47 protein-coding genes, 1 tRNA gene and 3 pseudogenes are annotated in these 45,266 nt (G+C 60.0%); 29 read left to right on the top strand and 22 right to left on the bottom strand.

The window, feature by feature from the left end:
- Both AC1D1Z_RS16695 and AC1D1Z_RS16690 read left to right on the top strand, forming a co-directional pair.
- The coding region (locus tag AC1D1Z_RS16695; protein ID WP_477851283.1) for a Gfo/Idh/MocA family oxidoreductase at positions 1–618 on the top strand (618 nt) is incomplete at its 5' end.
- A complete protein-coding gene (locus AC1D1Z_RS16690) occupies positions 615–2,699 on the top strand; it encodes an FAD-dependent oxidoreductase (RefSeq protein WP_168339264.1) in 2,085 nt (694 codons plus the stop codon). The genes AC1D1Z_RS16695 and AC1D1Z_RS16690, both read left to right, overlap by 4 nt.
- Before the next feature lie 47 nt (positions 2,700–2,746).
- On the opposite strand, the gene AC1D1Z_RS16685 is transcribed toward AC1D1Z_RS16690, so the two are convergent.
- The 3 genes from AC1D1Z_RS16685 to AC1D1Z_RS16675 form a co-directional block, all read right to left on the bottom strand.
- Complete coding sequence (locus AC1D1Z_RS16685; protein WP_477851281.1) at positions 2,747–2,929, bottom strand: hypothetical protein; 183 nt, start codon at positions 2,927–2,929, stop codon at positions 2,747–2,749.
- 98 nt (positions 2,930–3,027) lie between these two features.
- A complete protein-coding gene (gene xth / locus AC1D1Z_RS16680; RefSeq protein WP_477851279.1) occupies positions 3,028–3,822 on the bottom strand; it encodes an exodeoxyribonuclease III in 795 nt (264 codons plus the stop codon).
- A gap of 170 nt (positions 3,823–3,992) precedes the next feature.
- Positions 3,993–4,481 (bottom strand): hypothetical protein, encoded by a 489-nt coding sequence (locus AC1D1Z_RS16675; protein WP_477851277.1) that lies wholly within the window; start codon positions 4,479–4,481, stop codon positions 3,993–3,995.
- Between the two features lie 291 nt (positions 4,482–4,772).
- Between AC1D1Z_RS16675 and AC1D1Z_RS16670 the strand changes: the two genes are divergently transcribed.
- Positions 4,773–5,306, top strand: a complete 534-nt coding sequence (locus AC1D1Z_RS16670) for a hypothetical protein (RefSeq protein ID WP_283186441.1) — start codon at positions 4,773–4,775, stop codon at positions 5,304–5,306.
- Between the two features lie 27 nt (positions 5,307–5,333).
- Here the strand turns inward: AC1D1Z_RS16670 and AC1D1Z_RS16665 are convergent, their stop codons facing one another.
- From AC1D1Z_RS16665 to AC1D1Z_RS16655, 3 genes are all read right to left on the bottom strand, one after another.
- Positions 5,334–5,957 carry a response regulator gene (locus tag AC1D1Z_RS16665; RefSeq protein WP_047622355.1) on the bottom strand — a complete coding sequence of 208 codons (624 nt, stop codon included), beginning with the start codon at positions 5,955–5,957 and terminating at the stop codon, positions 5,334–5,336.
- A 2-nt stretch (positions 5,958–5,959) separates the two neighbouring features.
- Complete coding sequence (locus tag AC1D1Z_RS16660; RefSeq protein ID WP_477851274.1) at positions 5,960–7,348, bottom strand: sensor histidine kinase; 1,389 nt, start codon at positions 7,346–7,348, stop codon at positions 5,960–5,962.
- A gap of 62 nt (positions 7,349–7,410) precedes the next feature.
- The gene (locus AC1D1Z_RS16655) at positions 7,411–7,587 is read right to left on the bottom strand and encodes a hypothetical protein (RefSeq protein ID WP_018241692.1); all 177 of its coding nucleotides are present in this window, start codon (positions 7,585–7,587) and stop codon (positions 7,411–7,413) included.
- Positions 7,588–7,753: 166 nt separating this feature from the next.
- Between AC1D1Z_RS16655 and AC1D1Z_RS16650 the strand changes: the two genes are divergently transcribed.
- The gene (locus AC1D1Z_RS16650; RefSeq protein WP_477851272.1) at positions 7,754–8,593 is read left to right on the top strand and encodes a class I SAM-dependent methyltransferase; all 840 of its coding nucleotides are present in this window, start codon (positions 7,754–7,756) and stop codon (positions 8,591–8,593) included.
- A 52-nt stretch (positions 8,594–8,645) separates the two neighbouring features.
- On the opposite strand, the gene AC1D1Z_RS16645 is transcribed toward AC1D1Z_RS16650, so the two are convergent.
- Positions 8,646–8,939, bottom strand: a complete 294-nt coding sequence (locus tag AC1D1Z_RS16645; protein ID WP_130716186.1) for a hypothetical protein — start codon at positions 8,937–8,939, stop codon at positions 8,646–8,648.
- Between the two features lie 198 nt (positions 8,940–9,137).
- Between AC1D1Z_RS16645 and AC1D1Z_RS16640 the strand changes: the two genes are divergently transcribed.
- The 6 genes and pseudogenes from AC1D1Z_RS16640 (at position 9,138) to AC1D1Z_RS16615 (ending at position 12,990) form a co-directional block, all read left to right on the top strand.
- Positions 9,138–9,536: a DUF1236 domain-containing protein gene (locus tag AC1D1Z_RS16640; protein WP_477851269.1), complete on the top strand. Its 399-nt coding sequence runs from the start codon at positions 9,138–9,140 to the stop codon at positions 9,534–9,536.
- A 161-nt stretch (positions 9,537–9,697) separates the two neighbouring features.
- Positions 9,698–9,865: a hypothetical protein gene (locus tag AC1D1Z_RS16635; protein ID WP_018241696.1), complete on the top strand. Its 168-nt coding sequence runs from the start codon at positions 9,698–9,700 to the stop codon at positions 9,863–9,865.
- Positions 9,862–10,443 carry a BA14K family protein gene (locus AC1D1Z_RS16630; RefSeq protein WP_477851267.1) on the top strand — a complete coding sequence of 194 codons (582 nt, stop codon included), beginning with the start codon at positions 9,862–9,864 and terminating at the stop codon, positions 10,441–10,443. Before AC1D1Z_RS16635 ends, AC1D1Z_RS16630 begins: the two co-directional genes overlap by 4 nt.
- A 122-nt stretch (positions 10,444–10,565) precedes the next feature.
- On the top strand, positions 10,566–10,880 hold the full coding sequence (locus AC1D1Z_RS16625; protein WP_018241698.1) for a hypothetical protein: 315 nt from the start codon (positions 10,566–10,568) through the stop codon (positions 10,878–10,880).
- A 61-nt stretch (positions 10,881–10,941) separates the two neighbouring features.
- Positions 10,942–11,825, top strand: a pseudogene (locus tag AC1D1Z_RS16620) (hypothetical protein).
- Between the two features lie 163 nt (positions 11,826–11,988).
- Positions 11,989–12,990 (top strand): L,D-transpeptidase family protein, encoded by a 1,002-nt coding sequence (locus AC1D1Z_RS16615; RefSeq protein ID WP_446994259.1) that lies wholly within the window; start codon positions 11,989–11,991, stop codon positions 12,988–12,990.
- A 65-nt stretch (positions 12,991–13,055) separates the two neighbouring features.
- Here the strand turns inward: AC1D1Z_RS16615 and AC1D1Z_RS16610 are convergent, their stop codons facing one another.
- Entirely contained in the window at positions 13,056–13,847 is a 792-nt protein-coding gene (locus AC1D1Z_RS16610; protein ID WP_477851264.1) for a phenylalanine 4-monooxygenase, read from the bottom strand.
- Positions 13,848–13,970: 123 nt separating this feature from the next.
- Between AC1D1Z_RS16610 and AC1D1Z_RS16605 the strand changes: the two genes are divergently transcribed.
- Positions 13,971–14,432 (top strand): Lrp/AsnC family transcriptional regulator, encoded by a 462-nt coding sequence (locus AC1D1Z_RS16605; RefSeq protein ID WP_003547665.1) that lies wholly within the window; start codon positions 13,971–13,973, stop codon positions 14,430–14,432.
- Between the two features lie 32 nt (positions 14,433–14,464).
- Here the strand turns inward: AC1D1Z_RS16605 and AC1D1Z_RS16600 are convergent, their stop codons facing one another.
- Positions 14,465–14,965 (bottom strand): Lrp/AsnC family transcriptional regulator, encoded by a 501-nt coding sequence (locus AC1D1Z_RS16600; protein ID WP_477851261.1) that lies wholly within the window; start codon positions 14,963–14,965, stop codon positions 14,465–14,467.
- A 129-nt stretch (positions 14,966–15,094) separates the two neighbouring features.
- Here AC1D1Z_RS16600 and hppD point away from each other — a divergent pair, with 129 nt between their 5' ends.
- The 4 genes from hppD to maiA all read left to right on the top strand — a co-directional run bounded on the left by hppD (position 15,095) and on the right by maiA (position 19,324).
- Positions 15,095–16,204, top strand: coding sequence for a 4-hydroxyphenylpyruvate dioxygenase (gene hppD, locus AC1D1Z_RS16595; protein WP_446994260.1), 1,110 nt, complete (start codon positions 15,095–15,097; stop codon positions 16,202–16,204).
- Positions 16,205–16,267: 63 nt separating this feature from the next.
- Positions 16,268–17,629 carry a homogentisate 1,2-dioxygenase gene (hmgA, locus tag AC1D1Z_RS16590; RefSeq protein WP_477851259.1) on the top strand — a complete coding sequence of 454 codons (1,362 nt, stop codon included), beginning with the start codon at positions 16,268–16,270 and terminating at the stop codon, positions 17,627–17,629.
- A 40-nt stretch (positions 17,630–17,669) separates the two neighbouring features.
- The gene (locus AC1D1Z_RS16585; protein WP_247264408.1) at positions 17,670–18,695 is read left to right on the top strand and encodes a fumarylacetoacetate hydrolase family protein; all 1,026 of its coding nucleotides are present in this window, start codon (positions 17,670–17,672) and stop codon (positions 18,693–18,695) included.
- Positions 18,692–19,324, top strand: a complete 633-nt coding sequence (maiA, locus tag AC1D1Z_RS16580; RefSeq protein ID WP_477851256.1) for a maleylacetoacetate isomerase — start codon at positions 18,692–18,694, stop codon at positions 19,322–19,324. The genes AC1D1Z_RS16585 and maiA overlap by 4 nt, the downstream gene beginning before the upstream one ends.
- 108 nt (positions 19,325–19,432) lie before the next feature.
- Here the strand turns inward: maiA and AC1D1Z_RS16575 are convergent, their stop codons facing one another.
- Positions 19,433–19,903: an MEKHLA domain-containing protein gene (locus AC1D1Z_RS16575; RefSeq protein WP_018241707.1), complete on the bottom strand. Its 471-nt coding sequence runs from the start codon at positions 19,901–19,903 to the stop codon at positions 19,433–19,435.
- Between the two features lie 90 nt (positions 19,904–19,993).
- Between AC1D1Z_RS16575 and AC1D1Z_RS16570 the strand changes: the two genes are divergently transcribed.
- From AC1D1Z_RS16570 to AC1D1Z_RS16560, 3 genes are all read left to right on the top strand, one after another.
- Complete coding sequence (locus tag AC1D1Z_RS16570) at positions 19,994–20,170, top strand: hypothetical protein (protein ID WP_018445719.1); 177 nt, start codon at positions 19,994–19,996, stop codon at positions 20,168–20,170.
- Positions 20,171–20,324: 154 nt separating this feature from the next.
- Positions 20,325–21,656, top strand: a complete 1,332-nt coding sequence (locus AC1D1Z_RS16565) for a COG3904 family protein (RefSeq protein ID WP_477851253.1) — start codon at positions 20,325–20,327, stop codon at positions 21,654–21,656.
- Between the two features lie 83 nt (positions 21,657–21,739).
- The gene (locus AC1D1Z_RS16560; protein ID WP_477851251.1) at positions 21,740–23,005 is read left to right on the top strand and encodes a patatin-like phospholipase family protein; all 1,266 of its coding nucleotides are present in this window, start codon (positions 21,740–21,742) and stop codon (positions 23,003–23,005) included.
- Positions 23,006–23,262: 257 nt separating this feature from the next.
- Here AC1D1Z_RS16560 and AC1D1Z_RS16555 read toward each other — a convergent pair whose 3' ends face one another.
- On the bottom strand, positions 23,263–27,078 hold the full coding sequence (locus AC1D1Z_RS16555; protein WP_477851249.1) for a vitamin B12-dependent ribonucleotide reductase: 3,816 nt from the start codon (positions 27,076–27,078) through the stop codon (positions 23,263–23,265).
- Between the two features lie 121 nt (positions 27,079–27,199).
- On the opposite strand from AC1D1Z_RS16555, the gene AC1D1Z_RS16550 reads away from it, so the two are divergent.
- The gene (locus tag AC1D1Z_RS16550) at positions 27,200–27,481 is read left to right on the top strand and encodes a hypothetical protein (protein ID WP_157213919.1); all 282 of its coding nucleotides are present in this window, start codon (positions 27,200–27,202) and stop codon (positions 27,479–27,481) included.
- A gap of 186 nt (positions 27,482–27,667) precedes the next feature.
- Here the strand turns inward: AC1D1Z_RS16550 and AC1D1Z_RS16545 are convergent, their stop codons facing one another.
- The 4 genes from AC1D1Z_RS16545 to AC1D1Z_RS16530 form a co-directional block, all read right to left on the bottom strand.
- Entirely contained in the window at positions 27,668–28,258 is a 591-nt protein-coding gene (locus tag AC1D1Z_RS16545) for a hypothetical protein (RefSeq protein ID WP_477851247.1), read from the bottom strand.
- 193 nt (positions 28,259–28,451) lie between these two features.
- Positions 28,452–28,946 carry a xanthine phosphoribosyltransferase gene (gpt, locus tag AC1D1Z_RS16540; RefSeq protein ID WP_477851245.1) on the bottom strand — a complete coding sequence of 165 codons (495 nt, stop codon included), beginning with the start codon at positions 28,944–28,946 and terminating at the stop codon, positions 28,452–28,454.
- 181 nt (positions 28,947–29,127) lie between these two features.
- Positions 29,128–29,970 carry a universal stress protein gene (locus tag AC1D1Z_RS16535; RefSeq protein WP_477851243.1) on the bottom strand — a complete coding sequence of 281 codons (843 nt, stop codon included), beginning with the start codon at positions 29,968–29,970 and terminating at the stop codon, positions 29,128–29,130.
- A gap of 108 nt (positions 29,971–30,078) precedes the next feature.
- Positions 30,079–30,855 carry a competence/damage-inducible protein A gene (locus tag AC1D1Z_RS16530; protein ID WP_018445715.1) on the bottom strand — a complete coding sequence of 259 codons (777 nt, stop codon included), beginning with the start codon at positions 30,853–30,855 and terminating at the stop codon, positions 30,079–30,081.
- A 254-nt stretch (positions 30,856–31,109) separates the two neighbouring features.
- On the opposite strand from AC1D1Z_RS16530, the gene wrbA reads away from it, so the two are divergent.
- From wrbA to AC1D1Z_RS16515, 3 genes are all read left to right on the top strand, one after another.
- On the top strand, positions 31,110–31,706 hold the full coding sequence (wrbA, locus tag AC1D1Z_RS16525) for an NAD(P)H:quinone oxidoreductase type IV (RefSeq protein WP_018241717.1): 597 nt from the start codon (positions 31,110–31,112) through the stop codon (positions 31,704–31,706).
- A gap of 219 nt (positions 31,707–31,925) precedes the next feature.
- Positions 31,926–32,010 (top strand) — tRNA-Leu (locus tag AC1D1Z_RS16520).
- A gap of 144 nt (positions 32,011–32,154) precedes the next feature.
- Positions 32,155–32,286 (top strand): hypothetical protein, encoded by a 132-nt coding sequence (locus tag AC1D1Z_RS16515; protein WP_018241718.1) that lies wholly within the window; start codon positions 32,155–32,157, stop codon positions 32,284–32,286.
- Positions 32,287–32,296: 10 nt separating this feature from the next.
- On the opposite strand, the gene AC1D1Z_RS16510 is transcribed toward AC1D1Z_RS16515, so the two are convergent.
- Complete coding sequence (locus tag AC1D1Z_RS16510) at positions 32,297–32,671, bottom strand: VanZ family protein (protein WP_018445713.1); 375 nt, start codon at positions 32,669–32,671, stop codon at positions 32,297–32,299.
- Positions 32,672–32,908: 237 nt separating this feature from the next.
- Between AC1D1Z_RS16510 and ilvA the strand changes: the two genes are divergently transcribed.
- From ilvA to AC1D1Z_RS16490, 4 genes are all read left to right on the top strand, one after another.
- Positions 32,909–34,159: a threonine ammonia-lyase gene (gene ilvA, locus AC1D1Z_RS16505; RefSeq protein WP_115156903.1), complete on the top strand. Its 1,251-nt coding sequence runs from the start codon at positions 32,909–32,911 to the stop codon at positions 34,157–34,159.
- A gap of 37 nt (positions 34,160–34,196) precedes the next feature.
- Entirely contained in the window at positions 34,197–34,523 is a 327-nt protein-coding gene (locus AC1D1Z_RS16500; protein ID WP_018241720.1) for an HlyU family transcriptional regulator, read from the top strand.
- Positions 34,524–34,760: 237 nt separating this feature from the next.
- Positions 34,761–36,032: a GGDEF domain-containing protein gene (locus AC1D1Z_RS16495; RefSeq protein WP_477851239.1), complete on the top strand. Its 1,272-nt coding sequence runs from the start codon at positions 34,761–34,763 to the stop codon at positions 36,030–36,032.
- A gap of 348 nt (positions 36,033–36,380) precedes the next feature.
- A complete protein-coding gene (locus AC1D1Z_RS16490) occupies positions 36,381–37,574 on the top strand; it encodes an MFS transporter (protein ID WP_477851237.1) in 1,194 nt (397 codons plus the stop codon).
- Between the two features lie 76 nt (positions 37,575–37,650).
- Here AC1D1Z_RS16490 and AC1D1Z_RS16485 read toward each other — a convergent pair.
- Positions 37,651–37,815, bottom strand: a pseudogene (locus tag AC1D1Z_RS16485) (SDR family oxidoreductase); the annotation flags it as partial.
- Between AC1D1Z_RS16485 and AC1D1Z_RS16480 the strand changes: the two are divergent.
- Positions 37,756–37,905: pseudogene (locus AC1D1Z_RS16480) on the top strand (TetR/AcrR family transcriptional regulator); the annotation flags it as partial. The pseudogenes AC1D1Z_RS16485 and AC1D1Z_RS16480 sit on opposite strands and share 60 nt — an antisense overlap.
- A 48-nt stretch (positions 37,906–37,953) precedes the next feature.
- Here the strand turns inward: AC1D1Z_RS16480 and AC1D1Z_RS16475 are convergent.
- Positions 37,954–38,568: an FMN-dependent NADH-azoreductase gene (locus AC1D1Z_RS16475; protein WP_018241724.1), complete on the bottom strand. Its 615-nt coding sequence runs from the start codon at positions 38,566–38,568 to the stop codon at positions 37,954–37,956.
- 138 nt (positions 38,569–38,706) lie between these two features.
- Between AC1D1Z_RS16475 and AC1D1Z_RS16470 the strand changes: the two genes are divergently transcribed.
- Positions 38,707–39,675 carry a LysR family transcriptional regulator gene (locus AC1D1Z_RS16470; protein WP_018241725.1) on the top strand — a complete coding sequence of 323 codons (969 nt, stop codon included), beginning with the start codon at positions 38,707–38,709 and terminating at the stop codon, positions 39,673–39,675.
- Positions 39,676–39,723: 48 nt separating this feature from the next.
- Here AC1D1Z_RS16470 and AC1D1Z_RS16465 read toward each other — a convergent pair whose 3' ends face one another.
- The 4 genes from AC1D1Z_RS16465 to AC1D1Z_RS16450 form a co-directional block, all read right to left on the bottom strand.
- Positions 39,724–41,712 (bottom strand): bifunctional 2',3'-cyclic-nucleotide 2'-phosphodiesterase/3'-nucleotidase, encoded by a 1,989-nt coding sequence (locus AC1D1Z_RS16465; protein WP_477851234.1) that lies wholly within the window; start codon positions 41,710–41,712, stop codon positions 39,724–39,726.
- A gap of 257 nt (positions 41,713–41,969) precedes the next feature.
- Positions 41,970–42,374, bottom strand: a complete 405-nt coding sequence (locus AC1D1Z_RS16460) for a PilZ domain-containing protein (protein WP_112902637.1) — start codon at positions 42,372–42,374, stop codon at positions 41,970–41,972.
- A gap of 85 nt (positions 42,375–42,459) precedes the next feature.
- Complete coding sequence (locus tag AC1D1Z_RS16455; RefSeq protein WP_018241728.1) at positions 42,460–43,341, bottom strand: DMT family transporter; 882 nt, start codon at positions 43,339–43,341, stop codon at positions 42,460–42,462.
- A 71-nt stretch (positions 43,342–43,412) separates the two neighbouring features.
- Positions 43,413–43,874, bottom strand: a complete 462-nt coding sequence (locus AC1D1Z_RS16450; RefSeq protein ID WP_477851231.1) for an Lrp/AsnC family transcriptional regulator — start codon at positions 43,872–43,874, stop codon at positions 43,413–43,415.
- A 156-nt stretch (positions 43,875–44,030) separates the two neighbouring features.
- Between AC1D1Z_RS16450 and ald the strand changes: the two genes are divergently transcribed.
- Positions 44,031–45,149 (top strand): alanine dehydrogenase, encoded by a 1,119-nt coding sequence (ald, locus tag AC1D1Z_RS16445; RefSeq protein ID WP_477851285.1) that lies wholly within the window; start codon positions 44,031–44,033, stop codon positions 45,147–45,149.
- The last annotated feature ends 117 nt before the right edge of the window (positions 45,150–45,266 follow it).

The raw sequence follows: 45,266 nt of genomic DNA, 5'->3' as shown, positions 1-45,266 counted from the left end.
GTCGGTGATACCGGTTCGCACATCTTCAGCTTCATGGATTTCCTGGTCGGCCGCGTCAGTTCGTTGATCTCCGACAATCTCATCGTGACGCCGCGCCGGCCTGTCGTCGAGGGCCTTGCCTATGGCGAGCAGGTGAAACTGTCAGGCAATGAGACCTGGGCCGATATCACCAATCCCGATGCGACGAACCTGCTGTGCCGGTTCGAGAACGGCGCTGGCGGGATCGTCGATTTCAGCCGTGTCGCGACCGGCCGCAAGTTCATGCAGACCTACGAAATCTATGGAACGAAGGGCAGCATCGCCTATACCTATGACGAGATAAACCGGCTGCGCTTCTACTCCAACGACGACCGGACGGGGCGGCGCGGCTTCCGGGAGATCGACGTGGGGCCTGAGAACCCCACCTTCAGGGCTTTCCTTCCTCTGCCGAATTTCGGCCTAGGCTACAATGAAAGCAAGATCATCGAGGTGGCCGAGGTGATCCGCTCGATCGTCGCAAACAGGCCGATGTGGCCGACATTCGATACCGGCCATCACATCTGCCAGATTGTCGACGCATGCATGGAGTCCTCTCGCGAGAGGCGCTGGGTCGACATCCCGCTGGCTGAACCCCGATGACCATAGACGTTCCGCAGGAAATTCTTGACGCACTGACCGATGTCGACATGCCGCGGCTTCCAACCGAGCCCGCTCCTTCGGAAGTGATCCGGCTCGCCGGCGTCGAGGTGCCGATCTATCGGGCCGGTTGCGTCGTTGTCGGATCCGGCGCGGCAGGTCTGCGAGCCGCGGTGGAAATGAGGCGGCGCGGCGATGACGTCGTCATCGTCAGCCAAAGCGCATGGGGTGGAACCTCGGCCTGTTCGGGATCCGACAAGCAGACCCTTCACACTGCAAATACGGCGGATCAGGGCGACAATTACAAGGCGATGGCCCGAGCCATCCGCAGCGGCGGCGCAATGGACGAGGACACGGCCTATGTCGAGGCTGTGGGATCGTCCCGGATGATGGCGTCGCTTCAGTTCCTCGGCCTGCCGCTGCCGCAGGATCCGCTGGGCGGAACGCTCAGATATCAGACCGACCATGACGAAGTCGGCCGCGCTACCAGTTGCGGCCCGCGCACGTCACGCCTGATGGTCAAGGTGCTGGCCGAGGAGGTGATCCGGCTCGGAGTGGCGTTTTACAACCAGACCACCGCGGTCAAGATCCTCACCGGGGGCGATGGCGATGACCGTCATGTCGTCGGCATACTCGCCATGCGCGCCAGCGACCGCACGGAGGAGAATCCGCTGGGCATCGCACTGTTCGTCAGCGGGGTGATCGTGCTTGCGGCCGGCGGGCCGGGCGAACTCTATCGCGACAGCGTCTATCCTAACGGCTGCTTCGGTTCTCTCGGATTGGCGCTCGAGGCCGGCGTCGAGCTGGTCAACCTGACCGAAAGCCAGTTTGGGATCGGAACACGCAGGGAAGGGTTCCCGTGGAATCTGTCTGGCACCTACGTCCAGGCGATCCCGCATATCTACTCGCTCGATAGCGCGGGTGCCGAACACCATTTCCTGGCACAATACTACCGCAGCACGCAGGAGCTGGCGTCGAACATCTTCCGCAAGGGCTATCAGTGGCCATTTCACGCGACGCGCATGCTCGATTTCGGCTCAAGCCTGGTCGACCTTGCCATCGCTAGCGAAACAGCCGCAGGGCGGCGCGTCTTTATGGATTTCAATCGCAATCCCCTATCCGTGCCGGGCGATCTGCCGTTCAGCCTGGAAAGACTGGATGAAGACGTCCGCGAATATCTCGGCAAGGCCGGCGCCGACCAGGACATGCCGATCGATCGCTTGAAGCATATGAACCCGCTCGCGATCGAGCTCTACCGCCGCTACAAGATCGATATTGCCGAAGAGCCGCTGGAATTTGCGGTCAACAACCAGCACATGAACGGCGGCATCATGGTCGACACTTGGGGCCGCAGCAATCTCGGCGGCTGTTACGCGGTTGGAGAAGCGGCGGGCACCCACGGCGTGACGAGGCCGGGTGGAGCGGCGCTCAATGCCGGGCAGGTCTTCGGCACCCGGGCGGGCGAGCACATCAGCGCGAGCCGCAGGGCGAAGCGGCACCCCACGGGGGATATAGCCGATATCGCAGAGGCGGGCATCGCCGACCTCCTTGCCGGCCTTCGCAAGGAGAGCCCGCTCACCGTCAAATCAATCCGCTTGGCAGTGCAGGCACGAATGAGCGAGAAGGCTGGCATCATCTGCGATCAGGAGGGCGTAGGCAGAGCCTTGGTCGAAGCGCGGAAACTGAACGCTGAAATTCGCGCCGACGGCATTGCCTATGGTCGCGCAGCGGAGGCGGTTCGAGGTGTGCAATGGCGGCATATGGCGCTCGCGTCGGAAGCCGTGCTCAGCGCACTTGATTTCTTCATTCGCAATGGAGGCGGCAGCCGCGGCGCGCGCGCAATATGCGATGCTAAGGGCGAATCCCTTCCGCTTGCGAGCGCAGGGCCGTTGCAGGATTATCGTTTCCGGAAGGAACGCGAAGTGCATCGGAAGGAGCAGATCGTCGTTCGGCTTGATGGTGATGAGATTAGGCTTTCAACGCGTGCGAACCGCACTTTCGATGAAAGCGCCAGATCCTTTTTCGAGCGAGACTGGCCAGCCTGGTTGACGGGCCGCATCTACGATCTGGACGTTGGCAACTGAGGGGATGCCAGGAACCTGAATCACTTCGAGAAGGGTCCATGGGTTGATCAATCAGGATTCGCAACGGGTGGCTGAACCCGGACGCACTCGGTATCGTCAGAACCTTCGGCGATGGCTTCCTCGCTTCTGCGCACCCGCCTTGGCGGATCCTTGCCTTCGACAGGCTTCGGCGACAGCTGATCATCGGCCTGGATCTCGTCGGTGTTCAGGTAGTTCTTGCTTTCGTCCATATCGGTCACTTCAGGTTGGAGAGTTGTGGGGCAGGTCCTTTGCATTGGCGCTGTAAAAGCTAACTCTCGGCGACATGACAGGTTCCCTCGCTCGCGGCTCATAGGTCGGCTTCCGCCTCGGAAACGTCGAGCTCGATCATGACTGGCGCGTGGTCGCTCGTATGCTCCCAGCCGCGCGGCTTTCGCCGGACGGTCGCCGATCGCAGCCACGGTGCGACGGCCGGACAGAGCAGGAAGTGGTCGATCCGAAGCCCAGCGTCACGTTCGAAGCTGTTCCGCCAGTATTTCCAGAAGGTGTAGATCCGCTCTTCTGGATGCAAATGTCTGACGGCATCGGTCCAGCCCTCAGCGACAAGATGAGCATAGGCCTTGCGCACTTCCGGCCTGAAAAGGGCATCGTCCAGCCAGCGTTCCGGCTTGTATACGTCGATCTCGGTCGGCATGACGTTGAAGTCGCCGGCCAGGATCGAAGGCACCCCGATATCGAGGAGTTCGATGGCATATTCGTGTAGGGGACGGAACCAGCGAAGCTTGTAATCGAATTTTGCTCCTGGGAACGGATTTCCGTTCGGAAGATAGAGGCATCCGATCAGGATACCGTCGACGACAGCTTCGATATACCGGCTGTGGGTATCGTCCGGATCGCCGGGAAGACCGCGCCGCGTCAGGATCGGGGTCTTGCCCTTCGCCAGGATGGCCACCCCGTTCCAGGATCTCTGTCCATGCCAGACGGCGCCGTAGCCGGCCCGTTCGATCTCCTTTCGTGGAAACCCGGTGTCGTCTGTCTTCAATTCCTGGAGGCAGACCACATCAGGGGCGTCCTCCTTGAGCCAGCGCAGTAGGATCTGCAGCCGTCCATTGATGCCGTTGACGTTATAGGTTGCAATTTTCACGATGCCCCCCGGAAGTCGAAGCACGGACAGGCTCTAGAAACGCTCCTGAGTTTTCGCCTCAGGAAATCCCCGCCCGCAATCGTCCCAATGGAGGCGGCTCTCCACACCGTAATGTTCCGCCGGCCGAACCCTCTCGGGGTGATCGAGCGAGCCGACTGCCACTTGGCTCCTCAACGCGTCGCACCAAAGACGAAGGCGATGCCGGCGACGATTGCGACCGCTGTCAGCGGCTGCCGGCRTATGCGATCCTCGAGGTCGTGGACGAATGTGCGAGCCTCCGCCTTTGCCAGGCGGGCTGTTCCAGAAGCCAGATTTGAAGCGGATTCGGCCATCCGACCGGCTTCTTTCTGAAGAGCGCGCATTTTTTCGCGATCGATATCGGAGGAGCGGGCAGCTTCACCGGTCGAGCGCAGGGCTTGATCCACGAGCGGAAACTCGTCCTCCAGCTTGGTGGGATCGGGCTCCCGCTTCACACGCTCGGCCGCCTCGACGTCGCTGCGGCCGGCGGGAATTGAGGTGTGGGTGGCTGACACCGGATCGGACGCCGGAAAGGTGTCCTCGATTGCTTTGTCGAGTTCGCCTTTTCGGGTCTGCTTCCGCTGCTCTGCCTGCTCTTTTCGCATGGACTGGACTGCGGGGGATTCGTTCGGGTTTGCCATCGGGGTTTCCTCTGTTGCACTTCGACAAACAAAGCGACGACGAGGGGAGAAGTTCCATAGAAATGCTTCCTGACCTCACAGAATAACAGAGATGGAGAAGCGAGTGACTCTGGGCTTGCGATCGCTCGGACTTTTCTGGACGCCGAGTATGGCAATCAATTAAGCCGGACCAAAGTCTTGCCGGCGCCTACTACCTAGGTCGGTTGCAATTTGTCTGCGGAACAGCGAGAAATCTTACGCGTCATATTTTGCATGGGAAAACGGCGAAGAACGGACGAACGAGGCTATGGCATGAGTATCCGGAAACGCGATTTTCTGCGATTGGGCGGCAGCGCGGCCGTTGCTCTCGTCGCTGCCGCATCACCAGCCACATTGAATCTCGGCGGTTTCCTTCCTGTTCTGGCTATGGAACGCGCGCAGGCAAAAGACGGCAACAATGGGAATGGCAACGGCGGTGGGAACGGCAACGGTAATGGGGGAGGGAATGGCAACAGCGGCGGTAACGGCAACGGGGGAGGGAATGGCAATAGCAATGGTGGTGGTGGCAGCAGCAACAGCAGCAGCAGCAATGGCTCAGGGAATGGCAATGGTGGGAGTTCCACCGGCAGCACGGGATCCTCTTCCTCTTCTTCAGGGTCGTCAGTAGGATCCGGAACGAAAGCGACGGCAGCGTCCGATGGCTCGATCGACGTCCGTCATTCGAATGGTATCACTGAAGTCCTGCAGCGCGGTCGCTACATTATGAAGGACTCGAAAGGCCGGACGATCATAAATCGACAGGCGACGGCCAACGATGCCCGCCGGCTGAGCCGCTTTCTTCGCTGAAGCGTGATAGCGGGGCAATAACTTCTTTCAGCGCCGTTCGCGCCATTGCAGAGCCGCTTCGGTCCTGTTCGAGGCACCAAGCTTGCTCAGAATCTGGGTCATATGGTGCTTTACAGTCTTTTCCTGCAGGCTGAGACGCAAGCCGATATGCTTGTTTGACATGCCTTGGGCGACAAGATCCATCACCTCGCGTTCCCGTGGCGTCAGACTGCTCTTGTCGGAGGTTCCGCCATTCAGCGAATTCTCCATGACCTTTGCCGACATCGTCGGCGAGATATATCGCGAGCCACGCAGGACGGTTTGGATTGCTTCGGCGAGGCCTCGCGAACCGACACCTTTCAGAACATAACCCATCGCACCCCGTTGCAGAGCTCCCAGTAAGGTGTCCACCTCCTCGGATACCGTCAACATCAGCACTTTCGTTGTCGGACTCCGCGCCAGGACGTCACTGACCGCAGACAGCCCGCCGCCGGGCATCGAGACGTCGAGAAGCATGATGTCGGGGTGGTTGTCTGAGGCGATCATCGCCGCGTCGTCGCTGCTGGCTCCCTCACCAACGACGACAAAGCCGCTGATCTCCGACAGGCTACGCGTTACACCCTCTCGAAAAAGCGGATGATCGTCCACGACGCCGATGGTGATTGATGTCATCGCTACTCTCCCACTTCCATTGGCTCGAAGATCATGGTCACGGTCGTTCCTTCTTCGCCTGTCTTGATGTCGAAGGATCCCCCCAGGCTGTCGAYGCGCTCCCGCAACCCCACGAGGCCGAGGCTCGTTGGTCTCACCTCGCTCGGATCGAAGCCGTCGCCGTGATCGCTGACTTCGACACGAACATGACCCTTGCGCGAGACAGCCCTGACAGCCTGCTGAACGCCGCCACCGTGGCGATAGGCATTATTCAGGGCCTCCTGAATGAAGCGATAGATACAGATCTTCACGGCAGGAGGAAGGTCCGGTCCATCTTCGTTGATAATCGTTTCGACATGGGTCTCGGTCTTGTGTTGATGCGCTTCGACGACCCGCGTGACGATCTCGGCGATTGAGGACTTCTCGATCTGCGGAAGCACCAGTCCGCTGCAGATATTGCGGATCTCCGTCATCGCCTCGGCAAGGCTCGAGCGTATCCAGGCAAGCTCTTTTTCACGCGCTTCGGGCTGGGTGGACGCATTGATCAACATGTCGCTGTCGAGGCGCAGTGAGGCATAGGCAATGTGCTGGGCTGGACCGTCGTGCAGATCTGCACCGATGCTGCGCAAATAAGTTTCGTTCAGCGCTGCCGCCCGCTGGGAGGCGCGCTGCAGTCGTCGTTGGAGTCCGCGGTTTTCCGCCAGCAGTGCAGACAGTTCATCGACCCGTTCTTTGAGATCCTTGCGTTGCGTCTCGATCGTGCGGCTACCCCGGAACACCAGAACGGAGAGAACAAGGAAAAAGGTCGCCGTGAGAGCGGTGACGGCGCCCCAGCTCCGGAGCCTGGCATGCGCCAGACTATCGCCCAGTCCTTGTGCTGTCTCGTAGAACTCAAGGACGGCGACCGCTTGTCCGGACCACGGCTGGAGCACAGGGTTATAGATCTCCATGAGCGGTTTGCCGAGCGCGCGCTCCTTGTCGCTTTCCGGATCGCTGGCGATTTCATAGCGCGCGACGAGAGATCCTGCGAATGCCCTCTGCAGCTTGTCGCTTACCGCAAACTTCCTGCCCACCAGCTCCTTTTCGTTCGAATAGAGGATGGTGCCGTCGCTTCGCCACAGCTTGAACGAAACAAGGCGCTTGCCGAGCGCACCTTGACCGAGTGTCTCGTCCAGAGCCTGAGCACTCGCTTCATCAAGCAATGACTCTGTTTGCATATCGGGAAGTAGTGGCGCGATCACGCTGTCCACATAAAGCGCCGTCGCCGCGCCTGAATTGTGGATGACGGCCTCCTCTATCAGGTGGCTTACAAAAAAGCCTACCACGAACATGGCGGCGATCGATATGAGCCCACCCGCGATAAAGAACTGGGAGGCGAGTGAGCGGGCATTCCAGCGACGAAGCCAATTCATTTTGATACCGGTAAGAGACTGYCCGATTAACCTACCGCGTCTTTAGAGTTTTCCAAACAGCGTCAGGGCACATTCCTGGTGTCGAAGACCTCGGCGCCTCTTATGCTCTGGGTCAGCCCGACGGTATCGCCCGACATGGCTGCGCCGAACACGTAGAGAAGGGCGGCCAGAACGATAACAAGGGCGAAGACGGACGCGTTACAGGCGTCATTCACTCTGGATCTATGACTCTGGTTCATGTTCGGATCTCCTTCAGTATCGTTCGAAACGGCGCGAGTCCGATGCGCGTTCCACCTCCGGGACTTCGGTCGGAGTAGGTTGGGACCAAGGTCTGACCCCCGTAGACATCAGCAGATTCAGACATACTTCCTGGCCGACCGACTTGGGTTTGGAGGCTTGTGAGTGATGATTAAAGGCAGCGCCCGCGCCGCATCTGTCGCTTCTCTCCAGCAGTTCGAGGAAGGCGTCGCCGAATTTTACGATAGCCATCTCGTGCCGATTCTCTTCGAGCCCTATGCTTCGGAGATGGCGATCGTCGCCGAGCGATTGAAGCCGGGCAGCCTTCTCGAGGTCGCGGCAGGGACGGGCGCCTTGACTCGTGCTCTGCGGGCGACGCTTGATCCGGCAACGGAGATCGTTGCCACCGATCTCAGCCAGGCGATGATCGACGTTGGCGCACCATCGCTGACGATGTCGCGGACCCACTGGATGCACGCCGATGCGCAAGATCTCCCGTTCGCGTCTTCGATGTTCGATCTCGTCGTCTGCCAGTTCGGCGTGATGTTCTTTCCGGATAAGCTGAAGGCTTATGGCGAGGCCAAAAGAGTGTTGCGGAACGGAGGTCGTTTCCTGTTCTCGACGTGGGATTCAATCGAGGCCAACGACTTCGCAAGATGTGTGGACGAATGCCTGGGAAGCCTCTTCCCGTCGGATCCGCCGGATTTTTTCACGCGCTTGCAATATTCCTACTTCGACCCCGATCAGATCAAGGCGCAGCTGACTTCGGCGGGGTTTGACGCGGTATCCTGCGATCGGGTCGAATTGACGTCAGTCGCGGCCACCGGGCGCGACGTGGCTGCGGCGTTCTGCCAAGGCACTCCGCTCAGGGGAGAGGTCGAACGACGGGTGCCGGAGGAGCGTATGCCGGAAATCGTCGCTCAAGTGGCCGAGCGCGTGGAATCGCGCTGCGGAGCCCGTCCTTGCGGCGGCATGAGCGCGCTCATCGTCGCCTGCCGCGCACCATAAGATTCCCTGGCTCAGGCTGTCGTCTCAATCAGGCGATACCGTCGCAAGAGATCTATCCGCTCGGGTATGACGGCTCGTCGGACTTCAACGGCTGCGCGTAGGAGGCTTCCTCTATCGCGCAGATGACGTGCCGCTCGATCACCAAACAGGTTTCGTCGTACTCTAGCACCAGGTTTGGATTGAACCGTCGCCTTCGAACGGAGTCGCGGGCTTCGACTGCCATCTGATAGGCTTCGAAGAGCTCCAGCTGCCACGGGTCGCGCGCTTCCATGATCAACTTCCGCATATGCGGCAGACGCATCGCCAGACGCCTGCGTCCTGCTTCCCGGCGGTTGGATCGCGCCATCTCCTTCGATCTCCTGCTTATGCCCGCGATTATGCGGGTTCTCGATCTTGAAATAGCGTCGGCAACGGGCCTTGGAATGGGTTTGGGACCAAAGGCCGGGGTCGATCAGACTGAGGTCTGAGGCGTGGAACGACCCTGCGTCCAGCTAGTTGGTTGGCAGCGGTCACGAAGGCCGCCTCGAAACAGAAGGAGGAGAAAATGATCTCCAAGCTTATCGTCGGTGCGGCAACTGCCGCGACCCTCATGTCAGGCGTCGCATTCGCCCAGTCCTCGACCGTCAACGGTGCCGCCGGTGGCGCGGTCACTGGGGCGATCGTCGGCGGCCCCGTTGGTGCAGCTGTCGGCGGCGTTGCCGGCGCAGTCGTTGGAACCGTGATCGATCCGCCGCCGCAAAAGGTCGTCACCTATGTCCGCGAGGCTCCGGCACCATCGGCGCGCGTGGTCGTGAAGGAGAAGGTCGTCGTCGGTCAGCCCCTGCCGGAGACGGTTGTCGTAACGCCTATTCCGGATGACCCGACCTATGCTTATGCGGTGGTCGACGATGAACGTGTCATCGTCGAACCGTCGTCCCGCAAGGTGATCCAGGTCATCAAGTGATCTGATCCTATCCGCGGCCTCTGCCGCGTCCTCAATCCGGAAATCATCGCTCAAAGTCCGGGAACCGCCGCACGACCGACGGCAGCGTCGTCGTGCGGCCAAAAACAGCCGATGCCCCCGGCGGCGACCCCCGCCGCCGGAGCGCCAGCGAGGAGAGGAACATGATCTATTCCGAAGAGAAATCCGGTGGTCTGGCCGTGCCGCTGATTGCCATCCTGCTGGCAATCGCCGGCATTCTCGCCGTGCTTGTCGCCACCGGCGGCCGACATAGCAGTGCCGCCGGCCGTGTCTGGGTTCCACAGGTTCAACAGCAGGGGTCGGGACAATGAAAGCCATTGCATCCGTTGCCGTTGGCATCTTAAGCTCGGTCGGGGCCTGCGTCGCTGCCGCATCTGTCGCATCCTATGTCGTGGCGGATTCCGAACCTCACGCCTTCAAGGAGCTCGCAGCGCGCGATCTATGGACGACGACGCCGGTAAAAGTCGATCCTCGGCAGCAGCCCTATGAACGAATTCCGCCTCTCTATTCCAGCTATGTGACCGAGGCGTCGGCGAGCACGGCGTCAGCGGCGAGGCCCGATTCGGCTCGCCCGCCAGCCGAAATTCAGACACCGCAGCCCAGACTTTCGGCCGCGCATCTTGCCTGGTGTGGGGAACGTTATCGCTCTTTCGATCCCACGACCAACAGCTATCAGTCCTATAGCGGTGAGACCCGCGAATGCGCATCGCCGTTCCAGCGGACTGTCGCCGAGGCCGATGAAGGCGTCGGCACGAAAGTGAATGCACAGGCGGCAGCCCGGTGCGCCGCTCGCTACAAGTCGTATCGACCGGAAGACAATACGTATCAACCATGGGAAGGACCGCGGCGCAGCTGCGACATGTCGGATCTCGTTGCGACGAGCAATTGATTATCGGCGGTGGTCGCGCGGTGCGGATCACGCTGCACCAAGCTGGTGAATCAGACTAAAGTCCGTGTTGCAAACGCTACGGTTGTGATACCCGGTTGTATTAGAGTGTTGGAGATCAGGGGATGGCAACGGCGCTGATAACAGAAATCCAGCAGGCGCAGACAAGGCTTCCGCTCTTGAGCCGAGCGGATCGAGCAGCCCTTATCGTTCGCATCCTCCGCGAGCTGAAGACGCATCGGCGGGAGGTTCTCGCAAATGTGCCAGCCGAGCGCTGCGTATGGATCGACAGGCTGATTGCGTCCGTGTCCTCGACGATACCGGAAATCGTCAACATGCTGGACGCCGAGTTCAATCGTGTCTTGAGCGAGTTCGAAAAGCTTATCGCGACGCTCGATGACATCTCGCATACCGAGAAACGGTCGAAGACAATTCACTGAGAGGGCAGCCAAGCGAGCGCCTTATCGGAAACCGATCGCTGCGCGTTAGCGTTCTCCTTCCATGACCGAATCCAAATCCGCCGCTGATCACGACAAGGCTCCGTCCGGCGAAGACGGTGCGAAGCCCGGCGCGGACATTTCTTTCCCTTACGACAGGATGACCGTCGAGCAATCCGAAGACGCTTCCCCCGTGCCCGCTGGAGCGATGCCCGCCAGGCCTGGTTCGTTCCCGGGCGGACGGCGTCCCGCCGCATCGGACGATGGCTTGCCGAGATCGAGTCCGAAGCCGACGCCCATGCGGACGCAAAGGGACGCGACGCCTTCGCCTTCGATCCCATCGACAGTCCATATCTCGAACTCGGCAAGGCAGGCTTCCGAATCCGCACGCCGTATTCGAAGACCGTCGTCGACGAATTGCGCGAGGTGCCATTCTCACGGTGGGACGGCGATCTCAGGATTTGGCACGTTCCCTTCCGGTCCTATGAGGAACTCCGGCGCAGATGGCCCGAGATCGAGGCGGCGGCTCGCAGGAACGAGCCGGAAGAGAGACGACGTCGAGCCGAGGAGCGGAAGGGGACCGAACAGGAGATGCGCAGCAAACTCCGCTCTGCGGAACGAAAGCGTCACCGTTACCCGCTTCAGAGCGACGACCTGCCGCCAATAGGACGTCCTGTGGTCACCGCCTATGGAATCGTCGTCTTTAGCGAAATCTCAGGCGAACTGGTCGACCCGGGTGTCGTTGCGGACTTTTATCCCGGCGTGACCGAGGATCACGTCTGGGGATATTGGCGGGTGCCCACACTCGAAGAACTCATCCGCACCTGGCCCGCGAAAATGCTTCCGGTTCAGAACGCCGCGTGGTGGCTGCCGACGATCGAGGAACTGAGGCCGAGCCGTCGCACGGCAAGGTCGCGCGCAGCCAGGAAACAAGCGAAGACGCCGTGACCGCTGCTTGCTCCTTCGGATCAGCTGGCGGTTGTACTGAATTTACTGAGGCTGGACATTGAAATCATCGTGAACAGAAGCCGGCGGTTCCGCTGAAGACGTAGCTGTAGCCAAAATTCTCCGGCCGCTCTCGCGCAGTGGAACAAGTTCTGGCTCCAGCCATTTGTCGTCCATGAAAACAGCCCTGCCGATGTCGCTGCTCGCCCTGGCCATTTCCGTTGGCGGCGCCGCCGCGCGGGAACTTCGACCCGAAGCCATCAATACCGCTTCGATTGCTTCCATTGGCGCGGAGAAGGCGGCTCCAGCAGATCCAGACCCGGCGATCGTCCGCCTTCAAGTTTTGCTCGACCGAGCGGGCGCGTCTCCCGGCGTGATCGATGGCCTCTCCGGCGAGAACGTCAACAAGGCCGTGGCCGGTTTCGAGGCTATGAACGATCTCCCCGTCGACGGCAGGCTGGATCCGGAAGTCGTCTCCCGGCTGGAAGGCAATGCCCCCATCGTCGAGAGCTACGTCGTCTCGGCCGACGATGCCAAGGGTCTCGTTGACAAGATCCCCGAAGACTATGGCGAGAAGGCAAAGATGCAGAGCCTGGGATATACGAGCGTTGCCGAGAAGCTATCCGAGCGGTTTCACATGGGGATCGATCTGGTAAACGCGCTCAATCCCGCTTCGCAGTTTGCGCCCGGCGATACGGTGTGGGTCGTGACCCCCGGCCCGCCGACGGAAGGAAAGGTCAAGAGGATCGAAGCCAACAAGAAAACGGGACAGGTGCTGGCCTTTGCCGGGGACGGATCACTGCTTGCCGTCTATCCCGCGACGATCGGAAGCGAAGACAATCCGGCGCCGTCGGGCAAGCATAAGGTCAAGGGCGTCGCCAGGATGCCGGTCTACCGATACGACCCGAAGCGAAACTTCAAGCAGGGCAAGAACGACAATGTCCTGACGATCCCGAAAGGGCCGAACGGTCCGGTCGGCACGGTCTGGATCGACCTGACCGAGCCGACCTATGGAATACATGGGACGCCGGAGCCGAAGCTCATCGACAAGGTGGGATCGCACGGTTGCGTGCGGCTGACGAACTGGGACGCCGAAGAGCTAGCCGGCATGGTCAAGCCCGGTGTGCTGGTGGATTTCGTCAATCGAAGTTCAGCCACGCCGAAGTGAGGGGGAATCCGTCGCGATCCCACTCTTCTCCGGCTTGTCGCTCGCGAGGTATTGCCTGCGGCGATTCACGAAGCTTTGGCTTCGAAAGCGGGGGCGAAATCACCCAGTGATTTTGCCTTTAGGATCGTGGCCTCGATATCCTGCTCCACGATCGCTTCAAGATCGGCGAAGCTGTCGATGACATAGTAGATCGGCTGGAGGATATCGATCCGGTAGGGCGTCCTCAGCACGCTGAGCAGATCGAACGGCCGGAACTCGCACGCCTTGCCTTCCATTGCCGCCTTCGCTTCGCTTGGCGATGAGACTATGCCCGCGCCGAAGCAGCGCCGGCCCTGCGGGGTGTTGATCAGGCCGAATTCGACGGTGAACCAGAAGATGCGGAACAGATGCCATGAATAGCCCTTGCCGAGGCGGACGGCCGTCTCGCCGAAATGCCGGACGAAATTGGCATAGCTCTGGTTGGTGAGCATGGGGCAGTGGCCGAAAACCTCGTGGAACAGGTCCGGTTCCTCGATATAGTCGATATGCTCGCRACGGCGCAGGAAGGTTGCGAGCGGGAATTTGCCTTGCGACAGAAGCTCATAAAAGCGCGACGGCGGAATGAGCGCCGGCACGCCTTCCACGCCGAAGCCGGTGGTCTCGTTCAGGCGTCTGTTGACGTCGAGAAGCTGAGGCACCTTGTCTGGCTTCAGCCCCAGCATTTTGACGCCGTCCAGATATTCGCGGCAGGCCGTATCGGCCAGCAACTTCATCTGACGCCGGTAGAGTTCGCCCCATATCGCATCTTCATCCGGGGTGTAGTCATACAAACCGTCCGGGCCGGGCAGTTTGGCGGTGTAGCTGCTTTCCTTGGTCATAGGCTGATCCTCCCAGGCACGGCTCTATTCCTGCCATTATGATCCGGGTTTGGAGGATTTTCTTTTCTTTCATGCTGGCTATCGCCATAGTGATGGCAAATCTTCCCGAAAGTGACGCATAAAATGAAAGAACCTGGGAATTTTCGCCGCAAGCTTCTGCAACTCGTCCAGGCCGACGGCAGCCTTTCGCTGGCAGACCTGGCGGAAAAGGCCGGCATGTCGCAGAGCTCTGCCTGGCGGAAGATCCAGGAGCTGGAAGCCGACGGCGTCATCCGCAAGCGTGTGACACTGCTCGATCCGGGCAAACTCGATCTCAAGCTCTGCGTCATCGCGCATGTGACGCTGGAGGATCACCACGAAGAGGCGGTTGCGTCTTTCGCTTCGGTAGTGCTGGAGCGGCCGGAAATCATGGAGTGCTATGCCCTATCAGGCGCCTTCGACTACATGCTGAAGATAAGGGCAAGCGACGTGGAAAGCTACGAAGCCTTCATGACCCGCTATCTGATGCGCAACCCGCATGTGCGCACAGTGGTCTCGAGCTTTGTGCTGCGCGAGCTGAAATTCTCGACCGAACTGCCGCTCTGATTTAGATATCTGCGCAGGGCGATGCCGTCACATCACCGCGTGCTGTCGCAATGCCAGTGTCCCGGCATGAGCACCGGAAAGCCTTCGAATGTTTTCAACGTGTCGAGCACGATCGACGTCTTCACGTGCTGTACGGACTCATGGGGCAACAGAACGTCGTTGACGAATTTGGAAAGGTCGGCGAGCCCGCGGGTCGCGACCGTCAGGTGATAATCCATTTCACCGGTCAGCGCATAGGCTTCGAGAACTTCAGGCAACGCGTTGATCAGTTGCGAAAACCGGCGGGCATTGTCTCTGTTATGGGTCGCAAGCGTCACTGAAATAACCACCAGCATATCCAGACCCAACTTCTGCCGATCGAGGTAGGCGCGGTAGCTGCGGATATATCCCTCAGCCTCGAGTCTCGTTCGCCGGCGAGAGCATTGCGACGGTGAAAGCGCGATCCGCTCCCCCAGCTCGTTGTTCGTCAACCTGCCGTCCTTTTGAAGTTCCTGGAGCAGGCGCAAATCCAATCTGTCGAGCGGTTCATCCATTGCGCGAAATCTCCAAAATACTCACGGATCGTGCATAATCTCTTCCTGGAGCATAAAGAATGCAAGAACTTTGCACGCGTTTTGGGCCACACTTTGCATAGAAATGCAATCTCCTCTGGAGGAAATAAAATGGGTCCCTTCCCACATGATGCACCGCCCTCGGAAATCACCGCCGACAATCCGGCCGGCACCGACGGCTTCGAATTCGTCGAATTCGCCCATCCCGAGCCTGAGAAACTGCGCGAGCTTTTCACACGCATGGGCTACGTCGTGGTCGCCAGGCACAAGACGAAAGACATCACCGTTTGGCGCCAGGGTGACATCAACTATCTGCTAAACGCCGAACCCGGCAGTCATGCCGCCCGTTTCGTCGCAAACCATGGCCCCTGCGCCCCATCGATGGCATGGCGCGTCGTCGACGCCAAGCACACCTTCGACCACGCGATATCAAAAGGTGCGGTTCCCTATGAGGGGGACGACAAGGCGCTCGACGTCCCGACGATTGTCGGCATTGGCGGCTCGCTGCTCTATTTCGTCGAGACCTATGGGGAAAAGGGATCGGCTTACGAAGCCGAGTTCGATTGGCTTGGCGAGCGCGACCCGCATCCGCAGGGGATCGGCTTCTATTATCTCGACCATCTGACGCACAACGTCTTCCGCGGCAACATGGACAAGTGGTGGGATTTTTACCGCAACCTGTTCAACTTCAAGCAGATCCACTTCTTCGACATCGACGGCCGCATCACCGGTCTGGTGAGCCGCGCCATCACCTCGCCCTGCGGCAAAATCCGCATTCCGCTGAATGAATCGAAGGACGACACCAGCCAGATCGAGGAATATCTGAAGAAGTACCGGGGCGAGGGCATCCAGCACATCGCCGTTGGAACAGAGGACATTTACGACGCCACCGACAGGCTTGCCGACAACGGCCTGCGCTTCATGCCGGGTCCGCCGGAGACCTATTACGACATGTCCTATGAACGCGTGAACGGCCATAGCGAACCGATCGAGCGCATGAAGAAACACGGCATCCTCATCGACGGCGAAGGTGTGGTGAATGGCGGCATGACGAAGATCCTGCTGCAGATCTTCTCCAAGACCGTCATCGGCCCGATCTTCTTCGAATTCATCCAGCGCAAGGGTGATGAGGGCTTCGGCGAAGGCAATTTCCGGGCTCTCTTCGAGTCGATCGAGGCCGATCAGATCAAGCGTGGTGTCATCGGTACTGCAGCGGAGTAAACTCTGCAGCGCCGCGCGTCTGGAAAGGTGCGCGGCGCAGGAGGGTTACGGGAGGAGTGAGCAATGGACCAGACATCGATCCAGACGTCCGACGGTGAAGCCGCGACGGCAAACAGGCTGAAATATATGCCGGGCTTCGGCAATGACTTCGAAACCGAGTCGCTTCCCGGTGCCTTGCCGCAGGGTCAGAACAGCCCGCAGAAATGCAATTACGGTCTTTATGCGGAGCAGCTTTCCGGCTCGCCATTCACCGCGCCGCGCGGGACGAACGAAAGGTCCTGGCTGTATCGCATTCGCCCGAGCGTGCGTCACACCCGCCGCTTCTCCAACGCATCCTATCCGCTCTGGAAAACGGCGCCTTGCCTCGACGAGCACTCGCTTCCTCTGGGCCAGCTTCGCTGGGATCCCATCCCCGCGCCCGCGGAGAGACTGACCTTTCTTGAAGGGGTGCGGACAGTCACGACGGCAGGCGATGCCACCACCCAGGTGGGCATCTCAGCCCATGCCTACGTCTTCAATGAGGACATGGTCGACGATTACTTCTTCAATGCCGACGGTGAACTGCTGATCGTGCCGCAGCTCGGCGCCATCAGAGTGTTCACCGAAATGGGCATCATGGATGTCGAGCCCCTGGAAATATGCCTCATCCCGCGTGGCATGATGTTCAAGGTTCTCAAGGGCGGCGAGCAGACGGTCTGGCGGGGTTATATATGCGAGAATTACGGCGCCAAATTCACGCTGCCGGACCGCGGACCGATTGGCGCCAACTGCCTGGCAAACCCGCGTGACTTCAAGACACCCGTTRCCGCTTTCGAGGATAAGGAAACGCCTTGCCGCGTGCATGTGAAGTGGTGCGGAAAATTCTATGTCACGGAGATCGGCCACTCGCCCCTCGATGTGGTCGCCTGGCACGGCAATTACGCGCCTTACAAATACGACTTGCGGACATTTTCTCCGGTCGGCGCCATCAGCTTCGACCATCCCGATCCGTCGATCTTTTCGGTGCTGACCGCGCCCACCGAAGATGCCGGCACGGCAAATGTCGATTTCGTGATTTTTCCGCCGCGCTGGCTGGTCGCCGAACACACCTTCCGTCCGCCTTGGTACCACCGCAACATCATGAGCGAGTTCATGGGCCTGATCCATGGCCAGTATGACGCCAAGGAGGAGGGCTTCGTGCCCGGCGGCATGAGCCTGCACAACATGATGCTTCCCCACGGGCCGGACGCGCTTGCCTTCGAAAAGGCATCCAATACCGAGCTCAAACCGGTGAAGCTCGACCACACCATGGCCTTCATGTTCGAGACCAGGTACCCGCAGCAATTGACGAAATACGCAGCCGAGCTCGAAACGCTGCAGGATAATTACCTCGAGTGCTGGGACGGCCTGGAACGCAAGTTCGACGGAACCCCCGGGCTCAAGTGATGCATCAAGCAAAGACACCCTCCGGCACTGGAATTAAGATATGAAGCTTGCGACCTTGAAGGACTCCACGAGGGACGGCCGGCTCGTCGTCGTTTCCCGCGACCTGACCCGCTGTTCGGAGGTCGGTCACATTGCCCGGACCCTGCAGGCGGCGCTCGACGACTGGGAGCATGTGGCTCCGAGACTTCAGCTGATTGCCGAAGGCGTCGAGACCGGAGCCCAGCCGACGATCCGGTTTCACGAACATGACGCTACGTCACCTTTGCCGCGGGCCTACCAATGGGCCGATGGTTCCGCTTACGTCAACCATGTCGAACTGGTGCGTAAGGCGCGCGGCGCCGAGATGCCTGCAAGCTTCTGGACCGATCCGCTGATCTATCAAGGCGGGTCGGACGCTTTCCTCGCGCCGCGCGATCCGATCGTGGCGGTTGACGAGGCTTACGGGATCGACATGGAAGGCGAGGTCGCGGCCATTACCGGCGACGTCGCCATGGGTTCCAGCCCGGAAGCCGCACGCGGCGCCATCCGCCTGCTGATGCTCGTCAACGACGTGTCGCTGCGCGGTCTGATCCCGGGCGAACTGGCAAAGGGATTTGGTTTCTTCCAGTCGAAGCCGGCATCGGCATTTTCTCCGGTCGCGGTGACGCCGGACGAGCTCGGAGATGCCTGGGACGGCGGCAAGCTACATCTTCCGCTGCTGGTGAGCTTGAACGGCAAGCCATTCGGCAAAGCCAACGCCGGTATCGACATGACCTTCGATTTTGGCCAACTGATCGCCCATGCCGCCAAAACCCGTAACCTCCTGGCCGGAACGATTATCGGCTCGGGAACAGTGTCCAACAAGCTCGACGGCGGCCCCGGCAAGCCGGTGGAAGAGGGAGGAGACGGCTACTCCTGCATAGCCGAACTCAGGATGATCGAGGCCATCGACACCGGATCCCCGAGGACTCCCTTCATGAAGTTCGGGGATCAGGTCCGCATAGAGATGAAGGATAAGGCCGGTCATTCGATCTTCGGGGCGATCGAGCAGACTGTCGAAAAATACCAACGGGCCGACCCGCGATGAACGAGGTCGTTCTTTACGACTACTGGCGATCATCGGCGAGCTATCGCGTCCGCATCGCGCTCAATCTCTTGGGCATCGATTATAAGACCGTGCCCATCAACCTGCTGGAGGGCGCGCACAGGACGCCGGACTATCTCACGCTCAACCCGCAGAGCTTCGTGCCGACATTGGTGATCGACGGGAAAACACTGACCCAGTCGCTGGCAATCATCGAATATCTGGCCGAGCTTCGGCCGGAATGCGGATTGTTGCCACCTGACATTGCCGATCGCCAGAAAGTCCGCGCCCTTGCCTATGCGGTCGCCATGGACATCCATCCGATCTGCAACTTGCATGTCGTGTCGCATCTGATGACCATGACGGATAAGGCCGATGCCCGCGAGGAATGGATGAAGCATTTCATTGCCGACGGACTGCGCAAACTGGAAGCCATGATCGGCGAATTTGATGGAGCATTCAGCTTTGGCGACAGGCCGACGATGGCGGATCTCTGTCTGGTTCCACAGGTCTACAACGCCCGCCGCTGGGGAGTAGATATGACCGCTTTCAAAGGCATCGTCGATATCGACGCCAAATGCGCCAAACTGCCGGCATTTCAGGCGGCGCATCCTGACCGCGTGAAACCGTAGCTTCATTGCGATAAAACTCGGATCAAGTCCGAGGACAGGAATGAGGGAGCAGAGAGCGTATAGCAAGAACCGCTAAGCTACGTTTGCCGCTCCCCCGGGACGGCGACATTACGCGTCCCGCCACGAAGGGAATATCGCAGCCTGGCCCAACCGCTTGCCGGTTTCATCGATGAGCTGCCAGACGGTCACATCCTCGATCCAGAAACGGCGCCCCGATTTCGCGATCCTGAGACCGCGCGCATTGTCGACAAAACCATCGTGCGTGACGGCGTCCAGCAGCCGCTGGCGCTCGGCGCGATCAGGCTGCTCGGCCGAAAGCCGCGACGGCAGCGCAGTAAATTCATCCCAGCTGTATTCGAAGCAGTTCTGCGCGGTGCGGTTGGCGTAGATGAAGCGCGGGTCGGGCGCGGTGTTGTGAGCGAGGACCACGAAGGATGCATCGTTGTAGAGCCAGTCCGGCCCTTGCCCGTCCTGGACAAGACGACGGCCGGTGATGCGCCGGTAGCTTTCGGTGAGGAGGGAGAAGAAATCGGCATCGCTCCTCAGATCGAGGGCGTGATTGTCATAGGCAAAAGTCACGAAGTGCCTCGTTGGTCGAATGCTTGGATGCAGGTGACATAATCGATATTCATTGCATCGGTCTACAACGCCCGCCGCTCGGGAAGTAATATGGTCGATTTCAAGCGCGGCGGATATCGATGGCAGGGCGTCGAACTGCTGGCGTTCAGCCGGCGCGTCCCGACGAATGCGGACAGGGATCTCGCGATTGTGCGAGGAACCGGCGTTTACCTTGTCTCATCACTTCTGATTGTGCCGCTTGCCAGAAGATCGCCCCTTGTGCATTGATCGGTATCAACATTCTCTGCGAAGCTATTGTTCTTCTGACCGTAATCGGCGTCGGCGGCCGCCGATGAGGTCGGGCTTCACGGGCAGGTGATTTCATCATCCGGCTATACAGAGCTGCCAAGCTATGCTGCGAATGACGACAGGAGAAATACAGGTGCTCGAGGGTTGGGTAAGAATGCGCAAATCCGTCTCGTTGATATCGCTGCTGCTGGCGTTCGTCGCCATGGCCGGAGAGGGGCATGCAGCAATTTCCTACCAACGTGTGGACGGCGCCCCGGGACGTGGTCTGGTAATAAAGGGCGTGTTTGAATTCTCCGACGATCCGATGCAGCTTGTCGACGAATACACGCAGTACCAAGCGGACTATATCAGCTTTGACTCGCCCGGCGGAAACGTGGTCACCGCGATCAGGTTCGGCCGCGCCATCCGCGCACTGAATGCGAGAACGCTCCAGATCAGAGCCTTGGAATGTGCATCGGCTTGCGCCTTTGCCTTCGTCGGTGGCGTCGAAAGGTTCGCCGAGCCGGGCTCGATCGGCGTGCATCGGATTTCCCTATCCGACGATGTCCCCATGGACAACAAATTGGCAGTCTCGACCGTTCAATTGATGACCGGTGAGATCATCGGCTATCTCACCGACATGGGAGTAAGCCCCAATCTGCTGCAGCTCAGCCTGTCGATCGACAGCACCGATATACGGTATCTCACCGCTGCGGAAATGCGAGACTGGAACATCAACACGCCCGAGGATATGCCCTCGGCACAGGAAAGCGCGCCGCCCCCGCTAGGCGCAGCGCCGCAGGAGAGCGCAACACCCGCCGACATGCCGTCAGACCCCAGCGCTTCCGAGGAGGTGGCGGCCTCCGAACCCGGCGACCTGACCAGGGAGGCGGTTGATTTCGTTAACCGATACAATGACGAATGGTCAAAAGACAGTGCCTCGGCGTTGGCTTTTATGAAGGGCGTCTATGCGGACGAGGTCTCCTTCTTCGGAAACTCGGTCGACAAAGACGCTGTCCTGAAGGAAAAGGCCGCCTTCGCCCAACGCTGGCCGGAGCGCATCTACAGCGTCAAGCCGGGCTCCGTAACTGCCAGCTGTGCCGGAAAATGCGAGATGTCGGGAATTGTCGAGTGGTTTGCCGGAAACAGGGACACGGGTAAGACGTCCGCCGGGATGGCGGAATTCTCTTTCGTGTGGAACACGGCCTCTCTGCAGATCGAGTCCGAGACCGGAAAGGTGCTCGCCACGGACAAGGGGGCCAAGGCACCGGATCGGTTGATCCATCAGTGGACAGGACTGGACGATATCTGCCGCACGAGTGTCGATCGCGACGGGCCCGAGACGCTACGGGCATGCAAACGGCGCGACGAACTCGGTCCGCTGCTCGATCGCGCGGACTGGTGTTATGGCCATAAGGACGAAGCCGGAATAAACTGGGAGTGGCACAAATGCGATGCCAACTCCCGCCGATATACGAGTCAGTAGCGCGCAGGCCCAAAGACGAGCGACCGTTGGTTTGCCCGGAGGAAGAAATGTTGGGAAACTCATATTCCTGAGTGAGGGTGAGCATGTCAGAAGAGCATGCCCCATCGAATGCCATCCTGCCGGGATCCGACGAACCCGACAAGCCGGCCGAGCGCTACCAACTCGGCCTCTGCCTTTCGGGCGGCGGCTATCGGGCCATGCTTTTCCATGCGGGATCACTTGCGAGACTCAACGAGGCCGGTCTTCTGGCGAAACTCGATATGATCTCGTCGGTCTCGGGCGGATCTATCGCATCCGGCCTTCTGGCCTATGTGTGGCCACGGCTGATCTTCGAGAACGAGGTCGCCGTCAACTTCAAGACTGAATACCTCAATCGCATTCTGGCCTTCAGTCAGGTGTTCGCGGATGGGCCGTGCTTCCTGAAGGGCGTGTTCAACCCCTTCTCGTGCGCGGCGGAGGAAGCCGCTAAACTCTACGAGCGGCATCTCTTCGACGGAAAATCACCAAGCCTGAGCGATCTTCCGAGATCGCCCTGGTTCGTATTTTGCTCCAGCAATCTCAGCACCGGTTCACTCTTCCGGATGTCCAACCGCTATCTCGCGGATTACAGGATCGGGGTGTCGTTTCATCCGACACTTTCGCTCGCGACCGCGGTTGCCGCTTCGGCGGCATTCCCGCCCGTGCTGTCACCGCTGCGATTGGACCTGTCGCAGTTTTCCTGGAAAAGGGAAAAACTCGATGACACCGTTGGCGAACCGGCTGCTCCGGGCAGGGCAATATTGAGCGACGGTGGCATCTATGACAATCACGGCATCGAGCCGGTGCTGAAACGCTGCGATTGCTTGTTTGTCAGCGATGCCGGAGCGCCTTGGCGATCCTCGACCCACGGATACTGGAACTATCTCTCCCAGCTCAAGCGCGTTCTCGATACGACCGACAATCAGGTGCGGTCGTTGAGGCGCCGAGACCTGATCGGTGGCTTCAAGGCCGCAAAACAGGCTGATAGGCTTGGCCTCGACGATCTCGCGAAATCGGCTCTGCGCGCGAGAACGCGCGGCGTCTATTGGTCAATCGACAGCAAGGACGTCGAGCTCAAGCCCTACGCGTCCTACACGCTGCCGCCGTCGTCGGTCGTTCCCTCGGAGGTCGGCACCTATCTCCATTTTCTGGGCGCGAAGGAGACGGAGTATCTGACGAACTGGGGGCACAACGTGTGCGACGCGATGCTCAACCGGTTCCATCAATCGCCCTTGGCTCCATCGTCCGGCCCGCCATTGGTTGCCGGAACCGTGAAGCCGGCTTGGGCGGCGAGGGCCAGCAAGCGCCTGTTCGACTTTCTTCCCTTTTAAACGAAAGCCGGGGGCCGGTTAAAGCGGGGCCAGCGGGATCCGGCGAGATTGCCCCAGCAGTCGAAAATCCTACATTAAGCCTGAGGAAGAACGAACGTATCGACCAGTACGATGATCGGTTGTTTCTGGCTCCCTTCGGCCGCGAAGCTGAAGGGGCCCCAAAGTTCCAACTTCAATATTGTTTATGAAAGTATGAGAGGCCCGGTTGCCCGGACCCCCCACGATATTTTTAGAACCGAAGAGTAGGAAGAGCCTACTCAGCTGCACCCACTCGTAGCGCCACAAGTGTCGCACTTCTCGCAGGTGCCATTCCGCACCATCGTAAAATTCTGGCACTCCGAGCACATGTTGCCGGTATAGCCCTGCATGATCGAGCGCTGGCGGCGCTCGGCTTCCCGCTTCTTGGCTTCGGATTTCGCCGTTGCCGCGTCGGCCGCCGCCTTGTCGGAGAAGAGGGCTGTCGCGTCGCTGGTGATTTCCTCGGTCAGCTCTTCGGCGATCTCTTCCGCCAATTCCTTGGCGCGCTCCTCGTAGTCGCGCTTGAAGGCAACGATTTCGGAGGTGGAGACGGCAATCGTCGGCTCCAGCTTGCGGGCAGCGCTGCCTGCAAAGGCAGTCACGGTGCCGGTGGAGGCGGCGCGGGCAGGGGCGGCGGTGGCCGCACCCTTGGGTTCGCCTGCCTGGCGTTCGCCGCCGGTGCCGGACACCAGCGTCGGCTTGTAGCCGCGGGTCCAGCCGGTGGAGAGCAGGTTGGTTTTGCCTTCCTGGATGCCCTTGCCGAGTGCCGTGTTCGAGAAGTCAGACGTATCGACATGGGCCAGGTCGTGGCGGCCGAGATAGGAAACGGCAAGCTCGCGGAAGACATAGTCGAGGATCGACGTGGCGTTCTTGATCGCGTCATTGCCGATGACCATACCGGCCGGCTCGAACTTGGTGAAGGTGAAGGCCTCGACATATTCCTCGAGCGGCACGCCATATTGCAGGCCAAGCGAGATGGCGATGGCGAAATTGTTCATCATCGCACGGAAGGCAGCGCCTTCCTTGTGCATGTCGATGAAGATCTCGCCGATACGGCCGTCGCCGAATTCGCCAGTGCGGAGATAGACCTTATGTCCGCCGACGGCGGCCTTCTGGGTATAGCCCTGGCGGCGGTTCGGCAGCTTCTCGCGTTCGCGGGAAACACGCTCGACCACCCGCTCGATGATCTTCTCGGTAACAGTGACGGCCTGGGCGGCGAGGGGTGCCTGCAGCAGTTCTTCCAGCGCATCCTCGTCGTCCTCGTCTTCGATCAGCGAGGCATTGAGCGGCTGCGACAGCTTCGAGCCGTCGCGATAGAGCGCGTTGGCCTTGAGGCCAAGCTTCCAGGAGAGCATGTAGGCGTTCTTGCAATCCTCGACGGTCGCCTCGTTCGGCATGTTGATCGTCTTGGAAATCGCGCCCGAGATGAACGGCTGGGCAGCCGCCATCATGCGGATATGGCTTTCCACAGAGAGGTAGCGCTTGCCGATCTTGCCGCAGGGATTGGCGCAATCGAAGACCGGCAGGTGTTCCGCCTTCAGGAAAGGCGCGCCTTCCAGCGTCATCGCACCGCAAACGTGGATGTTGGCGGCTTCGATGTCCTTCTTCGAGAAGCCGATATGGTCGAGCAGGCTGAAGCTCATGTCGGCCAGCTGTTCGTCCGAAACCTTCAGCGTCTCCTTCAGGAAGTCGGCGCCCAGCGTCCACTGGTTGAAGACGAACTTGATGTCGAAGGCGCTCTTCAGCGCGGCGTTGACGGCTTCCACCTTCTCGTCGGTGAAGCCCTTGGTCTTCAGCGTCGATGGATTGACAGCCGGCGCCTGGTTCAGATTGCCATGGCCGACGGCATAGGCCTCGATGTCGGCGATCTGGCTTTCCGAATAGCCAAGCGTGCGCAGCGCGTCGGGCACGGCGCGGTTGATGATCTTGAAGTAGCCGCCACCGGCGAGCTTCTTGAACTTGACGAGGGCAAAGTCGGGCTCGATGCCGGTGGTATCGCAATCCATGACGAGACCGATCGTGCCTGTGGGCGCGATGACCGAGACCTGGGCATTGCGGTAGCCATGCTGTTCACCGAGCTCGAGCGCTTTGTCCCAGGCCGACTTGGCGTGGGCGACGAGATCCTGGTCCGGGTTTTCCGAATGGATCAGCGCGACCGGGTCAATCGACAGGGCCTCATAGCCGGAGGTTTCGCCATGAGCGGCGCGGCGATGGTTGCGAATGACCCTGAGCATGCTCTCGCGGTTCGGCGCGAAGTTCGGGAACGGGCCGAGTTCGGCAGCCATTTCGGCCGAGGTCGCATAGCAGACACCGGTCATGATCGCGGTCAGCGAGCCTGCAATGGCGCGGGCCTCAGTGGAGTCATAGGGAATGCCCGACGACATCAGCAGGCCGCCGATATTGGCGTAGCCAAGGCCGAGCGTGCGGTATTCGTAAGAGAGTTCGGCAATGCGCTTCGACGGGAACTGCGCCATCATCACCGAGACTTCGAGCACGACCGTCCACAGGCGAACTGCATGTTCGTAATCGGCGATGTTGATGCGCTTGGTAGCCTTGTCCTTGAACTGCAGCAGGTTCAGCGAGGCAAGGTTGCAGGCCGTGTCATCGAGGAACATGTATTCCGAGCACGGGTTCGAGCCGCGGATCGGGCCGCCGGCCGGCGAAGTGTGCCAGTCGTTCATCGTCGTATTGAAGTGGATGCCCGGATCGGCCGAAGCCCAGGCAGCGTAGGAAATCGTTTCCCAGAGATCGCGGGCCTTCAGCGTCTTCATCACGCGGCCGTCCTTGCGGGCGGTCAGGTTCCATTCGCCATCATTCTCGACGGCGCGCAGGAAGTCGTCCTTGATCGAGACGGAGTTGTTGGAGTTCTGGCCGGATACCGTGAGGTAGGCTTCCGAGTCCCAATCCGTGTCGTAGGTCTTGAATTGGAGATCCTTGTAGCCCTGACGGGCGAACTGGATGACGCGCTGGACGTAGTTCTCAGGAACCTGGTCCTTCTTGGCGGCGCGGATTTCGCGCTTCAGGGCAGGGTTCTTGTTGGGATCGTAGCAATCGCCGTTGTCACCGCCTTCGCAGTTGAAGCAGGCCTTCATGATCGCCTTCAGATGCTTGGCGACGACCTTCGAGCCGGTCACGAGAGCCGCGACCTTCTGCTCCTCCTTGACCTTCCAGTTGATGTATTCCTCGATATCCGGATGGTCGATATCGACGACCACCATCTTGGCGGCGCGGCGCGTCGTGCCGCCCGATTTGATGGCGCCGGCGGCGCGGTCGCCAATCTTCAGGAAGCTCATCAGGCCGGAGGAACGGCCGCCGCCGGAAAGCTTTTCGCCWTCGCCGCGCAGCATCGAGAAGTTGGAACCGGTACCAGAGCCGTATTTGAAGAGGCGCGCCTCACGCACCCAGAGGTCCATGATGCCGCCTTCGTTGACGAGGTCGTCCTCGACAGACTGGATGAAGCAGGCATGCGGCTGCGGGTGTTCGTAGGCCGACTTGGACTTGGTCAGCTTGCCGGTGAAAGGGTCGACGTAGAAATGGCCCTGGCCGGGACCATCGATGCCGTAGGCCCAGTGCAGGCCGGTGTTGAACCACTGCGGCGAGTTCGGGGCGACGCGCTGGGTGGCGAGCATGTAGGCAAGCTCGTCCTTGAAGGCCGAGGCATCTTCCTCGGAGGAGAAATAGCCGCCCTTCCAGCCCCAATAGGTCCAGGTGCCGGCAAGACGGTCGRAGACCTGGCGCGCATCGATTTCGGAGCCGGTCTGCTCATCCTTAGACAGGGTCTTCAGCGCAGCATCGTCGGGAACGGAGCGCCACAGGAAGGAAGGAACATCGTTTTCCTCGACCTTCTTCAGCCGGGTGGGAACGCCGGCCTTGCGAAAATACTTCTGCGCCAGAACGTCGGTCGCGACCTGGGAGAACTGCGCGGGAACGTCGATATTCTCGAGGCGGAACACGACCGAACCGTCAGGGTTCTTGATCTCGCTCGTCGCCTTGCGGAATTCGATATCCGCATAGGCGCCTTGGCCGGCCTTCGTGAAACGACGTTCGATGCGCATGGTCTTGACCTCGTGTTGGCGCCCGGTCCCCGCGACCTCGGCGCAAAATTCCTATCCGGCGGCACTTTGTCGTCGCGCAGCCAGTCTCGTTTCCGTATCGTGACAGGGGTGTCATCCGGAGATGATCTTCCTGTATCTTGTGGTGATGGTGGCTGCAAACACTAAATATAGTATTAACAGCTTATTATCGCCAGCCCCGATGTCACTTTTTTTGGAGGCTGAAAACCGCGCAAAAATCCTGTCAGGCCTGAACCGTTCCCGGTCCACCGCCCTGATTCTGCGTCCTAATTTTCAAAAGGGAACCGGGCTCGTTACCTCCGGTCCTGTCGCCGCCGCAACATCAGAAATAGTAAAGTTTGAAACAGCTGATTCCGTCAAGGGCTGGCTTTTAATTGATTGCTAACCACAACATGTTGTGGATGCGCCTGTGGAGATTGGGGAAAGCCGGGGAGCGCTGAAATTACAATGGCTTGCAGGTGTTGCCGGCTAAGGAAAAGGTCGGAACGGCAAAAAAGCGTCCTGCGGCAAATCTTGTGATGGCATTTCCGGCGCAAATGGGCATGGCGATTCGCACGGGTGCAAGTGCCTGTCAAAGCGCATCGATGGCGATGGTAACGATGGCGACGCCAATCGGCCTGTTCTCTTCGTCCATGACGACGAAACTCGCCTGCGTTTCGAGAATCTGGGTGGAGTCGTTGCGTTCGGCCCGGTCGATGAAGATCTCCCGGGAGCTGTTGGCGAAGGTTCTGAGATATTTCTCCTCGTCGCCCTGCCAATAGTCGGCGGTGACGGTGCTCTGACCGACATTCAGCCCATGCGAGTCGGTGACGAAAAATTCGAGGATCGCCCCTTGTGAGGTGTCCTGCCTGGCTTTCAGGTAATGCGACACGGATTTGTCGAGCAGCAGCGTGACCATGTGCAGTTGGTGCTGATCGACCTCCGACCGGTAGGTCTCRTCGAGCACCCGCATATCCATTTCGCTGACATTGCCGAATTTCGCATTCTGTTCGGCAATGGCTTTCAGCACCAAGGGCGTTTCCACCATCGGCCGGACCTGCTTCTCGACGTAGTCGCGCACGAGAGGAATGTAGGCAGGCTCAGCGCGGACAGGCGCCAGCGGAAATAGAAAGGTCGCCAACCCGACGGTCACAACCGCCCCGATATGCCCCCACCGCGCCATCTTGCTTCCTTATATCGCATCGTTTGCTGCACGCTTTAAGCGCAATTTGACGCGATTCGCAGCTGCCGAGTTTATGCGAATAAGATAAAATAGATGTGCAGATCCCGATAGCGGATTCAGAAAACCTCGCCGACAAAATCTGGAACAATTTCAAGTGGTAAATGCGAAGGATGCGCGTTGAGATCGGTGGCGATCAGCGCGCGCCCTTGGCGATCGGCTCCTGATAGGAGAAGCCCATGTCCCAAGGGAAGTAGATCCAGGTATCCTGGCTCACCTCGGTGATGAAGGTGTCGACGGTCGGCACGCCCTTCGGCTTGGCATAGACGCAGGCGAAATGTGCCTTCGGCAGCATCGTGCGCACCTGTGCGGCGGTCTTGCCGGTATCCGTCAGATCGTCGACGACGAGCACGCTTTCGCCGCCATTTTCCTGAAGTTCGGGCGCTATTCCCTTGAGCAGCACCATGTCCCCCTGGTTCACATAGTCATGATAGGACGCGACGCAGACGGTCTCGATCAGCCGGATGTTCAGTTCGCGCGAGATGATCGCTGCCGGAACGAGGCCGCCGCGGGTGATGCAGACGATCGCCTTGAACGTCTGATCAAGGCCGGCAAGCCGCCAGGCAAGCGCGCGCGCATCGCGGTGGAACTGATCCCAGGAAACGGGAAAGGCTTTATCGGGAAGGGACATCGGGCTGCTCCGCGGCATGAAAAAACGACACGCCGTTTGCCGGCGACCGGACGGGCTTGAAGCGGCGATTGGCAAAACGCAAATCGCGCAGCCGGAACTGCGCGAGATGGGGCCGAGGCTCGAAGCTGTCATCGGTCGCCGCAATTAGCGGGATTTGCCGGCAAAAGGCAAGAGCAGCCAATCAACGCGATAACAGGGTCAGTGCCGTCATCGATTGCAGCAGGGTCTTGGTCGTGCCGCCGAAGATCATCTGCCAGAGCCAGGAATGCGTATAAGCGCCCATGACGAGAAGATCGATGCTGCTGTCCGATAGCCTGTTTTCGATGACGTGGGACGCACTTTTGTCCACACTTTGCGCAGTCGAAAGCGTCGTCTTCACGCCATGACGCGCAAGCGTCGCGGCGATGTCGGCGCCTGCTGTCAGCGGCGATTGCAGCGCCGTATCGGCCGGATCGACCGACAAGATCTCCACCTCGTCGGCGGCTTTGAGGATCGGCAGCGCGTCGAAGGTCGCGCGCGCCGCCTCCTTCGAGCCGTTCCAGGCGATCAGCACGCGCTTGATCGGCTTCGGCTGGCGGATGATATAGGGGATCATCAGCACCGGCCGGCCGCTTTCGAAGAGGAAGCTGTCGACGTCGACGTAGCTGTCGGAAGGTCTGGCCGGGTCGGCCTGTGAGGCGATCAAGAGGTCGGCGCTGCGCGCACTTTCGATCAGCGGTGCGGAGCCGTATCCGGTTGATGTGGCAAAGCTGCGCCACTCGGAGGAGGCGCCTGATGCCTCCGCTATCGCCCTGAAGATGCGCTCAACCGCAATCGTTTCGCTGTGCGCCATGTCCTGCAGCGCCTGCACGGCGACGGGATCGGGGATTTCCATCGGCGCCACCAGCGGCACGGCGGAGATGATTTCGGCATGCAGGCCGATCACGTGGGCGCCGCTTTCAGCGGCGAAGGCAAAGGCGAAATCGGCAACCGCAGCACTATTGTCTGATGTATCGAGAATGGCGAGAATGGTTTTGTAAGACATATCAATTCTCCTTGCGCTGAAATGGCTTGCGCGAGGAAAGGAATGCACCGGACCGTACTCCTGTTCCTTGATGGGGATCAAGGATGGCCCTGAGTTCCGGCGTTTCCCTCAAGCCTCGGCGGAATGGTTTTCGGCGATGTCCTTCCTGCGGCGGATGGCGTCGATCATCGCCTGCACTTCGGCGCCGGCCGCATCGATAACCGCCTGCGAGCGGCCGCGCACGACGATCTCGGTCGAGAATTTCTGGCCGACATAGCGCGGGTAGGAGCCGATACTGGTTTCCGGATGTGCTTTCTGAATCGCGGTCAAGGGCGTGCCGATCTCGCCTTCGCCGTAAGGGCAGGCGATGGCGAGCGAAAGCACCGGCGTGCCGGTTCGAAGCGTCGGCAGCACATTGTCGACCATCGCCTGGAAGACCTGCGGCACGCCGGCCATGACATGGACATTGCCGATGACGAAGCCTGGCGCGGTCGAGACCGGATTGGCGATATGCACGGCCCCGCGCGGCATGCGCGCCATGCGCTGGCGCGCTTCGGTGAATTCCATCTCGCGGCGCCGATACATCTCGGCAAGCAGTGTCATTGCCGCTTCGTCATATTCGCAAGGCACGCCGAAAGCCTTGGAGATGGCATCGGCGGTGATGTCGTCATGCGTCGGCCCGATACCGCCCGAGGTGAAGACGTAATCATATTTGCCGCGAAGGGCGTTCAGCGCCTCGACGATCGCCTCCTCGTCGTCGGCGACGATGCGCACCTCCTTGAGATCAATGCCGGAAAGCGTGAGCAGATCGGCGAGATGGCCGATATTTTTGTCCTTGGTGCGGCCGGAAAGAAGTTCGTCGCCGATGGCGAGCATGGCGGCGGTGACGACGATGTTTTGGCTCATGGGATGTTCCGTGATCTGAGGCTGGTGAATAGGTAGTGCCGTTCGGTCGCTTTGCAAACAGCCACGGCATGATGCCCAAAAGTGCAAGTGCTGTTCTGCGATACGTTCATTTTTGCTGAAATGAAAACGCAAGTGAATTTTCGTCTACGGATATTGAACACTGAGTTCTTCAAGGCATGGCTGTGTTCGGAAATACCCGCTGATAGAACTCCCTCGGTCACGAAATTCAACCAGTGCTCCAAGGGAGATTGAAGATGGCGAAGGTTCTCGTCCTTTATTATTCGGCTTACGGCCATATTGAAACCATGGCCTATGCCGTTGCCGAAGGCGCGAAGTCGGCCGGTGCCGAGGTCACCGTCAAGCGCGTTCCGGAACTGGTTCCGGAAGATGTCGCCAAGGCTTCCTATTACAAGGTCGATCAAGCGGCTCCGATCGCCACCGTCGACGAACTGGCCGACTACGACGCGATCATCGTCGGTGCCGGCACCCGCTTCGGCACGGTCGCCTCGCAGATGCGCAATTTCTGGGATCAGACGGGCGGCCTCTGGTTCGCCGGCAAGCTAGTCGGCAAGCTCGGTTCGGTCTTCACCTCCTCGGCAACCCAGCACGGCGGCCAGGAATCGACCATCCTCGGCTTCCTCCCCACCTTCCTGCACCAGGGCATGGTCGTTGCCGGCCTGCCTTATGCCTTCCAGGGCCAGATGGGCACAGAGGAAGTCAAGGGTGGATCGCCCTACGGCGCTTCCACCATCACCAACGGTGACGGCTCGCGCCAGCCTTCCGAGATCGAGCTGGAAGGCGCGAAATACCAGGGCGCCCATGTCGCCAAGCTGGCAGCTAAGCTCGCCTGATCTTTGACACTGAAATAAATCAAGGTGCGGCAGGCATGGGGCTCGCCGCGCCTTTTCTTTTTTTCCCCGCGACAGACTGGGCAGCCTTCGTCGGCGCGGGCTTTCGCGAGGGAAATGTCTAGCCGATCACTCGTCGGTGCTGCCGGCAAAACAGGCATGATTTTTACGCCTTGCGGCTCTTCCCATCGCCCATGACGCAAGATATTGAAAATGCCGCAAGCGGGCGTGGCGAAACTGGTAGACGCAAGGGACTTAAAATCCCTCGGCCTTGGCTGTACGGGTTCGACCCCCGTCGCCCGCACCATTTTCATAATGCCGTTGGAATATGCCAGTATTGAATCTGCCTGCATATTGTGCACAAAAGCCAGTTGCCGCTTGACAATGGCATTTTCGATGCAAGTATCGCGCCGCGGCGGCTGAGTAAGTGTTGTCTTGTGGGAGTAAGACGATGGTTTACGATTGGAGTGGGGCGAAGGTTCGGCGCATCCGGATCTTCAAGACCAGTGTCGCACTTGTTCTGGGAACTGCGATGGCTGCGATACCACTGCTCTTCTGGGCAGTGCAGTTGCGTGGTTTCTAACCTGGGATAATCAGCGTTCTGCGAAGGGTAGAGCGTTTGGCGCTTTGGTCTCGCGCCATCTGTTGATCACCCATCCGGCCAGCAGCCCGAGGGCGGCGCCCATGGCCTTGATGCCTGCGTCATGGAGGCGCGGATGGCGGGTCGGCGAGAAGTATTGCAGATATTCGATGGCGAATGCGCCGACGATCAGCAGCATGGCGACCATCTTCCACTGTTTCGGATAGGCCAGCGCAAAGGCGAAGCCAAGGAGAAGATAGGCGACCGCGCGGTCGACATCGACCATCGTGACCGTATTCGGCCTCTCTCCGATCGGCGAAACGGTGACGAAGATGATGAAGGCCAGCAGCAGCCAGGCGAGCGGTCTTGCGAATTTGAATGTCATCATAGCTTCATATTAGTGGCCGTCCTTTTTATTGACAGTTAAAATCAGTTCATGTGCCGCCAATTTCGCTATTGGCTTAAGAAAGGCCTTCCCCGGGATCAGAACCGGTCCCCAGCGCCGAACCCGGCCCCGCGGAGTGAAACCGATGCGGGAGCGAACTGGAGATGGCCCAAACGAGCTTCTTTTGCCGGCCGGCCTGTGCCATAGCGGCGGTGGCTAACGTGAGAATGGACCATACCCGTGACGAGACTTGATGTCGAAAGCGCCGAAGAGGCAATGCGCAGCCTGTTTCCGGCAACGCCGCTGCAGCTCAACGATCATTTATCGGCCCGCTACGGTGCCGATATCTGGCTGAAGCGCGAGGATCTGTCGCCGGTGCGCTCCTACAAGATCCGCGGCGCCTTCAATTTCTTCCGCAAGGCGATCGGGCAGGGTGCTGCCGGCAAGACCTTCGTCTGCGCCTCGGCCGGTAATCACGCCCAGGGCTTTGCCTTCGTCTGCCGCCATTTCGGCGTGCCGGGCGTCGTCTTCATGCCGGTGACGACACCGCAGCAGAAGATCGACAAGACCAGGATGTTCGGCGCCGAATTCATCACCATCCGGCTGTTCGGCGACTTCTTCGACCAGTGCTACCAGGCCGCCCGTGAACATGTGGAGGCGGTCGGCGGCGTCATGGTGCCGCCCTTCGATCATGCGGACATCATTGAGGGGCAGGCGACGGTCGCCGCCGAAATCATGCAGCAGCTGCCTGAGGGAACGGTGCCCGACATGGTCGTCCTGCCGGTTGGCGGCGGCGGACTTGCCGCCGGCATCACCGGCTATCTCGACGGCACCGTGCCGAAATCGGCTTTCGTCTTCACTGAGCCCGCCGGCGCGCCAAGCCTTAAGCGCAGTATCGAGGCGGGCAAGGTGACGACGCTGGCCAAGGTCGACAATTTCGTCGATGGCGCTGCCGTCGCCCGCATCGGCGACCTGAATTTCGCCGCTCTTCGCGATTTCCCGGCAAGCCAAGTGCAACTGATGCCGGAGAACGCCATCTGCGTCACCATTCAGGAGATGCTGAATGTCGAGGGCGTCGTGCTGGAGCCGGCCGGCGCCCTGTCACTGACGGCGATCGCCGCGATGGATCGCCAGACGATCCGCGGCAAGACCATCGTCGCCGTCGTCTCCGGCGGCAATTTCGATTTCGAGCGTCTGCCTGACGTAAAGGAAAGAGCCATGCGTTACGCAGGGCTGAAGAAATACTTCATCCTGCGGCTCGCCCAACGCCCTGGCGCGCTGCGCGATTTCCTCAATCTGCTCGGCCCCGACGACGATATCGCCCGCTTCGAATATCTGAAGAAATCGGCACGCAACTTTGGCTCGATCCTGATCGGCATCGAAACCAAGGCGCCTGAGAATTTCGCCCGGCTGGTCGGAAATTTCGAAGCCGCCGGCATGGGTTACGAGGATATTACCGAAAACGAGATCCTCGCCAACCTGATCATTTGACTTGGCGATAGCGATGCCGTCGTGCTAAAGGCGGAGCATGGCTTCGTTCATTTCAAATCTCTTTTCGATGTTCTCCGGCGGCGGCAAACCGGCCACGGAAGCGGCAGGCCCTTCCGGCGAGCCGCAGCTCTACGGCGATTGCACGATCTATGCCGAACCGCGTAGGGAAGGCAGCCAGTATCGCCTGGCCGGCCGCATCGAAAAGAAGGTCGGCGACGAGGTGCTGGTGCGCAATTTCATCCGCGCCGATCTGTTTACCTCTTCCGACGATGCGATCGAATGCACGGTGCGCAAGGCGCAGCAGATTATCGATCAGCATGGTTCGTCGCTCTTTGGTGACGGCGAGAAGCTTCGTCAGGTCTGAAATCGGGATCCGGGCATAGGTCCCTGATGCCGGCTGCAACTATTGCTGTGTGTGACCCGGGTGCTCTCCAGCGAGCGCGTTCTCACTCACGCAATCTTAAAGGATTGCGGTGAAAGGTATCGCCTGCAGGATTTGCAGGACACCCCCCGTGTTTGACTGTTTCGGACGATTGACCAAAGGATTCGCTGTCGCGATCGCCGCGCCGGCAGGAGGCCGAACGTCCGGCGCCAAGGTCTCATGATGGAGACACTGAACCTCCTTCTCTTCGTCGTCGAAGCCATCGCCTATTTCGTGCTGATGGTAACGCTTCTGCATTTCCGTCATCGGCTTGGTCTCGGGGTTTTCCTGACGGCGCTCGGCGTCATGCATTTCATGGAGACATATCTGGCGGCGGTCTTCTATGTCTCGCTGCCGTTCGGGGATGTGTCGCCGGGTTCATCCGTCTTCTTCTCCGGCAAGCTGATGATGATCCTGATGCTTTACCTGCAGGAGGATGCGGCGACGGTGCGCCAGCCGATCTACGGCCTGTTCCTCGGCAACTTGCTAACCGTCGGTATTGCCTGGGTGCTGCAGATGCACCAACCGCTGCAGATGTCGACCGGCCACACACCCGATGTTGATTTCCTCAAGGAGATGGGCTGGCTGATGGTCTGGGGCACGGCGCTGCTCTATGTCGATTCGCTCGGCATCATCCTGCTCTACGAAAAACTCGGCGATTTCTTTCGCCGCCGCGTCGTCCTGCGCTTCCTGATTTCGGGATTCGTGCTGCTGACCTTCGACCAGATCGGCTTCTTCGCCGCGTTGCATTACTTCCTGGATGTACCGATCGCCGCATTCTGGGGCGGATGGAAGGCGAAAATGCTTGCCGTCTGCCTCTACGCGGCGATGTTCGCATTCTATGAATATCGCATTCGCCGTATCGGCGTAGCCGGGTCCGCACGCTCGATTAGCGACGTATTCGGCGACCTGACGTTCCGCGAGCGCTACAACGATCTTCTGGAGCGCACCGGCCGCGACATGCTCACTGGCGTCTATGATCGGACGCGCATGGAAATGGAGGCGCCGCTGATGCTGCTCGACGCACTGAAGCAGGGGCTATTCGCCACCGTCCTCATTATCGACGCCGATCACTTCAAGGATGTCAATGACGGCTACGGCCATCTCCAGGGCGACGAGGTGCTGAAGGCGATCGCCGCCCGATTGGGCACGACGCTGCGCTCCAGCGTCCGCGTCTTCCGCTTCGGCGGCGAGGAATTCGTTGCCATCTGTCCAGGCACCGACCACGAAGAAGGTCTGCTGCTTGCCGAGCGTCTGCGCTGGACGATCGCGACCAGCGTCAAGACGCCGGATGACAGGCCGGTCACGGTCAGTATCGGCGTTGCGACTACCGACGAGGACGGCGCCGATTTCACCGCCGTGCTGACGGCGGCCGACGGCAGGCTCTACGCGGCAAAGAAGAGCGGCCGCAATTGCGTCGTCGGCCGCTCCGGCCTGGTGAAACTCAGTTAGCTCAGCCAGACCCAGTTAGCCCGAGCAACCCAGTTGGCTCGGCAGGCCCCGATTGAGGCTCTTCTCCATTTGGCTGAACGTGGCCAACCCAATAGGTATTCCTGAGAATTCGCATCGCTGATGGCGGGCGAGGTCGCGGACGTCGGGAGTCGGCTTCCTAGTCATCGATCGATACAGCGCGTCGGCCGGGGATGTTGAGGATGTTGCTTAAACCGAAACATTTGTCTATCGATCTATGTCTTTTCAATATGTTATGAGCAATATAAAAACGGCTTGTTCGTAAAATGCAAACGTGATCTCCATTGCGGAAATATCCCAGATCAGTTTTCCTGCGAGGGGCGTGGAGACATGAGTGATTCAATTGCACGGAAGAAAGTCGATGGCGGCGAGTTTACCGCTTTGTGTATTGGAGGGTTTCTTCTTTCGATCGCCTACGGCGTGACCTTTCTGGTTCCGGTGCTGGTTGGCCAGCGTGGCGGCGACGAGGCGCTGGCCGGCCTGATCATTTCGGCCGCGACTGTCAGCACCGTCATTCTCGTGATCCTGTCCGGGCACATCGCGGATGCCATCGGCTCGGCGCGGGCGGTGGCTGTTTCGGGACTGTTTCTTGCCGCGTCAGCGCTGGGTTTTGCCGTGGTTCCCTCAGCTGGGCTGAGCCTGATGACGGTCGGTTTCATCCTCGGCATAGGCTGGGGCACCTTCTATGCGCTCGGACCCATTCTGGTCGCCGCGATCGTCGAACCCGAACATCGGATCAGGTTTTTTGCCCTGCTTTCAGGATCGATGATGTCGGGCATCGGCGCCGGGCCGATCATTGGCCGCATTGCCACAGGCTGGTCGATGCCGATCGAGGCGGCCTTCGCATTTGCATTCCTTGCCAGCCTCGCCGGCGGTGCGCTTTACTTGTTGCTCCATATCCGGCTGACCAATGCCGGCAAGGTTTTGCCTCATGTCAACAAGATCTCATTTGCCTCAGCGCGTGAGGTGATCGGTTCGCGGGCCGTCTATTCCATCATTATGGTCGGCATCGGCGGCGCGATTTTCGGTGGGCTGTCCAGCTTTCAGACCAGCTACGCCAAGGCGCATGGGTTCGATTACTCCCTGTTCTTCATCGGCTTCATGTCCGCCGCGATTCTGAGCCGGCTGTTCGTGGCGGGATATGTGGTCAAGAAGGACCCACTCTATTCGCTTTTGGTCCTGACAAGCCTGACGCTGGCATCGATCGTGCTGTTCCTGATGCTGACATCAAATCAGCTTGCCTATCTGGGAGGCGCAGCGATGCTGGGGGTGGGCTATGGATTGACCTATTCGGTCATCAACGGCCTGGCTGCAAATGAGGCTCCAGCTGGCCTTATGCCGCAGTCGCTTTTGCTATTCTCGCTGGCCTATATGATCGGCGTCTTCGGCTTTCCGTTGGTGGCCGGCAATCTGATCGTTTCCTCCGGCATCCAGACCATGCTCTGTGTATTGCTTCTGCTTGCCGTCCTGAATTTGGCAATCGTCCTGTTTCGTCTTGCCCACCGCGCGACGCGTCAGAGCTAAGCAGAGCGTCCCAGGAGAGAATAGAAACGAAATTGGCGCGGGGCCGGGCAAGTTTGAGTTGCTCGGACCGGCTCGCTCAGGCGGCGCGGAAGATCTTGGCGCCGGAGGGCGCGCTCGTCATGCCGCCGTCGACGGTGATCTCGATGCCGGTGACATTGGTCGCATCATCCGATGCCAGACAGAGCGCCGCCTTGGCGATTTCGTCGGCTTCGCTCATGCGGCCGAGCGGGCTCATGCCGCCGTCGGCCTTGCCAGGATTTCGTCCGATGAGGAACTCTCGGCCGAAATCCTGGTGACGGTCCGGGATTTTGTCGCCGGTATCGACAAATGAAAAACGGCCGGCAAAAGCCGGCCGTTCCATGGAGCGTTGAAAAGCCGATCAGGCGGCCAGTGCGATTTCCTGGACGCGCGACTTGGCGGCGTCGATGGCCTTCTCAGCAGCTTCCGGACCGAAGGCCAGGCCTTCGACATAGATGGTCTCGATGTCGGTGATGCCGAGGAAGCCGAGAACCGACTTCAGGTATGGCACGGCATGGTTCAGGGGGGCGGCCGGTCCCTGCGAGTAGACGCCACCCGAAGCGAGCACGACATAAACCTTCTTGCCGGTTGCGAGGCCGACCGGACCGCTTTCCGTGTACTTGAAGGTCAGGCCGGCGCGGGCGACGTTGTCGATCCAGGTCTTCAGCGACGAATAGATGTTGAAGTTGATGAGGCCAGTGCTGATGACGATCGTGTCGGCGGCAAGCAGTTCGTTGACCAGTTTGTCGGAGGTCTCGACGGCCACGCTTTCCTCAGCGGTGCGGGCCTCGGGCGGCTTGCGGATCGCGCCGGTGAAGAGGTCATCGATATGCGGCAGCGGGTTGGCGGCAAGGTCGCGGCGAACGATGACGCTGCCCGGGTTCTGGCTCTTCAGCTTTTCGGCGAGATCGACGGCAATCGGCGTCGAGAGCGATTCGGCACGCGGGCTGGACGTCAGAAGCAGGATGGACGACATGGTGCATTTCCTTTCGAATGGAATTTAACGGCCCGTTGCTGGGAGGTGAGCCGCAGTCTCGAAGCGAAAATAGGTCTGGCCTGCTATCGAAAAAACGGTGATAATGTCGATCGAAACTATCGATGGAATGGATAGAAGATGCTGCCCAACCCGACTCTGGACCAATTGCAGGTGTTTCTAACCGTTGCCGAGACCGGCAGCTTCTCAGCCGCTTCGCGGGCGCTGAACCGTGCCCAGTCGGTTGTGAGCTATACGATAGCCAACCTGGAGGCGCAGCTAGAAGTGCCGCTTTTCGAGCGCTCCGGTGCGCGCCAGCCGAAGCTGACGGAGGCAGGCAAGGCGATGCTGGAGGATGCGCGACGCATTCTCGGCGACCTGCAAGTCATGCGGGCGCGCGTCAAGAGCCTGAGGGAAGGGCTCGAAGCGGAGGTTTCCGTCGCCATCAGTGTCATGGTGCCTTCGCGGGCCCTGGTGGAGGTCCTGCGCGAATTTCGCGAGATGTTTCCGTCCGTTTCATTGAACCTCAACGTCGGCGAACTTGGGATGGTCATGGATCTCGTCCTCAGCGGCAAGGCGACGATCGGGATCGGCGGCGCAGTTCTAAAGCAGGACGATTCGGTCGTCACAGAGCGGATCGGTCATTCCTTCATGCTGCCGGTTGCCGCGCGCAACCACCCGCTTGTTGCGATCGACCGGCCGCTCATGCTCGGCGACGTGCGCGAGGAAGTGCAGCTTGTCGTCACCGATGCGTCGGGTCTGACAAAGGGGCGTGATTTCAATGTTCTGTCCTACAAGACATGGCGCGTCAGCGATATTGCGACGAAGCATCAGCTCATCAAGGCCGGACTTGGCTGGGGTGGCCTTCCGGCCTCGCTCATCCGTGATGATCTCGTGAGCGGCGCGCTTGTCCCTCTCGATCTGGATGCCTACGAACAGGGGGAATATGCCATCTATTCCGTGCGCCAGCTCGCCAATCCGCCCGGACCCGCTGCCACCTGGATGATCGATGCGTTCCGCACGAGGCTTTCCGCCTGCCCAAACCACGCCGATTTCAATGCTCAGATCGCCGAACTGCGCGAGCCCGGTATGCCGCTTGCGGCCGAATGACGAAAGCGCAGGCGCAGGCGCCGCGCCTTCGTCGACATATTTTTTCGCCTAAAGGACGAGCCTGAACTTCGAGAAGCCGTCGGCGCCTTCGCCGGCATCCTCGATCTTCACGCTCTTGACCTCGGCGAGGAACTGCTTCGCCTTCGGGCCGCTTTCGAAGGTCGCGGTCGTGCCCGGGAGCGGCTTGAAGGTCCAGTTTGCGTCGGCCGACGGATTGATCGTGCCCTGATCATGGATATAGCGGACGATGACGTCGCGGTTGGTATCCGGCGCCTGGAAGATCACCTTATCAGCGGTGATCTCGGGGAAATTGCCGCCGCCGCCAGCGCGGTAGTTGTTCGAGACGACGACGAACTTTTGAGCCGGATCGATCGGCTTTCCATTGAAGGCGAGGTTCTGGATGCGGTTGGCTTCCGGATTGATCGGTTTGCCGGATGAATCATATTTCGGCGGCTGCGACAGGTCGATCTGGTAGGTGACGCCGTCGATGACGTCGAAATTGTAGGACGGGAAATCGTTGTTGAGCAGCGCCGCATCATTCGAGCCGGCCTCGATGTGATTGAACATGCCGGCTGACATTTCGAGCCAGTTCTTCACCTGGGCGCCGGTGATGGCAACCGCCTGGACCGTGTTCGGGTATAGATAGAGGTCGGCGACGTTCTTGATGGCGATATCGCCGGCCGGAACGTCAGTATAGTAATCGGCGCCGCCGCGACCGCCGGCCTTGAAGGGGGCCGCCGCCGAAAGCACCGGCAGGTCCTTGAACTTGGTGTCGGCGAGCATCTGCTTGATGTACCAGGTCTGGGCTTGGCTGACGACCTGCACGGAGGGATCGTCGGCGACCAGTGCGAAGTAGGAATAGAGCGGCGCGGACGTCTTGCCGACGGGGGTGCGGACATAGGTCAGTGTCGCCTCGTGCTCGGCCTTGGCGGCTTCGACCACTTCCTTCTTGTCGGCGTAGTCGGCAACCACCTTCTTCTTGTCGTCGCGATGATAGATCGGTCGTGCTTCCGAGGTGAAATCGACGATCTTCCAGCTGTTGCCGTCTTTTTCGAGCAGCAGGTCGATAAGGCCGAGATGCGAGCCCCAGAAACCGGCCATCACGGCGGGCTTGCCGTGCAGCGTGCCCTTGACGGGATCGGCATTGGCGACGCCGTCCCAGCTCTTCGGGCCTGGGAAGACGAGATGCTGGTGGCCGGTGAAGATCGCGTCGATCCCATCGATGGCGGCGAGATGCAGCGAGGCGTTTTCCATCTTTTCGGACGGTGCGCTGCCATCGATGCCGGAGTGCGAGAGCGCAATCACGATATCGGCGCCGGCTTCCTTCATGGCGGGAACCCAGGCCTTGGCCGCCTCGACGATATCGCGCGTCTGCGCCTTGCCCTCAAGGTTCTTGATGTCCCAGAGCATGATCTGCGGCGGAACGAAGCCGATGAAGCCGATCTTGACGGGGCTTTCGTTGCCGGCGCCGTCCTTGATCTGTTTTTCCAAGATGATGTAGGGCTTGAAGAAGAGATCGTCCTGCTTCGGGTCCGAGGCGAGCTGGCCCTTGGTCAGGTTGGCGCACACGAAGGGAAAGTTCGCGCCTGATAGGACCCTGAACATGAAGTCGAGGCCGTAGTTGAACTCGTGATTGCCGAGCGTGCCCACAGTATAGCCGAGCGTGTTCATCGCCTTGATCACCGGATGGACGTCGCCGTCCTTCATGCCGTGCTGATAGGCCATGTAGTCGCCCATTGGATTGCCCTGCAGCACGTCGCCATTGTCGATCAGCAGCGAGTTGACGGCCTCTGCGCGGATACCGTCGATGATCGTCCCGGTGCGCGACAGGCCCATCGTGTCGTTCGGCTTGTCGGCGTAATAGTCATAGGGGAAGACGTTGACGTGAATGTCGGTCGTTTCCATCAGCCTGAGATGCGCCTGGTTGGCGCTGGCGCGCGCGCTGAAAGGGTGCAGCAGCACCAGGGCAGAAGTGGCGGCCAGGCCGCCGAGCAGCGAACGGCGGCTCATTACACCAACATCAAAAATGGAAGACATGGAAACTCTCCTTCAGGATCATGCATCGTCCGGCCCGTCAGAATTAGGACGATTTGGCGAGGAGTACACTGCGAAAATGACAGGACGTCGAAACAATCCGCCGGAAAAGCGTCGTGGCTCTGAAATGCAATTTATGGTGCAGTCACTCGGCGCCCGGCTGCCGCAGACGTAAGGCCACGGTCACCCTCGGCGGTCGGTGTCGATCGCAGCTACTGGAACGATCTCAGCCGCTCCTTCGGCGCAAAGGCGGTGCAGCCTTACGATTTCAGCGTCGATGTCGCCAAGTGAGGCGTCCGCTCGACGTTGCTGGCGGTTCTAACCAGCGGGCGTACCGCCAGCACAGGCCGCATCTCCTTGTGGAAAAAGCGGAAATAGGAGGAGATCTGTGCCCGCGCATTCGAATTCACGTCGAACTGGATGCCGACGCGGCCATTGTGCTTCCAGCGGATGACGCCTTCGAGCAGGCCGAGGTTTTCGGCCTCGATGCGTACCTTGCTGCCGGAGGCGGCATGGAGCGGCCCCTTCATCTCCAGGGCGGCACCAGTCGGCGATAGGTTAAGAATGCGGGCATCCACCTGGCTGTTCAGATATTTGACATGGCCGAACACGCGGCAGTTTTTCCGGTCGGCCTTTCGGGCCGTGATTTTCAAGTTGCGGGTCATACTGTCTCCCTTGGTACAGCCGGGGAGCATAGCGCCGGAAAATTGAAATGGTTTTAGGGGCTTGGCTAAAATTGCAGTGAAACCGTCAGTTGGCGGCGGCCGCTCTGCGTCCCACCACATGTTCGCGCCAGACGGTGAAGATGCCGGCGGCAACCACGATCGCCGAGCCGACGATCATGTTGAAGCTGAGCGTTTCGCCATAGATCACCATGCCGATGATAGAGGCATAGACAAGTGACAGATACGTCAGCGGCTGGACGGCGGCGGCATCGAGAACATCGTAGGCGCGGATCAGGAAATAATGGCTGGAGATGCTGGTCATGCAGACGAGCGCCATCCAGCCCCAGTCGCCCGGCGCCATCCAACTCCAGTAGAACGGCCCGACCAGCGTCATCGTGACGCCGCCGACGACGCCGGTATAGAAGAAGCTGGTCATCGACGAATCGTCGCGGCTGACCAGGCGGGTGGCGATAACGTAGAAGGCGAAGTTGAAGCAGGAAATGACGGCGAGAAGCAGCTTCACGTCGAAAAACTCGCCTTCCGGCTTCAGGATCAGCAGTACCCCGAAAAGTCCGGCGCCGATCGCTGCCCACCGCCGCCACCCGACCCGCTCGCCGAGGATCGGCATCGCCAGCAGTGCGATCAGGATCGGCGTCGCGGAAAAGATCGCCTGTGAACGGGCAAGGCCGATCACGGCAAAACAGGTGATGGCCAGAACCACCTGAACCGCAAGCAGAACGCCGCGCGTCACCTGCAGGAAGGGGCGTTTGGTGCGGGCCGTCGTCTTAATCCCGCCGCGCATCTTTGACGCGAGGATGATCGTGAAAAGCGCAAAGGCCCAGTAGCGGATCATCGTCACGAAGATTGGCGGATAGGCCGTCGCCAGATGTTTCGAGATGGCGTCCTGCAGCGAAAAAATGGTGAGCGCCAACAGCGCGAAAATATAGCCTTGGGTCTTCGATGTCATGACTTGCCAATGAGCGGGAAACGCCCGCGCGCATCGAAGTCTGGACAGGCTTTCGGCAAAGATGCAAGGCCTCAAAGGCCGACATTCGGCTTGTCGATGATTTCTCTGAGCGCGAAGCTCGAATTGATCTTGACGACGTGGGGAAGGGCCGACAGCCAGTCGCGGTGGATGCGCTCATAGTCCTCGAGGTCGCGGGCGGCGACCCTGAGGATATAGTCGTATTCGCCCGACATCAGGTAACAGACGAGTACGTTCGGACAGAGCTTCACCGCTGCCTCGAATTCCGCCAGCGTCTTGGCGAACTGGCCGGAGAGCGAGATATGCACGATGGCGATCATCTTGTAGTCGAGCGCCTTGTGTGAAAGCCGCGCATGGTAGCCGCCGATGACGCCGCTTCTTTCTAAGATATCGAGCCGGCGCGAACAGGCCGAAGGCGACAGTCCGATCCTTTCGGMAAGCTCCGCATTGGTCATGCGGGCATTGGCCTGCAGCGCCTTAAGAATCGCAAGATCGATGGTGTCGAGATCGGCCATTCGAAGAACTTTCGAAAAAAGATAGAATGAACGCAATAATCGCCGAAAAATCGCGTCTTCGCAAATCGTCTTTGCAAGGACATTTCACTGCCTTGATGGTTGGATTCCTCATCTGAAAAATCCGCGGCCGCGGAGATAAAAATGAGAGGAACGCGCATGCGTGTCGGTTGCCCGAAGGAAATCAAGAATCATGAATATCGCGTCGGTCTGACCCCGGCTTCGGTGCGCGAATATGTTGCCCACGGCCACGAGGTCTGGGTGGAGACCAAAGCTGGCGTCGGTATCGGCGCTGATGATGCCGCCTATGCCGCGGCCGGCGCGAAGATCGCCGCCTCCGCCAAAGATATCTTCGAAAAGTGCGACATGATCGTCAAGGTGAAGGAGCCGCAGCCCGCCGAATGGGCGCAGCTCCGTGACGGCCAGCTTCTCTACACCTATCTGCATCTGGCGCCGGATCCCGAACAGACCAAGGGTCTCATCGCCTCGGGCGTTACCGCGATCGCCTATGAGACGGTGACCGACGAGCGCGGCGGCTTGCCGTTGCTGGCGCCGATGTCGGAGGTCGCCGGACGCCTGTCGATCCAGGCGGGAGCGACCGCGCTGCAGAAGGCCAATGGCGGCCTTGGCGTCCTGCTCGGCGGCGTACCCGGCGTGTTGCCGGCCAAGGTCGCGGTCATCGGCGGCGRCGTTGTCGGCCTGCATGCCGCCAGGATGGCCGCCGGCCTTGGCGCCGATGTCAGCATTCTCGACAAGTCGCTACCGCGCCTGCGCCAGCTTGACGATATCTTCTCGGGCCGCATCCACACGCGTTATTCCAGCATCCAGGCGCTGGAGGAGGAAGTCTTCTCGGCCGATCTCATTATCGGCGCCGTGCTGATCCCCGGCGCTGCTGCTCCGAAGCTCGTCACCCGCGAGATGCTCTCCGGCATGAAGAAGGGCTCCGTCATCGTCGACGTCGCCATCGACCAAGGCGGCTGCTTCGAGACCTCGCATGCGACCACCCATTCCGATCCGACCTACGAAGTCGACGGCGTCGTGCATTATTGCGTTGCCAACATGCCGGGCGCCGTGCCGGTCACCTCGGCGCACGCGCTGAACAATGCCACATTGGTTCATGGCCTGGCGCTTGCCGATCGCGGTCTGCGCGCCATCGCCGAAGACAAGCATCTGAGGAACGGCCTCAACGTCCACAAGGGCCGCATCACCAACAAGCCGGTCGCCGACGCACTTGGCTAYGAAGCCTTTGCGCCGGAGAGCGTGCTGAACGTAGCGTAAGTAGCTGACTCCAGGTGACAGCGCTATTTTTCGGCCGGCAGGGCGGTATCCGAGGGGATGCCGCCTTTTTTGTATGACGGCGACCTGTAATCGAACCGCGACCGTCGGCGGCGTTGG

The sequence above is a fragment of the Rhizobium sp. P1_E1 genome, assembly GCF_056406015.1.
This window is presented reverse-complemented; position numbering and strand designations above follow the sequence as displayed.

Coding starts and splice junctions, on each gene's coding strand:
- AC1D1Z_RS16685 (WP_477851281.1), bottom strand. CDS start 2,929: ATGGACGAAAGCAAGAACTACCTGAACACCGACGAGATCCAGGCCGAT.
- AC1D1Z_RS16510 (WP_018445713.1), bottom strand. CDS start 32,671: ATGATGACATTCAAATTCGCAAGACCGCTCGCCTGGCTGCTGCTGGCC.
- AC1D1Z_RS16585 (WP_247264408.1), top strand. CDS start 17,670: ATGAAGCTTGCGACCTTGAAGGACTCCACGAGGGACGGCCGGCTCGTC.
- AC1D1Z_RS16645 (WP_130716186.1), bottom strand. CDS start 8,939: ATGGCGCGATCCAACCGCCGGGAAGCAGGACGCAGGCGTCTGGCGATG.
- maiA (WP_477851256.1), top strand. CDS start 18,692: ATGAACGAGGTCGTTCTTTACGACTACTGGCGATCATCGGCGAGCTAT.
- AC1D1Z_RS16500 (WP_018241720.1), top strand. CDS start 34,197: ATGGCTTCGTTCATTTCAAATCTCTTTTCGATGTTCTCCGGCGGCGGC.
- AC1D1Z_RS16665 (WP_047622355.1), bottom strand. CDS start 5,957: ATGACATCAATCACCATCGGCGTCGTGGACGATCATCCGCTTTTTCGA.
- AC1D1Z_RS16600 (WP_477851261.1), bottom strand. CDS start 14,965: ATGGATGAACCGCTCGACAGATTGGATTTGCGCCTGCTCCAGGAACTT.
- AC1D1Z_RS16470 (WP_018241725.1), top strand. CDS start 38,707: ATGCTGCCCAACCCGACTCTGGACCAATTGCAGGTGTTTCTAACCGTT.
- AC1D1Z_RS16570 (WP_018445719.1), top strand. CDS start 19,994: ATGGTCGATTTCAAGCGCGGCGGATATCGATGGCAGGGCGTCGAACTG.
- AC1D1Z_RS16690 (WP_168339264.1), top strand. CDS start 615: ATGACCATAGACGTTCCGCAGGAAATTCTTGACGCACTGACCGATGTC.
- AC1D1Z_RS16605 (WP_003547665.1), top strand. CDS start 13,971: ATGAAAGAACCTGGGAATTTTCGCCGCAAGCTTCTGCAACTCGTCCAG.
- AC1D1Z_RS16625 (WP_018241698.1), top strand. CDS start 10,566: ATGGCAACGGCGCTGATAACAGAAATCCAGCAGGCGCAGACAAGGCTT.
- AC1D1Z_RS16490 (WP_477851237.1), top strand. CDS start 36,381: ATGAGTGATTCAATTGCACGGAAGAAAGTCGATGGCGGCGAGTTTACC.
- hppD (WP_446994260.1), top strand. CDS start 15,095: ATGGGTCCCTTCCCACATGATGCACCGCCCTCGGAAATCACCGCCGAC.
- AC1D1Z_RS16455 (WP_018241728.1), bottom strand. CDS start 43,341: ATGACATCGAAGACCCAAGGCTATATTTTCGCGCTGTTGGCGCTCACC.
- AC1D1Z_RS16560 (WP_477851251.1), top strand. CDS start 21,740: ATGTCAGAAGAGCATGCCCCATCGAATGCCATCCTGCCGGGATCCGAC.
- AC1D1Z_RS16635 (WP_018241696.1), top strand. CDS start 9,698: ATGATCTATTCCGAAGAGAAATCCGGTGGTCTGGCCGTGCCGCTGATT.
- AC1D1Z_RS16465 (WP_477851234.1), bottom strand. CDS start 41,712: ATGTCTTCCATTTTTGATGTTGGTGTAATGAGCCGCCGTTCGCTGCTC.
- AC1D1Z_RS16655 (WP_018241692.1), bottom strand. CDS start 7,587: ATGAACCAGAGTCATAGATCCAGAGTGAATGACGCCTGTAACGCGTCC.
- AC1D1Z_RS16515 (WP_018241718.1), top strand. CDS start 32,155: ATGGTTTACGATTGGAGTGGGGCGAAGGTTCGGCGCATCCGGATCTTC.
- AC1D1Z_RS16495 (WP_477851239.1), top strand. CDS start 34,761: ATGATGGAGACACTGAACCTCCTTCTCTTCGTCGTCGAAGCCATCGCC.
- AC1D1Z_RS16630 (WP_477851267.1), top strand. CDS start 9,862: ATGAAAGCCATTGCATCCGTTGCCGTTGGCATCTTAAGCTCGGTCGGG.
- gpt (WP_477851245.1), bottom strand. CDS start 28,946: ATGTCCCTTCCCGATAAAGCCTTTCCCGTTTCCTGGGATCAGTTCCAC.
- AC1D1Z_RS16650 (WP_477851272.1), top strand. CDS start 7,754: ATGATTAAAGGCAGCGCCCGCGCCGCATCTGTCGCTTCTCTCCAGCAG.
- AC1D1Z_RS16475 (WP_018241724.1), bottom strand. CDS start 38,568: ATGTCGTCCATCCTGCTTCTGACGTCCAGCCCGCGTGCCGAATCGCTC.
- AC1D1Z_RS16640 (WP_477851269.1), top strand. CDS start 9,138: ATGATCTCCAAGCTTATCGTCGGTGCGGCAACTGCCGCGACCCTCATG.
- AC1D1Z_RS16460 (WP_112902637.1), bottom strand. CDS start 42,374: ATGACCCGCAACTTGAAAATCACGGCCCGAAAGGCCGACCGGAAAAAC.
- AC1D1Z_RS16535 (WP_477851243.1), bottom strand. CDS start 29,970: ATGTCTTACAAAACCATTCTCGCCATTCTCGATACATCAGACAATAGT.
- AC1D1Z_RS16550 (WP_157213919.1), top strand. CDS start 27,200: ATGATCTTCCTGTATCTTGTGGTGATGGTGGCTGCAAACACTAAATAT.
- AC1D1Z_RS16530 (WP_018445715.1), bottom strand. CDS start 30,855: ATGAGCCAAAACATCGTCGTCACCGCCGCCATGCTCGCCATCGGCGAC.
- wrbA (WP_018241717.1), top strand. CDS start 31,110: ATGGCGAAGGTTCTCGTCCTTTATTATTCGGCTTACGGCCATATTGAA.
- AC1D1Z_RS16670 (WP_283186441.1), top strand. CDS start 4,773: ATGAGTATCCGGAAACGCGATTTTCTGCGATTGGGCGGCAGCGCGGCC.